A 56,812-nucleotide genomic window follows, 5' to 3' on the forward strand; every position below is an offset into this window, starting at 1 on the left:
ATGGCCGCCAAGCGGCTCGCGCGGGCCTCGCTTCGCTACGCGAAGGCTCAGCTCAGCCCGCGCTACCGGCGGAAATTACACCAACCGTTGGGACACTGCTTGGAAGACACGATTACGCCTTACGGAATTTCTGAAAAGACCGGCGGTGATGTCCACAATGAAATGAAGCTGTTCGCCCTTCCCTGGCCCGTTGAGGCTTTGCGCGCGCTCGGCAATGGCGATGTGACCTTGCGGGTGGCACTCAGCAGCTTCATCGCTCCGAACCCGTCCGAAGCCTCACGCGGCGTTCGGTACCGCTACGCGTCCCACAACTTACGTTTCCAACTCAATCGCGCTGGCGAGAACGAAGCCCAATTCCTGGCTCGGATCAGCAAGGCGGCCGAACAGCCCGATGGTCCTGCAAACGACGAGGATGATCTTTGGGACTACGGTAGCAATCGGCGCCATGTCGGCTCCCTCCATATAGATCAGCTGACGTGTAAGGCTTCAGATCTAGCGCGGCGCAACTTGCTGGCTGTTCACCCCGTCACCGGATGGTGGAAGTCGAAAAAGCTTCTGGATGAAGGTTTGCCATCTGTGCGCTATGCGCTGATTGTCGAGATCGATGCAGGCGAGCTCGAAGCGGAGCTCTATGCGGAAGTTCAGGTTGCAGTTGAAGCACTCATAGCAGCCCAAGCGGCGATTGCTGTCTAGGCCGCCCACTTGCTCGGGTTACATTAAGGCAGCGCATTACTGTTCGCCGCAGGACGAAAATGGAAAACGGTAGGGGCGGCTTCATCCCCCCGTGGTGAGGTAGCTATGAAATACTGGAACACTGGGGATGTCGTCGTCGACAGCATTCTTCAGAAACTGGAAGGATTTGGAACTTGGCGCTCAGACAGCGATGCAGAGAGCACGCATCAGTTGCTGTCCGGTGTCATTCATATTCAAGAGATGCTTCCTGGACTTGTTGCGAGGCACTTTCGATTTCCGAACCTATTTGTCGGCAATGCCCACTTTTCGGGTTCTCAGGACTATAGGCGCGAGTTGATTGAGAGAATTACGAGCGCCATCGGCAAGGGGTTGGACGCAGCTGCGGCAGATCCTTTGCTTGACCGGGATAGCAATCCTGACTTTTCTGATCGGCCAAGAAGCAGAGGTGAGGAGGTCCTCGATGCGCTGACAGCCTTTGAGAAAGACCGTGACCAAGCCGCGCTGAGTCGACTAAAGATGGCCGTCAGTCCAACCGGATTGCAATCGCGTGTGAACACAATTGAAATGCTGATGAATAGGAAGCGGTCGTACGGTAACCAACCCCCTGAGGTCGCTTTGCTTTCCGAACTTGGCCGGCTGGAATTCGAGGCACGTGGTTATCATGGGCAGAAGGCATAGCGACCTCTTTTTCTCAATTGGACATAACATGTCCCCTAATGAATTCCGGCGACAAGTCTAAACGGATCTTCCGCCATCCTTGAATACTTCAAGCCGCATCTGCTTGTCGGACAGAATGCGGCTTCATCGCAACAACCGATTTCATTGAATAATTGAACCGTGGGTTGAGCCTTTCGACCATCCGGTGCCGACCATTCATCTGAAAGCCAAGATACAGCATGGCGATGATCATATCCGTGTTCGATACGTAACTGTATCCGATCACCACGTCTCCAAAGAGCCGGAAGGGCGTTTCTTCGGCTCGGTGCTTCAGGAAGTAGGAACCTTTTTCTTGCGTTGTCTTGATCTTCTTCAGGCAGGACGCATAGGCCAGCGCATGAAGGAGGCTGTCACGTTTCGCTATGTCCGTTACCTTTGCACGAGACTCGCTGATCCGCTTGCGCCAAATTTCTGACCGGGCATTGCCCTGCATGTGGACAGGCACACCAGCCAGGTCGTCCCGGATATGGCGGTTTTCCGGCCAGAGATATCTGTTGCCATATCCCATGTCGTTGATTTCCGGATCTCGTGAGGCTTCTTTCACCATCACGGTCGTCGCGAGGATATCGTAGATGTTCCGAGCCGACACGACGAGGCCGCGAGAGGAGGCGAAGCCTGCTGCCGTCTGGAAACAGAGCTTGATTTCATACTCGCGATCAGGAGCCGCTTCGAGCGTCTGCCGGAAGCCAGTGGCGGTGTGAAAGCCAAAGGCGCGCGCAATTAGTTCCGGGCGGAGGCTGGGGGCAATACTCGGCAGATGCAGCGCCTCGGCCTTTTTCAAGTTAGGCAAGTCGGCTGCAGACAGGTGAAACGGAATGGTGGCTTCGATCATGCTCATCTCCAAGGCCGTGATCGCCGGTTAGACACGACCATCGAGTGAGAGATCGAGGTCAGGTGCAGTATTAGGAGACGAAGGTTTCAGCCGGCGACAGCTACGGGGTTCACCCTTGCTGATTGAAGTTAGTGATGAGGCGCAGCTATTGCAACATCATCTTTTGTAAGGCTGCGGGTTTGGCTGGCGCTCGGTGGCCCACTCAGTGTGGCATTTGCCAGGAAGATACGCTATTCAAGTGGTGGAACCAGCATAATTTTGGGATCCAAGCGCATTTCGCGATGGCAAATAATTGCCCCCACGGGTAGGTGTAGATCTCGATCCACCTGACCCAAGAACCTGAACAGCTAAGTATCGTCATCCAGATACCGGGACAGGGCAGTCACCGGGATAACGAAATACGGGTGGGCACAAAAACTGCACACCGCCAATCTCGTGGGGCGCCTTGTTCTAGGGAAACGTGGCTCGTAGATCGAATGCCGAAAGGAGGCGCGAGCCATGCCCCAGAAGAAGACATCGCAACAAAAGGCTGAAGCCACCCCGGCAAAGCGTCAGAAGTCCTCGACCGAAAGGATCTTCGGCCCCGCCGTGATGAGTCATGGTTTTACCGGTGTTCCGAACATCCTCGTTCGGGGCCAGAAGCGTCTTGGGTTGAACACGGCCCAGTTCAATATTCTGGTTCAGTTGTTGAGCTACTGGATGGACCCGGCAAAGCCACCCTTCCCGTCAAAACGGAAGCTGCTGGAACGTCTGGATATGTCTGAGACGACCTTGCAGAAGCATATTCGCGACTTGGAGGCACAGGGGTTTCTGAGGCGCGAGCAGCAAACGACAGCGGCAGGGGATTTCGGATCCAACATCTATCACCTCGATGGGCTGGTACGGAAACTGAAGAAGCTCGCCCCGGATTTTGACGACGAGCGGGCTGAACGCGAGGCCGCGCGTCAGAAAACAGAGCGCCCGAATGCTCGGGCAAATGCGCGGGCAGCGGCCGCCAAGCAGCGTGCGACAACTGCAAAGACCGAGGACTGAGATCGATGTCGATGACCCCGATCCTGCATCCTTCGGGTGCCCTCGCATTCGGACGGCTGCTTGAGATGCGCGCGCCGGGCATCATCCTGCCGGCTGGCGAGATCCGCCTCTTTCGTGGGCGGCACACTGGCCCCAATCGCGGCTTCGGTGCCGAGCACATCTGGGCTGAGCACGAGCGCGAGATGGTCGCGGCCGGCTTTCCCGATTTTGGGTCCGTGGCCGGGTATGTCGCGACGATTGTCCGAGAGGGCACCCCCGTGTTTTTCGGGGATCACAATTGGAGGACTCTCAGGGCTATGGCTGTCCGGTCGCGGACCGGGACCGCAATTGTTGAACATCGTACGCCTCGTGGCGAAGATCCACATTGGTCGGTGATAACGGCCTTTTCCGGAACTAAAACGCACGGTACCCGTGTGGGAACCGTGCGTTGATCGATGTGCTCGCAGTAGCAGCGCGTCCTTAGCTCAAGGGGTCGGACGCCACCATTACGTGTCCTGCAAATGGTTCCCTTGGCAGAACCATCATCCAAGTGGGCGGAGCGATATCCAAGATAACTCGGCCCAAGATGCTCTTTATGGCACGCCACAAAGATAATGATTGAGCGCCGAGAGTCAAGGATTGTGCTGCGTACGCTGAGTTAAGGGGACGGCTACAGTCATCGCGCCGGACCACTCCGCTACTCAGGTTGCCATACGCGATCTGTCCAGTGCTGCTCATGGCGCAGAGCAAACTCGGTGGTCGACGAAATGTTTGCCTCAGGGTTCAGGCTCGCGCGAGCGCAGGTTGCGACGACATCCTGATAGAAGGATCGGGCGACCGAGCGAGGCCCAGCAAAGTTGAGAATCAGGTCGTCGAGCCGATCAGCAATCCGATCGCCACGGGCAACCATGACGAAGCTAGGTGGCGACCCGTAAGTGTTGATCAGGATATATCGCCAGCTTGGATCGGCTGCACCGGCACTGGGAAGCAGTTCCCAAGGGTTTGCGTCTCCACCGCCAGAAATCTCGGTGTAGACGGCCTCCAGCGCCTGTGGTTTGCGCGCGATCAGCACATATGGGCCGCATGCGGTGAAGTAACCTGAGCGCTCATCCACGCCTATGCCAAGAAGCCTCTCGAGACGATGGCGGACGTTTTGGTCAAGATCAGCGCGACCGGAGATAAACCACTTGAGTTGTCGAAGTGTGATCCCAACTGCAGTCGCGATTTCGGTGGGTGGGTTTGGCCAGCACTCGACGAGGTTCCTCAGCAGCGCGGCCACTTCTTCAAAACCGTCGCTAATTGGATCATCGTCGACGTCCATCCAGTCCCCATCTTGCTCATGCCCAGTGAGCAACCAAACCCTTCCGTCGAAGCCGTCGTGCTGGAAGTACCGTGGTTGCTTCGGCGGTATTGAGGCCTCTTGAGGATAGAGCCATTTGCCAGGGGTCCAATCTATCCCTTCGGTGGGACGTAATTCGGCCTTGCGAACCGGGAGGGCAAGCCAATGTTCAATTTGCTGCCGCACTTTCGCGGGCGCAGCACTGTTTGCCCCACGCTGGCTGTCATAACGGTGGTCGCGAGCTGCATTTTCAACAAGCGCGAGCAACGGGTCTTTATCGGCCGTCTCGTTCCTGTTTCGGCTCAACAACCACCGGGCGGCGTCTTGTGCCGTTCGCAGTGCAGCTGGATGGGTCTTGTCTGCAGCGTCGGTAATCGCGAGATGCACGCCGATCTTCGCGAGGTCAGAAGCCAAACCGGGGGCGGCGGAGGCCAGGTGGCGATTAACCCGTAATGTGTCCGGCAATCCGCGCAGGCCTTCGGCTTGCGACCACGCCTCCTGCAGAACGGACAGGATGGGCCTTGGTTCATCAAGTGTTGAAAAGGTCATCCAGCGCAGGGGCAGGCCAGCCACGTTAAGGCCATAAATCAATAGCGGGGTCAGGCCAAACGTCTCGGCGTCTGCCAGCCTGATCGGATCCCGGACCGAAACGATACCATGCTTTTGATGCAAAAAAACAAACCGCGCTACGGCAACGTAGAAGAAATGCTCTCTGTTTACTTGATCGCTGTTCACACTGCACTCCTAGTTCGTGCCTGTCCCCGTATTTGCCGGACCTGAAACCCATGAAAACTGCATGCACCAAGATGAACGCAAATCTCAAATGGATCTGCGCACTCAGCCTCACAGAGATCCGCGATTCCTGCGATCCGCGAGAGCGCTGGAACTGATTCAATGCTGCCGGATACGCCGCAGGCTATTGACGTCATGCTCTGAAACCCCGCAACAGTTCTTTGTCTCTGGGGTCGACGCCATTCATAATCGCCTCCACCTGAAGGAGGTGTTGCGAGGCACGCCTCAGGTCCCGCGGGATAAGAGCTTCAGTCCTAGCCAGGGTTCTGTCGTCGATTACCTCGTGCCCTTCATGCATCGCCCACCCAAGGAACCCCGCTTCGAAGCGTTTTTTTGTTTCTGCGTCCAGACGAAGCTCTTGCGTTGGTTCACCCTCTCGTATCCGCAGGACCTGAAAGTCGCGATGAAATCCGCCCCGCCAGTTCTCCTGTCGTTGGCCGGATCTCTGCGACCTTTTTGGCATCGGGGTCAGCGCGACCCTCAGGTAGACATCCGGGTCGTCTATATTGATCAGGGCCAAAGCCAGATCGAGCGGCTCGCCAAGTGTGCTGTACGTCCAAATGTTGTGATCGAGAAGGTAGTTATCGCCTTCATGCGCCCAGTATTCGCCGTCAGGAATCCAGAACATGGGCCGATCATCGAGAAGGTCAGGCGCCGTAAACCCAATCGGTTCCCAAACCTGCATGAGTGGCTGCGACAACCTGAACCGGACGCTCCCATGTTCCATGAATTGTTTCTGGCCGAGATGGGGGGCCACTGCCGATAACAGGCGCAAAGCCAGATCTAGATCGGTGACCGACGGCGTATCGCCTTCATCAAGAAGGACCCGCACCCCTTGAGATGCATGGCTTTCGTCGGGCGTACGCCCATAGAACTCCGGAATAGACAGCACGCAATCGAAGGGGCCAACAACGATCCGAAGCGCACTGCAAGCATTCTGCGCCAAGGTGGGGTACAACTCGATAGAGTTCAGGTTTTGGATTGCATTGTAGACGAGTTGCGCAACGACTGGTTCAAGGTCCGATGCATAGGCTTCGGCGATGCCAATGGCGTCCCCACGATTCAAGATCAGTTTTGCATAGATGGACGCCTCGCTGTACCCATTCCCTTCCACGACGCTGAGTTCCAAACCTATGATCGGATCGCCTGCGTGCCGCATCGCAAATAGGGGGCGGATTTCTTCGACGAGGTATGCGAGGTCAACTCCATTCCCGGTGTTTTTCATTTCGGCCAAGCGCGCGGGGATTTCTTTGGCGCTTCGATTGATCGCGGGGATGAAACTGGTGTTCTGCCCCGTTTTTGGGTGGGCTCGCTGGGTTTGTTTCGCTTTCAGCGCTCCCCAGTTTGAGCCTGGGGAGATTGCGGCGGCAAGATCGTTCAAAAGTGTCAGCTTGGTAGGGCGATTTTCGCCGGTCCATCTTTCCAGAATTCGGTCGACGCCTTTTGACAGGTCTTTGAGCTTGATCGAAAAGGTCTCGGCTGACTGCAAATCAGTGTTCAGGTTCATTTTGCTCATTCCTCTGGCGTGCCTCCGAGTCCAAATTCAAGCCGTGGGCCCTATAGCAGGAGTCGGAAAGCGCGCAGCTGATTGAGCAAACCGATGAATATCCAGAAGCTCGGCAAACCAGGATCCAATGGGCCCGGATCAGGTTCGCTGGGTTGGTTTCCACCTGCTGCGCCGACCTGTACTTTACAGCGCGCCAGCCCCAAGTGACTTTTCGACCTTACATCGTGGACGTTCGGCAAGCAACTACCTGTGGGCCTCTCTCGATGATCTTGGCCCCTCCTGCCCGTTGGTCAGGACCGCGCCCTACTCGGTCGGCTGCACGCAGCCGCCCTCCCCGAGCTGAAACGCCGCCTCTCCCTGCGACGTGCCGCTGGCCGGCCAGTCTCCTCCGGAGCCAGCCCGGCCAACCGTCGCATGGTCGTGGCAACGCTTCATCTCGGCCGTTCGGTGACGGTCGCTGGGGCGGGCATGTGACATCAGTGATCACGTACCTCGCGTCTCGGCCGGTGTTGGTCCTCACTTTGCCGGACACGCAACTCCGCGCCGCGATCATGGGCCGCAAACGAGGTCCGGCGACCGCCGGATTGCATTGGCCGCAGCTGGCAGAAGGCCGGTGATGGTCGTGCTGCGCAAATCCAAGCTATCGGGCTGCCTTGGAGGGTCCGTTCGAAATCCCGGGGAGTCGGGCACAGTATCGATGCTTCGACGGTCTTCCTGCGGCTCTTCCAGACAACACACATCGCATTGCCACGAGAACCAGCCGTCGCGACACATGAGACAGGGTCAGGGAAAGCTCTGCCTCATTCGGGTTCGGATCGGGGCAAAAGGACAGAGAAAACACCGCACCCCGCCGCATCCTTGTCGGCAGTTCACCCACCTTCCTTCGCGGCCACCGCACTTCTCCCTTTGTCTGAGTTGCATGACATGCTGGTCGCAGCTGTCGTCCCGTCCACAAAGGTTGTCGCCGATCTTTTTCCCCTGACCCTGCGGGCCATTCCTCGCGGATCAAAAAGACCGGCGCCTGCCCCTCTCCGCTGCGCTCCGCCTTCGGTGTGGCCGGGCCTTGGCCAGCTGCAAGGTGACCATCATTGCAACGCAAACAAGGAGAAGAGCAATGACCACGAACTGCATCAAATTCACCAGCGCCGACATCGAAACCGCCAAGGGCGTCGGCTCCATCTCGACCCTGACCTTCGATCTCGACATCACGGTCGAACCCGTCGCAAGCGCGAACCCGATGGCCCCCACGCACCGCGTCCTCGGCCGTTCCCCGCGCGGCAAGCTGGTCGAGTGTGGCGGCATCTGGAAGAAGCAGAACAAGGAGACCGGCGCCGACTACTACACGCTGACCATCCGCGACCACGGCTTCAACGCCAACCTTGGCAAGGCCGCCAACCAGGACGATCTGTCCCTGCAGGCCGTCATCCCCTGGGGTCCCAAAGACGCCGCCTAAGCCAAGGGCCAGACCGCTCCGGCGGTCTGGCTTTTTCTCGTTCCGGGGAACTAGCCCTTGGCCAGCGAAGTATCGGTGTCCGAAGGATGCCGCATTTTTCGGACGCGGACGCCGAGGCGGATAGTCAGATTGGATAGGTCGCTGACGCGGCTTCGATCCTTCTGTTCAGTGGCAACGTGCATAGCGCGAACCCGAGTCGGAACAGAATTTCCGCAGGGAGAGCTGGCAGCCAGCTGAGCGAGGCAAGCGAACTCCTTCTCTCATTCGAGCAACCCGCGCCTGGGTCGTGTTGGCGAAGCTGCCAGGGCGCCGAACTCACCCTGTGCCGCGAGGGTGTAAACCGCAGATCAAAGGCATGCGTCCGGGGGGGCAATGTCTCACGTCAGGGTCACTGCCGCGCGCCTTTCCGTCGACCTGTTGGCCTTAGAGATCGCTAGCCCGGGGTCGAGCGGTCGGCAACGCCGGGGACAGGTTTCTGGGCGGCTGGCGCCTTGAGCGCTGCGGGGCATCGCTCACAACAAACCTGTCCCCGGCGTGCTCCATTTCATTCCGCCCCGTGCCGGGTGCAGCCCGCTCTCATGCCCCCGGTCTTTTCCACGATCCGTCCAACGACGATCAACGGAAAGGATCACACCATGACACTCGACCAATCCATCGACCTCGCCGAGCTGCAAGCCGACATGGCCTTCGAAGCCTACCTCGCCGCCTTCGATGAAGACGCCCATCCCGAGACCCTCGACAGCCTCGAGACCGAGGCGCTGATCGCCCGCAGCCGCTACGACGACTTGCGCTCTCAGGGACTGGGTCACTGACCCAGACACCCCTGCGGGCCTTCGGATCCGCAGGGGTCTGACGCCGTCTCTCAGAAGCTTCGTCACGCCCTCAAAAGGCGTGACCCGCGCTATCTCGCGCGGGCCGTACTCGTGTTTCCGGCGCCCGATCCGTAAGCGGTTCGGGTTTTCGGACGGCTTGTCGTTGCGTGCTCCTTGAGCGCAAATTTCGGGAGCTTTTTCGACCTGGCTGTCCTGCATCGATGAGGGAGGAACCCGTTCCATGTTGCGCTGCGCAGCGGGGTCTTGACGGCGTCCAATACCAGCAAAAAGACACAACATTCAAAACGTAATATTGCGCAATGTGATGTATTGAAGTATAAGCGAAGGAGAGAAGGAAGACGTTGGCAGGATATGGCCAATGTTTGCACATTTTGTCTGAGGGGTCTGACCCGTGCCGAGGCCAGCGAAAAACCTGCAGCTTGAAGAGCGCATCGAAGTCGCGCGGCGCTTTGCGGCGGGCGAGAGCGCGAAGGACCTCGCAGTTGCGTTCGGCATCTCTCCGCGCCACGTGAACCGACTGGCGAAAGAGGAGGCGGGCGAGGGGATCGCAGTGCGTGACCCGAGCGAGACAGTGGCCTTCCGGGCGAGCCGATCCGAGCTCGACGCCTTCGATGCGCAGTGGCGCGAGCGGGGTTTTGCCAACCGGTCGCAGGCGCTCAATGCGGTGCTGCGCGGGCGGTGTGGGTTCCTTGATATACCCCGTGATCTGGTCGCGGAATTTTGCGCCGCTTGGCGTCAGGCGAAGGATGTGAGCGACGCCGGACTGGTGCTTGCCAAGGCGGTTCATCGTGGCCGGTTGGAGGTCTCGGAGGCGGACCGCGCGGTGCTGATCGAACTCCTTGATCTGGTGCAATCGATGAGCCGTGAGATGGGCCGGATGAAGGATGCGGTGCAAGCACTGCGCCATCAGGAGTGGCCGAAAAAGGAAGAAGGGCAGGGGGCCGAGAGCGCGGTTCTGGAGGACGGCCCGCGCACGATCGGGAGCGGTCTGAGGCTCGGCAGGAATGGCTGATCCGCTCGCCCTCTACGCCTCGGTCATGGGGCGGCTCTGGGAGGATGAGCGCATCCGGGGTCAGGCCGCGGCACGGATCGACGCGCGGCTGGCGGGGCGTCGCCAGGGTCGCAGTTTTGCGCGCGTCGGATCCCTGTCGGCGCGCAACGCGCTGAAGGCGGCCTCGGGCCAGAGCCGCGCGGCGGTGTTCAAACGGATCCGGGCAGGGGGCTGCAAGACGCGCGCTTCGCTCGGGGCGCAGCTCTCCTACATCAATGACAAGGCGGTCTACACTTATTCGACGATGACCAATGCGCTGACCGATGCGGCGGTGCTTTCTGAGGAGCAGAAAGACGACATCATCGAGGACTGGGCCGGGACCTGGCGCGGCTCGACCAAGCTCGGTTTCACCTCACACATGCTGCTTTCGTTCCCGACCGACGTGACGGTCGATCAGGTGCGCGACATCGCGATGGACTGGACAGAGCATTTCTTCGAGAGCGGCGAATACGGCGACCAATGGGACTATGTCCTCGCGGTCCATGACGACCGCGCGCACAAGCACGCACACATCATCCTGAACAATCGCGGCGTCGAAAACGGCACCTGGTTCTCTTGCTGGGCCGAAGGCGTGATGTCGCCGCAGCTCATGCGCGAGAAGCAGGCCGAAATCGCCGAACGCTATGGCGTGATGCTTGACGCGACCACCCGGCTCGAGCGCGGCATTTTTGAAAAGCCCGCTGGGATCGAGGAGATCTACCGCGCCAAGGAAGAGGCCCGCCTGCCGCGCGAGATCGTCATGACGACCCAGGAAACCGCCATCGCCCAGGCGCAGGTGGTGGGCTTCGCCAAGGACTACAAGAACCTCGCCGACCTGCTGGACCGGATGGACCAGCGCCACATGGCGCGCGCCCTGCGCGGCATGGCGGACGGGCTTGGCTCGGGCACGCCGTGGAACTTCACCGAAGGAGAGATAGACATGAAGGACATCAAGACCGTCGGTGATGCAATCGACTATTCCGAGCGCACGATTGAGGCGCTGAGGCTTAAGGCCGAGGAACTGGATCCAGCCGAGCGGGCCGCTTTTGAAGCCAAGGCCGCTCCGATTATCGCGGACCTCTCGCAAATGGTGCCGGACCCGGAACTGCGCGCGCGCTTTGGCAAGCAGCTCGAAGAACCCTATCCGCCCGGGGCGGGCAGCGAGGTGCTGATCGCCGCGCTGCGGTCCGGCAATGATGAGGGGCTGCGCGACGTGCTCGAGCGCGCCGAGGAGGTGGGCATGGACAGCGAGGAGCTGGTGGCCCGGATCGCGGCGGGTGGCACGCGGAACTACGGCATGGCGCAGGATTGGGTCGAGCGGGACATGAACGCAGTGCTGGCGAAAGACGGTCTCAGCGTGGAGACTGCCAATGACGACCAGCTGGATGCCGCGCTCGAGAAGGTCGACGGGGTGATGGACGCTCTGATGGAACGGGCGAAGGAGATGGGCGTCGAGATCGGCCGAACCCTTGCCGATGAGGAAGAGGCGACACTGCCCCTCATCGACGAGGACGACCGGACGCCCAATCCCTACCTGCAGGACCTCGCCGACCTGCTGCGGGACGGCAAGCTCACCGAGGAACAGGAAGAGGTGGTCGAGCGGACCCTGCAATCCGAGCTCTTCAAGGAACTGGGCGAGGAGGGCCTGGCCGAACTTCGCCGCGGCAACTACGAGGTGCTGGATGCGGTCCTGCCGAGCAAGCTCGACCAGATCACCGTCACGCAGGAGTTTCTCGAGATGACCTTCGAGGAGACCGGCGACCAGGTCTTCACCGACCGCGCCGCCGGGTTGCAGCAGGACAAGGCGACCGAGGTCGCGCGGTTGCGCGGCCAGCAAGAGGCGCAGGAGCTGGGTCGTGATCTCAGTCGGGACCGCGGTCTCGATGACGAGATGGAATTCTAAGGGGGAGATGACCACCATGACCAAGACACTTCCCCTCTGGGCCGCGCTCCTCTTCGGTGTGATCTGCGGCGCCGTCATCGGCACCATCGTCGCGGCCTTCTATCTGACCCTGGCCCTGAAAACCGGGTTTGGCAGCTTCGATATGCTGGCGCTCTGGAAGGCGAGCGCCGGCACCCGCGCGGCGCACCCAGAAGCCTTCAAGGTGGGGTTTGGCGCCGTCGGCTTTGGGGCCATCGGCCTCGGCGCGCTCGCGCTGGCCTGGACCTGGAAAAAAGAGCGGGACGATTATGGCTCGGCCCACTGGCAGGCCAAGGCGGAGCTGAAGAAGAACGACATGCTGCAGGCCCCCGGCAAGGGCTTCGTCTGTGGCAAGCTGGGCGCGCCGAGTTCCAAGGCCGAGTTCATCTCTTCGACCACCATCCCGCATGTGATGATGGTGGCGCCGACCCGTGCCGGTAAGGGTGTGGGTTTCGTGATCCCGAACCTTCTGAGCTTCGCGGGCTCGGTCGTGGTGCTCGACGTGAAGGGTGAGAACTTCGAGAAGACCGCCCGGCTGCGGGCGCTCAACGGCGACGAGGTCTATCGCTTCAGCCCCTTCGACTGGGCCAACGCCACGCATCGCTACAACCCGCTTGCGCGGATTGCGAAGGCCCCGACATTCGCGCAGCGCTTCACCGAGGTCTCGATCCTCGCCGACCTCTTCCTCGACAAGGACAACAAGACGCTCGACACCTTCTCCGAGGCCGGCAAGTCGATCTTCGTCGCGGCCTGCCTGTTGGCGATCCAGCGTGGCACGCCGAACCTTGGCGAGGTCAACAAGATCGTCGCCGGGGGCGAATACAAGAATGCCCAGTACAAGACCTATGCCGACGAGGCCGAAGAAGACATCCTACGCGAGCTCTGGACCAATGCGGCCTCTGCCTCGTCGCGGCTGCTAACCTCGAACATCCAGGCACTGATGACCGCCGGTCTCAAGCAATGGGACAACCCGGCGGTGCGCTCGGCCACCGAGGCGAGTGACTTCGATTTCTCGACCTTCCGGAAAACCCCGCAGTCGCTCTACATCGCCGTCTCCGAGGATCACATCGCCACCCTCGCTCCGCTCCTGCGCCTGATGTTCGCCGACCTAATTGCCTCGATCCGACTGAACGAGCCCGGTCCGGATGAGCCCTGGCCGGTCATGATGATGATCGACGAATTCCAGCAGATGGGGGCCATGCCCTATCTCGAACGCGCGATCCATTCGCTGGCAAGCTATGGAGGTCGTGTCGCGATGATTGCGCAGTCGCTGGCCTCGCTCGGCCGAATCTATGGCCCCGAAGGCCGCGAAAGTCTCGAGAACGGGGCAGGGCTCAAGCTCTACATCACACCCCGCGACCAGCGCACGGTGAAGGAGGTCTCCGCCGCGGTCGGCAGCACCACCCGCGAGGCCGTGACCCGCATGTATGGCCGCAATAAGGGCTTTCTGGGCGCGACGTCGACCTCGGCGCGGCTGGAAGAGCGACCGCTGCTTTCGGAGACCGAAGCGCGCCTCATGGACCCCGACGAGGTCATCATCCTCGCCTCGCCCCAGCACCCGATCAAGGCGAGCCGCATCAAGTATTACGACGATCCCTTCTTCAAGGACATGTTGGCCCGCCAGGAAGGTAAGCCGTTCCCCTATCCGCCGAGCGTGCAGGGCGTGGGGCCTTGGGGAGGCGATGCTGGTGATGAGGCCGGCGCAGACGAGCAGACGAAACCAGCCGAGCGCGCGCCTGTCCGGGATCGCTCGCAGCGTCGCGAAGCGCGGGCGATGAGCGTGAGGACGATGGAGCCCGGGCGCGGGCAGCCCGAGCCTGAGACGCTCGAGCGGGAAGCGGCTGTGCCGCAGGAATGGGAGGCAGTGTTGGATGCGCGGGGGGATTTCATCGAGGAGTTATTGGGTGGGTGATGACGTGACGGTCCGTCTAACCTACAGTGGTTCCGGGAAAATCGTTTTGGTCTGGAAGGTAGTTTGTTTTGAGAGTTGAGGCCGCGGAAAATCCAAAGCACGATCCGATCGAAGGTGTCTCTTTGGACGAAGCTCGCTTGGTTCTTCGGTCCTCGGCGCCTGGTGGTGGAATTGGTCTGGAAGAAGTCATTCGCACGTTTGACTGCGACGCGCTTCGTGCTGATGAGATTCTACGGGCGTTGGCCGTGGCTGGCTACATTGAACCCTCGGATGTCCGAGGACAGCTCCTATTCTGGACACTTACGCCAAATGGCAATCGGCTGGCCTTGGAAAAGAAGCGAAAACGTATCGATCCTGAAAAGGTCAATGCTACAGTCCTAGAGCTGATAAACCGTGCGAAGATCATCAATTCGGACCCTGATCGTCTGCAACGTATCACCTTGAAGCTATTTGGCAGCGCCTTGCAGGAGCGGGACGACTACGGTGATGTTGATGTTTCCATCACCTATCACCGACGCCAGTTGCCAGTGGAAGAACGTGAGCGAATAGAAGCTGCGTTGCGGACACGCCAAAGCGACCACGATCGCCAGACGGTAATGGGACAGGTGATGGGGGCTGAGCAGCAGGACACTCGCGAGATCCGGGCCGCGCTGAAGAAAGGTTTGCCGCACCTTTCGCTAATGCGCGATGATCCTATGGAGCTTGGGACTCCGTTCCGTTGGCTGGTTGATCACGATATCAACGCGGACGCACCGCGCAGCGTCGCTGAGACCATCTTCAGGCCCAACACGCCATCCCTCTTCGAGCAGACCACACGGGAGCTTCCGCAGGTTAGCCTGATGAAGGCGCGCTATCGGGAGATATCCCCGACGACGAAGGTCTCCGTGGAAGGCCTCCACATCGGCATGGAGGATGCCCCTCGGCTCGAAGAGGCGTTGTGGTCTCCTCGGGTGACATACGAAGGAGACCTAGTGCCGAACGATGCGAGAGACGATCCATGTGTTCGATTCGCGGGGTTTCAGCACCTTTGCCCAATCTGGAAGGAGCAGATTGGCGGTGTACTGATGCTGAAACGAGCCCTGGAGTGGTGCGATCAGAACAAGGTTTGGCTGCGTGATCTCGTACCGATGGTCTCGATTTCACGAGGGAATAGGTGCAACGTTATCCGTCTCGGGGTGGTCGGCCAACTGATCTATTTCGAGGTCGGGCCTACTGTTCAAAAGGGTAGTTTGATGCCGATTAACCGAACCCGCGTTTCCAAAATCGACCTGGCTGGTGCCTATGCTGTGGCTCGCGCACTATCCAAGATGTACTTTGAGGCGCGATGCGCGAAGTTGCCAGCCTGTTCCGCGACAATATTCCTTCCCTCGGTTGAACTGGAAAGGCTGCCAGATTTTCCGAGTCTGGCCAGAAGTGGTAATTTCAAGGAGGGCGGATTTGCCGGGCTTGTGAGGGCGGAGCTGAGATAGGTGGCACGCTATAGATTGCGAAACAAACACCGCATTCCCATTTTTCAGTAATGACCATCATCTCTCAATCCAAATGAAAAGCAGCGCTCTCTACCATCTATGGAAACGTCAGGTGTTCTTGAGAAGTCGGCATCAAGATTTCGATCGACTTCTTGCCACGAGGCGCTTTTCGTCTGGGATATACCTGATCGGCTGCGCGGGTGAGATCGTCTATGTCGGGCAATCCTGGGACTTGGTCAGGCGCTCGATCGAAAGCTTGGGCAACCATTACCACAGGGTAGCGGACACGAAACTGCCGTGGTCGATTGCTTTTGCACCTTGCTCTCCGGACGAGATGGACGAATTAGAAAGCACGGCGATCCGTACCTACGCACCCCGCTTCAACACATCCCTCCCGAGCATCGCCAAGAGCTTGTCCCGAATGCCGCAGGTGGTCGGCAGCGCCGCAGTATTCCAAGATCAAAAGAGCGACTGCGGGGCATTTGACCCCGAGAACCTGCGACGCCAAATCGACGTCGCTGCGCAAAATTCCGAGCCGCCATGGGCGGTCAAAAAGACCCGTCGGAAGACAGAACGCAAGTCGCCAAGGCAACCGGAAATCGCACTTGAGCCGGTCGTGTGGGCCGAGGAGGAAGCGGCTGAGTTGGTGCAGGCCTATGGCGTTTCGCTGAGCCAACCGTTGCGATTTAAGATCAACCTCTGTGAGGATGGATCGGTGATTACCAAGGATGGGGAAATCATTGGCACCTGGACGATGGATGAAAACGCCCATCCCTCCTTCCTTCCTGACGGCGCGACCGAGCCCCTCATTTTTGATGTCTTCGTCGGGTTGCTGTGTCAGCGTGTTGCCGAGTGGTATGAAGCTGAAACGGGTGACAAGATTGGGTAGTTTTGCCAAGCTCCTCTATGACACGGGGAACAATCCAAATCGACCTTCGTCCTCCATGCCTGAAAAATGTTCGACGCGGTCGCCCAACTCGACATCCGATGGGGGGTCTGTGTTCTCGACAACAATCACTTGCCGATCAGACTTCAGTTGCAGGAGATATCGATAGAAGTTTCCGTTCAGATTGGTGGCACTCAGGTCATCGTCGGCGCTTTCTGGTTCTTTGTACGACAATAACGGCGAGTCGAGGATGACAAACCCAGGGTGCGGTTTGTCTTGTGACGCGCAGAATTCAAGAAGTGAGATCGAAAAAGCAGCTTGAGTGATCGCTCGGAGTCCCTTTCCGTATGATGTGCGGGCCTTCCCTGAGATCACCAGGTCTTTGACCTGCAAATCGAAATGCACGCGGTCGCTTCCCGGAAAGGCCCAGCTTTTCAAAGTTTTTTCGACCAACTCGGAGAAAGGCGCCACCATGGTGTCGGTAAGGCGAGATACTGAAGTGGTGGTCTCTCCCGATGAACTACCCACCTGTTCTAATTGTGATTTGCGTGCCAGTAGATCCTGCATCGTGTCGAACAGCCCCAAGGCTTCTCGGACATTCGCACCTTTGTCTGCAAGTTCCTTGTAGGAAGCTCGTTGTTTTCGGAGATCAGGGGCAATTACTTGCTGCAGTTCAGTTTCCCGTTCTCGAAGTCTTGCCTCAATACCCGGCAAAGCGCCTTCAAGCCGACGTTGTTCCTTTTCTAAAGAGGCGATCGTCTCTTCCAACTCCCCGGCCCGGCGGTCGATTTTCTTGATTTCAGATGTTGCTGCAGAAGTCACGCGAGACACATCACCTGCACAAACGTCGGTCTTGTGATATTTGGCGGACGAACCACAAACTGGGCAAACATTGGCATCGATCGTTGCGATAATGCTGCCCGCCTCCTGAATGCTCAAAAGGCGTTCCATATCCGACCGGTAATGTTCTCTCAGAAGTTGGAAGCGCACTAGAAGCGTTGCGACTTCGGCGTGGCGATTTCGGTTGTCTTCGCGGCGTTTCATTAAACTGCGGCGGTCAGTGGATATGCGCTTGTAATATTCCTCAGTAACGGAAAGCTGGTTCGAGCGCTCTTCCATGGCTGCAGAAAGGCGGTCTTCCTGCGCTTCCAGGTCGTCCTTGTTGCCGGAGAGATCCTTAATACGCCGTTCCGTGCCGCCTATTAGCTGATCTAGTAGCTCAAGCTGCGCTTCTCGCTTCTGCTCTTCCGGAGATTTCTGAGAGATTGCTGTCAAAGCGGAATCGTCGAGCCCAGTTAGCAACAATCTGAACACAGACGTGTTTGCTGTGTCGGCGGTATAATTGCCATCCGAAAGCGGCGACCTCTTCTGGATGATCTCTTCCTCGTTGACGATGCACAGGCGAGCGAGATTCCTGAAGCTCAGGTTCTGAGTTTCATCTTTTTGGTTTTTCTTTATTTTCCTGTCGGACAGTCCGATTTTATCCAGCAGAAACGCCGACAGATTCTCAGTGTCTTTTGCGCTGTGAACATCACCCAATGCTCGGCCCGGCCCATCGGGCAGGGTATCGGAAAACAGACCATCAAAGACCTCGAATGCCCCTCCAGACATGCTTCGGGCAATGGTGAAGTTCTCATCACCAGATGAAACCGCCAAAAGAATGCGGTCATACCCATTGGATTCTTTGAAGTCGGTTAGTGGACCCTTCGCACCAAGCATGAAGTCGATGGTTTCAACGATGAAGGATTTCCCGGTATCCGATGCACCATAGATAACATTCAAGCCTGCGTTGAATGTGACAATGGCCGGTACTTTATCGGGGCCATGGAAAGCAAGGCTTTCGATTTGAATCCCTCGATAGGTCATTCGGAACCTGTGAATTCGTCTTGGAATTCGGCGACCCAGTCATCCAAGAGCTCAGACATCAACGTGTCGAATTGAGTTTCATTGTACTCTTCGAAGTACTGGGCGACCCATTTGGCACGATCGAGCAAGCGCTGCGCGTACGATGTGGTCAGTGCTTCAACAAAGAAGGAGGAATACTCCCCCGCACGGTAGTAGATCCCTTGGTCGGTAATTGAACGCTCAACAAGTTCGCGAGACATGAGTAGATCCAGTGCCGCGTAAACCGCCTTTCTCCTAACCTGTGTCACCGGTGTGGTGATCGGCGTCGATGGATGCAGGTCTTCGGGACCATCCAGCAAACTTGTTCTGACGACCAAGTAGTCGAGAGCAGTGAGCCGCTGAATGTCGAGCTCCCGCGGAAAACTTGCGTGCAGGGCCATAACCGCCCGTAACCCGGTCTCAAGCGCGCCGTTGAATGGTGATCGGTTCAGGCTGTCTACTTTTTCCATGTCAGCCTTCCATCGTTGGCGAGTTGATGGCAAACGCCTCTTCTGTCCGCCGGCCGAGCGGCTCTATTAAGGGGATGCGCATCAAGAGCCAAGGTCTGAGCCATGTCCGTCACTGCGACAACTCTCGCGTAGCCGTCCGGATGCGACTTGTCATGCGTGTCAGCGACGCCATCGTGGATTTCATCCTGCAGCGACTCGAATGTGCCGGGTTCGGTTTTGTCGCGAACGAATACACGCAGGGATTCAGCGTGAAAAAACGCTTCACGAGAGCGTTTGAGATGGTCGTTGAGAGGCTTCCACTTTGTGATCTCGGACAAGGATATCTGCGCTTCGCCGGCATGGTCCGCATAGGCCTCGAGCAACCGGTCTACGTAGTTCCTTTCGTGGGCTTCGACTTCCTCGGGAGGCATTTCCGACTTCGGCCGAGGCGGAAGTCCACCACCAAACCGCCTTTGGTGATATCGAGTCTTGCCATGCTGCTCGATCACTTTTCGTGCTGCAGGAGCCTTGAAGACACGGAAATCGAAGTTGTTCACGTATTTCGAGAAGTCGCCGACAAGTTCGATAACCTGCTTGTCAGTCACCCTTTTGGAAATGGATTTTTCCCACCCTTCGATGACTTTTTCCTTTAGCTTGGATGCATTGCCCAAAAGCAGATCGAGAGTGGGTGTTGTGCCTTTTGGGGCGATGAAGAAGCAGGCCTTTGGTGCTTTGTAGTCGCCGCAGAACGAGTACCAGAGAATCTTCCCGATCTCTGGCGCGATGTCTGCGAAGCCAAGTGGTCGTGCATAGTGCTTGCACTGATAGTTGTCCCAGTCACCCAAGAAGCAGTCGGCATCCATGAAGCCCGCCACGTCGATCCCTTTGTCGCCGGAACCGGTCGGGCGAACCACGTCTGCATAGATCTCCTTCAGTGAATGAACCCACTCATCGACGAATGTTTCCCACTCATCGGAGTCGTAGGTGAAGATCAGCCTTAAAGGATCGATCTTTGGGCCGTCCTCAAAGCCTGCGGCGGAGAGGGTCGTATCGTGGGGAAGTTCCTTAATTGCGCATTCGAACTCGATCATGGAGACCAATTATCAGATTTCTCTACCTAAAAGTGTTGTCACAATATCAAGTGTTCCTCGGTGATCAATCTGCAATTTGTAGTGCGATGGACCTAACTTGCTAAAGAGTGATCAGGGCGGCGTTTGTCTCCGCCCGGCAGATAGAACTCCGTAATCCCCCGCTTCCCCTCGGCCCGCCCGAGCTGGACGATCACATCGATGGATTTCCGGATATATTCCCGCACTTCAGCGAAGGTCAGCGGTGTGCCGGCCTGCAGCACCATGATCGCCAGCCGGTCGATGGCGAGTTCCGCGGTTTCGGCGTGGATCGTGGAGACCGACCCACCATGGCCAGTGTTGATGGCCTCGAGATAGGTCAGGGCCTCGGCCCCGCGCAACTCACCGACGATGATCCGGTCGGGGCGCATGCGGAGGGAGGCCTGAAGGAGGGCATTGGCGCTGCGTTGCGAACCGGTTCCGCGGTCGGCCAGGAGGGCGACGGTGTTCGGTTGGGCGGGGAATAGCTCGAAGGCGTCCTCGATGGTGATCAGGCGTTCGTGCTCAGTGATATGGGTCAGAAGATGGCGGGCGAAAGTGGTCTTGCCGGTCGAGGTGCCGCCGCTGATCAGGACGTTGAGCCGCGCCTCGACGAGGGTCTGCAGCGCGACCTCGAGGTTTTCTTCTGCGAGACTGGCGATGTTTTTCATCTTCTCGGCGCGGAGCGCATCGAGCGAGACGGCCTTGCCGAAGAGATAGGCCGGGGCGTAGTCCCGGACGCTGCCCGAGGCGAAAAGTCGGATGGTGATCGAGGCACCGCGGTCGATGGCGGGCGGCACGGCGACCTGGACCCGGAGGGGGCGGCCCGCATATTCCACCTTGCCGGACACGAGCGGGTTCTTTTCAGAGACGCGGGCCTTGGCGTCGCCGACGATGGTCTGGGCCATGTTGAGGGCGGTGGTGCGATCCACGGTCTGGCCTTCGTGGCGCATCGTGGCGTCGCCCGCGACCTCGAGCCAGACCTTGCCGTCCGGGTTGACCGCGATCTCGACCACGTCGTCGCGCCGCAGAAGGTCGCGGAACGGATCGAGATATCGCTCGAGATAGGAGGCTGGGCTTTCTGTCCGGGTCAATAAATCACCACATCCCGATCCACGAGCACGGTGACCGAGGCCCCCTGATCGACATAGATCGTCGGCGCGATCGAGACCTGATCGGCGATGACCGACCCGACCGCGTCCTGCAGGTCGCTGCCGACATCTCCCAGGACAATGCTGGTGGTTTCATTGTTGGCACTCTCGGCCGCGACCGCAGGCGCCGCCCCGATCACGGAAATCAGAGCCGCCCCGCCAAAGCGCTCGGCGAACTTGGTATCGACGAGGCCGGTGAGGCCCGACCGGCCGAGCTGGTCCCCGCCGACGGCGGCGATTTCCATCGAGGTGCCGTCCGGGGTCAGGACGCGGGTCCAGAGGATCAGGATGCGCTTCTGGTGCATCTCGATGCCGGAGCGGTATTGGCCAAAAAGGCGGGAACCCCGGGGGATCAGAACCCGGTCCCCGGAGAACGCCGGAACCGGCTCGGAGACGACCGCGACAACGGAGCCCGGCAGATCGCTGTTGATGGCGGTCTGAAGCGCGGCCTGGATGACGGACCCTTGGGTCAGCGTGCGCTCGGGATGGGTGAGACGAGTGGCCTCCTGCACCTCGAGCGGTCGCGCGCTCTGCAGGAACGCCTCATTGCCTGAGAGCACCGGCCCCCCGGCACCAGCAGCGGCGGTAGGTTCGGCCACTGCCGCGCCACTCGCGCTGCCGCGCGGCCCGTCGGCATATACCACGGCGGGAGATTTGATCTGCGCGGTCAGAAGCTCCTCTGCAACCCGCTCGGCCTCGCGCTGACGCTGTTCCTCTTCCTGCCTGCGGCGTTCCTCGAGCAGGCGCTGGTCAGCGATCAGCCCTTCGCGGTCGAGCTCGGCCTCGAGCCCTTCCCGCTGCGCCCTCTCGGCATCGAGCATGGCTTGCAACCCGGCGATACGGGACTCGGTCTGGCGTTGCAGGTTGGCAAGCTCGGCCTCCTTTGCTGCCAGCATGGATTCGAGTGCGGCCTTCTGTTCGTCGAAGGCCTCGCGCAGGTCAGCAACGGCGGATTGGATTTCCGAGTTGCGGGCGGCCTGGCTGGCGGCCAGTGCCTCGCGCAGCTTGGCGATCTCGGCCAGCACCTCGGCGCTTGCCTCCGGGGCAGGGGCCGCGGGCACGTCGAGCGCCTCCTCGACAGCGATCAGCGCGTCATTGATCCGTTGTTCGGCCTCATCTGGCGGAAACTCCAACCGCCCGCCCGTGCCGGGGCGGCGGTCCTGAAAGGTCTCGACATCGGAGGTCTCCAGCGCGCTGTCACCTTCCTGCAACCCGGTTGCGAGGAAATACGCGACCCCGGCGCCGCCGAGCGCGAGGGCGGCGGCGAGCGCGCCGACCCCGAGGCTGTTGCCCCGGCGTTTGGATTTGCCGCGCTGGCTAAATTGATCGAGGCGGTCCTGCAGGTCGGGAGGGGTTTGATCGGCCATGGTCAGTTGCTCACGTAGATCGCGCTCTCGTCGCGCCAGGCGCAGATCGCCTCATCGCCGATGCGCAGCGTCCAGTAGGTGTTCACCCCGAGCACGCGGACGGTGTTGCCTGCCTGCGTCCAGTTCACAGTGCGCTCACGGCCTTGGTCATCGGCCTTGAAGAAGGCAGGCTGGCGACCGTTCTCCGGGAAGACGAAATACGTATAGCGCCCGTCGTCGTAGATATGGCTGGGGCGGAAGTCGCCTTCGCCTGAGACGCGGTAGTTGTAATTGCGCGGGGCCTCAAATCCCTTGGGCTGGGTGGAACCCGCCGCGCGGCGCTCCTCGTCGGGGTAGCGGAAGCGCACTTCGAAGAACATGCCGGTGCGGTTCGGGATCGAGCCTTCGCGCAGATGGAACGAATAGGTGCGTCGGTTGGTGATCACCGTCATGTTGGTCGAGGCATTGGCCACATGCGGTTTGATGGTCAGCACGTTGCCCAGCTCGGGGATCGGATCGACCTGGAAGCTTTCGGTGTCGCCAACAATCACTGCTTCAAACCGCTCGCCCGCCCCGAAATGAATCGTGGTCGAATGCCGCAGATCGGTCTCGATCCGGTAGACCTGGTTCTCATTATAGACGGCGGTGCGGATGCGGATATCGAGCGGGCCGCCTTGCGGCGTGGCCTCGGCAAGGGCGGCAACAGGAAGGGCAAGCGCCAGGAGGAGCGCGGGCAGGGATTTCATACTGGTCAGTTCTCCAGGGTCTCGGCATCGACGCGGTAGGAGGTCACCACGAAGCCCAAGGGGTTGGCCCAGACGTCCTGAAGGCGCTGGCGGGTTTCGGGTTGGAAGTCGTAGCCGACGGTGGCGACATAGGACCGGGTGACAGTGCGGGTGTCGCGGGGACGGCGCAGCGTGCGGGTGAAGCGCACCTGCGCCACGCCGCGCTCGATCTGATTCACGGATTTGATCACCACCTCGATCTTGGCGTCACGCCCATAGACGGTAATCGGGTAGTCTTCGTTGGTGGAGGACCAGAGATCGCGCAGCGTGCGGGCGGCGTCGCCGTCCGAACGATCGAGCACCGAGTTGATGCGTTGCTCGCCGTCGGTCAGGTCATAGGTCTCGCGGTCATCGACATAGGCCACGAGATTGGCCTGGATGATGGCATCGCTCTCGGAAAGCGTCAGGGCCTGAACGGCGGCGACCCGGTCCATCTCGCCGGTTTCTTTGTCGACCACGACCACGAAGGTCTCTGTCGTCTTGAGCGGAAAGAGGCTTGCGCCCGCGACCATGCCGGCGACGCCGACCAGCACGCCTGCGGCCGCGACGAACCAGGCGAAGCGCTCGCGCCGTCTTGGCCCGTAGATGAAATCCGCCTCGAACGCGTCGCGGTCGTGGTTTGCGGAACTGGTTACAGTCTTCGTCAAAGTCGTCGTCTTTCACATCAGGGTTTGCGGAAGGCCTTGGCGGCGGAGAGAAGCGCGCCGGGGCTTTGCCGGATCATCTCGCCGGTTTTCACCACACCCGCATTGGCCATCTGGTTCAGCTCATGGGGCGATTTGCCGGTGACGAGGCGCGAGGTTGCGCCGGTGCCGTATTCCCGCGTGTTCACGAAGCCCTGGCGCGCGAGGCCGGTCAGACCCACGGCATTCGAGGCAATGCCCACGACGCCGGTGAGGTTGGAGGCGATGTAGGGGACTGAGGCCATGATCCCGGCGCTGAGGATCAGGATCACGAGGAAGGGCAGGATGAGGCTGACGGTCTCGACATCGCCCGGATCGGCGGAGGCATCGCCTATGGCCTCGGCGATGGCGACGATGATGCCTGCGGCGCCTGCGGCAGCGACCGGCATAAGCGCATAGCCGATGGTGGCGCGGGTCCAGGCCTCGAAGAGGGATTGGGTCGGCTTGAAGAGCGAGGTCACGATCATGAAGGGGGCGATCACGATCATCAGCGCGAAGACGATGCGGGCGAAGGCGATGATCCCGGCGGTGACAGCGGCAAAGACAGCGGAGAGGACGAAGAAGATCGCGCCCAGGACCGCGCCAAAAACCCATCCCGCGCGGTCGCCGATCGTATCGCCATAGGCGGTGATGCGAGCGACCATATTGTCGAGGCTCTCGTAAACCCCGGCCTCGTCGCCCGAGCCGGTGAGCGCGAGGATCGAGGCGCCTATGGAGTCGGGGACGTCCGTCACAATACCATAGATGACACTGAAATTGTCCCAGCTCTGTGCGAATATGCCCACGAGCGCGATCTTGATCCCGAAGGCAAAGCCGGTGCCGAATGGCAAGGGGCGGAGTTGCATCACCGCGTTGATCCCGAGAAGGACGACAAGGAGGGTGGCCCCTGCCGAGATGACGTTGCCGACCGAGGCTGCGGAAGAGACAAAGCCGTCCTGCGCCACGGTGTTCACCGCGGCGTCGACCTGTCCCAGAATGTCGCGAATGACCCCCATTTACTCTGCGCAGACCTCCGCAACGTGCGCCTCGAGCGCATCGGCCTTGGCGTAGAGATCCAGCACCTTGAACGGCAGGCGCGGGTTGTCCGAAGTCTGGAACCGGGGCAGGGCGTCAAGTGCCTGATCCCAGGTAAATTGGTCCAGCAGGCAGGTGCAGGTTTCCGAGGCGAGCGCTTCTTCGGCGATCAGGATGCGCAGGATTGCGCGGTAGCCGTTGCGGAGATAGGCGGTCTCGGCCAGATCGGCAGGCGGTTTCAGGACACGGCATGCGTCGGCCTCGTCCGTCGCGATGGCCATCGAGTTGAAGGGCGTGTCGCCGGAAGGTTTCGTGCTCGGGGTCTGGGCCAGCGCGGCACTGGGCAGGGCGGCCACGACAAGTGCGGCGAGACCAAGAGACCGAATTGGCGCCAAGTTGTGGGTCATGAACTTCCTCATGGATCCACCGCCATCGAGCGGAACTTGCGCTCATCCGCGAGGGTCGCGGCATCGACGACGCCAAGCTGGCCGGCGCTGACGCCTTGCGCCGCTTCCAGCCGCCAGATCTGGGTCAGGATGATGCCAAGCTCGGCGGTGACGCGGGTGTTGAGATCGACGGCCGCCTTCAGCCCGTCTTGATCGTCGATGAGCCCGACCATGGTTTCGAGCCGTTCGAGGCTCTGTCCGGCTTCCTCGTGGCTTTCCTGCGCGGCGACCGACAGCATGGCGCTGGCCCCGGCCGAGGTGGCGATGCGGTTGTCGGCGGGCTCATCGGAGCCCGAGAGCGTGCTCAGACGTTCCGACGTGAAGCCGCTGCCCGAAAGCACCCGCTCGACCGAGGCCGAAAGCTCGGCGCCGGGATTGAAGCCGCTCAAAAAATCGCCGCTCGCCAAGGATTGCGCTGTATTGAGGGGCGCGACCAACTTGCCGCGCAGCGCGCGGAATTCTTCGACCGTGGCAAAGAGTTCGCCGAGCCCGCTGCCCTCGATGAGCGAGGTCAGTTGCGCCTCGAGGTTCGTCAATTGCGACAGCTGGGTCTCAAGCTCCAGCCGCATGGTGGCGAGTTGCTGCATCTGGACGTTCAGGTCCTCCGCCATGTGCTCGAGTTGCGCGACAAGCTGGCCAAGCTGCGAACCATCAAAAGTCGGAACGCCTTGAGCCGAGGCCGGTTCAGAGAGCCCGAGCGCGACGACCGCGCTAGTCACCAGAAAAAATCGTCTCATTCGGGAACTCCCATCTGCATGAAGTCGCGCTCGGCCAGCCGATCGGCGACGAGGTGCTGCGCGTAGGCCGCCTCGCGCTGCTGGTTGGCGGCCATCAGCCGGACGCGGAGGTTGAGGATGCGGCCAATCTCGGCCTTGGCGTAAGTGTTGAGCTCCCAGGCCGCCTTGGCATTGGGCTGAGCATCGATCTGGAGGATGATCGCGCGCAGACGATTGATGACCTGTTCGGTCGTGGCCGAGCTGTCGGCGGCGTAATAGACACCCGCCTCGGAGATGCTGGCATATTCGGCGAGCGCAAAGTCCGAGGGTGAGAGCGTGCCAAGCGCATCGGCGCCGCCCACAACGGCGAGGTATTCGTTGTAAAACTTCGAGATGTTGCGCACGTAGCCTTGGGTCTCGGCAAAGGGCGGCACGCCGCCATATTCGATGACCCGGCCTGGGCCAGCGTTATAGGCCGCAAGCGCGTGCGGGATATTGCCGAAGCGGTTCAGTTGCGTGGTGATGTAACGCGCGCCGCCGCGGAGGTTGTCTTTCACGTCATAGCGGTCGACGCCGAGATCGGAGGCGGTGCCGGGCATGAGCTGAGTCAGGCCATAGGCGCCGACCGGGCTTTCGGCGGCGACGTTGAAGCGGCTCTCCTGCTTGATCAGGGCCTGGAAGAGGCAGCGCCACTGGGTGGCCGAGAGACCGGCGCGGGCCACACCGGGGGCGCCTGCGAACTCGCCCGCGACCTCGACGATCATCATCTCGACGGTCTCACGGCCTTCGCCGAAGAGACGGCTGTTCATGGGGCTTGGATCGGTGTTCGGGTAGACCGCCGCCACCCCGAAATCCGCATTGCCCTCAAGCGCGCGGATATCGAAGCCCGGACCGGTGATGGCCGCCGTCATTTCCTCGAGGACGCGGAGCTGGTCGGCCTGGACATCCGCCAGCGTGGTCTCGGTGCGGTCCTTGTCCTGCTGGACGCCCAGATCCTCGGCCAGCGCCGTCACCCGCGCGATGGCGCGACCGATCGCGGAATTGTCCTGCGTCGGCACGCCCTGGGCTAGCGCGGGCAGGGCGCCAAGGCTGAGGCAGAGCCCGGCGGATATGATTGCGGCACGGCTCATTCCGGACGGGGCAGGGGCTCGAAGGCGCAGTTGGGCTTGGTTGCTTGCTGAACCGGTGCGCCCATGGTCGAGAAGGAGAAGGCCGACCGCGTCACCTGCGGCTCGCCATTGCGTCCGAAGCAGGGCGAGGTTTTCTCGGTGTATTTCTCGCAAGCGGCGAGAAGGCCCGCGGCGGCGCAAAGCGCGAGGAGGGGTTTCAAATTCATATCACATGTCTCCAGAAATCGGGATTGGCGCGCCAATCGGCAGGCACACGGGCCTCGCCGGTGGCGCCGCCGCCAAGGATGGGGAGGAGGTCACCGAGCGCCGAGAGATCGGCATCGACGAAGACGCTGTCCCCCGCCGAGCGGACAAGCGCGATGCGCTGGCCGATGGTCGGCTGGATGAGAAGGGCCGCCTCCTTGGCGTTCACCCGCAGGAAGTCGTAATCGGAGACCGTGGCGCGATCGTTCGGGAAGAGGATCTGGGTCGGCACCGTCTCGACGATGGTCTTGCCGACGCGGCTGTCCCGCAACTGGCTCGGATACTGCGTCATCATGATCACGACGCAGTTCATCTTGCGAAGCGTCACCAGCCAGTTTTCCAGCCGCGCCCCGAAGTAGGGATCGTCGAGAAGCTTCCAGGCCTCGTCGAGCACGATGATGGTGGGGCGGCGATCCTCGACCACGCGTTCGATCTGACGGAAGATATAGGAGAGCACCGCCATCCGCTCGGTGGTCATGTCGAGGATTTCGGTCATGTCGAAGCCGATGATGTCGGAGGCCAGTTCAAGCCCGGCACCCTGTTCCGGCTCATCGAAGACCCAGCCGTAGCGGCCGCCCGGGGCCCATTCGGCGACGCGGGACTGTAGCTCGCCATCGTCATCGAGCGACTGAAACAGGGTCTCGAAACTCGCGAAGCGCCGGAGCGAGCCCTCGGCATGAGCATTTTGCGCGACAGCGCTCTGGATGTGTCGTGACTGCTCGCCCGTGAGGGTTCCATTGCGTGCGAGAAGCGTCGCGAGCCAGTCCGAGAGCCAGGCGCGGCCACGTTCGTCGATTTCGGTATCGAGGGGGTTCAAGCCCGAAGGCACCCCGGCGCGGATTTCGTTGTAGCGGCCACCAAGGGCGCGGACAGCCATCTCGAGGCCACGATCCTTGTCGAAGAAGAAAAGCCGCGCGCAGACCCGTTGCGCCTGAGCCGCTAGGAAGGCGGTGGTCAGCGTCTTGCCGGTGCCGGTGCGCCCCAGAACGAGCGTATGGCCGACGGTGGGTTCTTTGCCCGGGCTTCCCGCCTCGTGGAAGTTGAAGCGATAGCCTGAGGTGCCGACCGTGGGCAGGACCGAGATGGTCTGGCCCCAGGGGGATTGGTCGGGCCCACGCCCTTCGACGCTGCCATGCAGGGCCGCGAAATCCGCGAAGTTGATCGAGGAGATCGGTGTCTTGCGGGCCCGGTAGCCGAAATTGCCGGGGGACTGCGCGAAGTAGGCGGCTTTCAATGCCATATTCTCGCGCACGATCACCGACATGATCTCCTGGCCCACGCGCTTGATCTGGGCGGCGGCCCGTTCGAGCGTGTCGCGGTCTGGTGCATAGACGGCGATCGAGAGGTGATGGTCGCCAAAGGCGATGCGGCCAGCTTCCTGATCGTCGGCGGCTTGCCCGAGTTGCTCGCGCAGGGAAACGGCGGCATCGTCGGAGGCATGCATCTGGCGGATGATCCGCTGGATGCGTTCGGCCATGATGTTGTTCGGGATCGGGCTGAAGGAGTTCGTCAGCACGATGTCGAGCGGCAGGTCGAGCGCGTCGAGCAGCGTCACATCGGTTAATGCCGGGTAGGTCTTCATCGAAAAGAGCGCGCCGTATTTGACCCGCCCAGTCACGGCGTCGGTCAGGGTGACGACGTCGCCATCGAAGGTCGCGCGGCAATTGCTCAAGGTATGTGAGAGGGGCAAGGCGCTTTGCCCGAAGGCGATCGGGGAGAAGCTGCCGGCGTTCAGCGTGTTGAGATAGCCCAGCCATTCGCCTCCCTTGCGGGTCAGCCGCACGGGATTGGCCGAGGCAAGTGCCACCTCGAAGAAGCCCATGACCTCGTTCAGCTCCTGCAGGCGCGTCGCGCGGTCCTTGACCCAGGCCTTACGGGCCAGCGCCCGCAGAAGCGGAATGCGCGCCGAGATATCAGGCCGCCGAATGACGCTGAGATAGAGTTGTCGCTTGGCCGGGCGCAGGTCTTTCACATGGTCCTGCCAGCGCGCGTCGATCGCGGCGGCGAAGCTGTCTCCCTCGATGGGGCGCATTCCGAGATCCTGCGGCACGGAGATCCGGTGGATGTAGAAGCCGAAGGCATTGCCGGTCTGAGCGACGATGGCGGCAACCGCGCGTTTGAGCGCGTCGAGCCGGGCATCCTCGGTGGTCATCGGGTTCAGCCCGTCGAGGCGCAGGGTCGCCAGGAGATCGCCCTCGCGCAGGACCATGACATCGTCATCGGCGAGGGCAAAATACGGCAGGTGTTCGGCGAGATAGCTCTCCCGCGCGAACGCCCCGCCGCCCGCTTGATGCAGGGCTGTTCCGTGAGTGGAAAGAGTGCCTGCATCAAGCGCCAAAGCTGTCACCTCCGTGAAGCTGGCGGTTCTTCGTTGGGCGCACCGAGCCGTAGGAAACGCGCAGCACTTCGAAGAAATGTGGCTCGCGGTCGGCGACGAACCAGAGGATCGGATAGGCGACGAGCCCGATCAGGAAGAAGATCATCGACTTCGTCCAGATGAACGGCAGAACGACCCCGGTCGCCAGCACCACGAGGTATCCGACGGGGAGGCCCAGATACTTGGGCGGACGGGCGAGGCCCAGAAAAAGGGGGGATCGTTCTGCCACTGCTTTACTCGGATCTCAGGAGAAGCCGTCAACGATGGTGCCGGCCGAGAAGATCAGCACGATCCCGATGATGACCGAGGCAAACCAGCCCCAGTTGAGCCGCCCCATCATGCACATGAAACCGGTGCCGATGACCGCGAGCGTGGCGACCGCGATCCCGATCGGACCGGTCAGGGCAGCCTCAACGGTTTCCAGCATGGTCTGGATCGGTGACAAGTCTTGCGCGAGGGCTGGCGTTGCGAAAGCCGCCAAGGTTGTGGCGACAGGCAAGAGGCGGCTGAGGCGATGTCGGAGCATGCGAAGTTTCCTTGTTTTACTGAAGATCGATGAGGACGGGCGCGCGGGCTGGAACACCGTCTGCGACGCGGATGTCCGGAGCGGAAACAGGCTTACCTGCCAGCCGGGACCGGATCCGATGGATGCGCGCGATATAGTCGCGGGTCTCGGTGAAAGGCGGGACGCCTGAATACTCGATCACGCGGTGCGGCCCGGCATTATAGGCTGCGAGCGCCAGGTCGATGTCCTTGAACGTGGCGAGCTGCGCGAGCAGATAGCGCGCCGCGCCATCGAGGTTCTGGGAGGGATCGCGCGGATCGACTCCGAGGCCGCGGGCCGTGTCTGGCATCAGCTGGCCGAGACCATAGGCGCCCTTGGGGCTGACGGCAGTTGGGTTGTAGCTGCTTTCGGCCTCGACCAGTGCTCGGAACAGGACCTGCCAGTCGTTGGCGCGCAGATTAACCTGGCGCAGGGCACGGTTCCCCTGATGGCGATCAGCAGTCGTCCGGATCAGGGAGAGGATGTCGTCGCGTCCGGACGGCGGCGTGGCGACCAGCGAGGCCAGAACCACTTCGGCCTCAGCGCTATCATCCAGCCCCGCCCAGGCAGGCCTCGCGCCGTGGAAAGTCCAGCCCGAGGTCCGGGCCGTGCCGTCGCGACCGAAGGCGATGACGTCAGCCGCGCTCCTCGAGGGTGATGCTGTAGTCAGGACCAAAGCGCAGATCGCGCCCGTCACCGAACTCGAGATGATGTTTGAAGAGCCCCGGCCATATGTTGAAATACCGCGGCTCAGGTCCGTGTGGGGTGATCCGGGTCGAGACCAGAATGGCTTCCGGCTCGCCCGCGCGCAGGTAGATGCACTGGTAGCGCGGCTTGCCATCGTCCGTGAACCCTACGAGTTCATACCGGCAGCGGAACGCGATGCCTTCTTCTTGAAGGTCTTTCACACCATCGATGGTGATCAGGATCTGGTTGCGCGCTATCGGCATGTTCGGACTCTCCCCACGAGAGCCCTTCTACTTCACGACACTAAGGCCATAAAGACATATAGAGTCAATACGACATATTGCAGAAAAAAACAAATTGCACGATAGTTGCCGCAACTTTTGCGGGAGAGTGACATGAAACGGCAGGCGATGGCGGCGATAATCGGGGTGTTTGGTGCTCTTGGGGTGCCGGTGAAGGCGCAGGCCTATGATATCGACTGCGCCATCATGCTCTGCATGGCGGGTGGTTTCCCACCGAGTGCCGTCTGCGCGCGGGCCTATCGCACGATGATTCGTCGGATCACACCCTGGCCGAGCCTGCCGCCTTTCGGGGTCTGCACCTTTGCCCATGTGCCGGTCGAGCTGGGTGGGCCCGGCGGAGAGGGCGAGCTCGATACAAACTTGCCGGAGTATGAATGGCTGAACCGCACTCATGTGATCTGGTTCACCGGGCGCTCCTACGAGCCGCGCGACGAACCGCGCCAGTGGGACTGGTCGATCCGCTCCTGCGATCGCGAAAACCGGACCTGCCGCTACATCCAGCGGGTCTACGGTTCCCACACGCCCTGGCCCGCGACATTCGTCTCCGAAAGCGGGCAGGAAATCGCCTACCCGACCAGCGGAGGCCTATGGCACTTCTATTCCCGCAGCATCATGGTCGAATACGGCGACTACGAGGGCAACATGGGCCACTCGGAGTGGTTCTCCTACTGATTCGGATCGCCCGATGCCTTCAGCGAAATGGGGCGAAGCTCGGCAAGGCAGGTATCATAGCCATCAGGATCGACATGCCAGCGGCGGCTCACCGAGCCATCATTCCAACGGTAATCGGTGAACAGGTGAATCTCCTGCGCACCGTCGTTCAGAAACCCTTCCTGGAAAGGCCAGCCTGTCTTTCTCTTCGCCATGTATCCGCGCCACTCGTACTGTTCTTGCCGTTCTGTCTTTCGTGTTGGGTGGCGGGATCAAAGCCTCAGGAAACGGACTTGCGCTTCGCGAAGAGTTCTTCGGGGTCGACATTGAGCGCCTTGGCGATGCGTTCGAGAAGGTCGAGGGAGGCCGCGAACTTGGCGTTCTCGACCTTGCCCATATGGCCGCGGCTCACGTCGGCCCGATGAGCAAGCTCCTCCTGGCTGAGGCCGCGGGCGCGTCTCAAGTCTTGGATGTTCAATGCTACACGGTCCCGCAAGTTCATGCCCGCGAAACGGACACGCTGCGCGAAATATCGCCACGCGATATATATTACATTCGGAGGCGCGGAGAAGAAATCTTGGAACGGCGCGAGATCGCCGGAATGGGATGCCTGCCGATACGCAGGTCACGGGATGATCCGTCTCGATAACATTCTGGGCCGTTCAATCGTTCTTTCGGAAAAGGGCGGCACCGGCAATTCCGGTGCCGCCAGTCGGTCGTCCACAGGGAGGTTCGAGAGGACGAATTCTACAGGGAAATTTGGGGTCGGCCAAAAGTCGCATAAGAGAACTTATGTTAGTTTTGTGGTTGTCGCGGCACCTCAGACAGCTTCGAGCGCGATTGCAATCCCCTGTCCCACGCCAATACACATGGTCGATAACGACTTTTCTCCAGGTTTGAGGTCCAGCATCGCTGAACCAGTGATGCGGGCACCTGACATGCCAAGCGGATGGCCGAGAGCAATAGCGCCGCCGTTCGGGTTCACGCGGGCGTCATCATCCGCGATCCCCAGGTGCCGTAGTGTGGCCAGACCCTGCGAAGCAAAGGCTTCGTTAAGTTCGATTACCGAGAAGTCTTCTTGTTTCAGTCCAAGTCGCGCCATCAGCTTTTCCGACGCCGGTGCCGGCCCGAAACCCATGATGCGCGGTGCGACGCCCGCGGTTGCGCCGCCCAAGACCCTTGCGATCGGTGTGAGGCCAAATTTTTTTGCGACGTCGCTGGTGGCAAGGATCAATGCTGCGGCACCATCGTTCACGCCCGAAGAATTCCCTGCGGTTACCGTGCCATCCGCTTTTACGAAAGTTTTCAGTTGGGCGAGCGCTTCCAAAGTCGTACTCGCGCGAGGGTGTTCATCCTGTACGACGATCTTTGGCTCCCCCTTTCGCTGAGGAATCTCTACCGGGACAATTTCACGGGCCAAACGACCGTTCGCCATAGCAACGCTCGCCTTTTGCTGGGAATGTAGGGCGAAAGCATCTTGGTCGGCGCGGTTGATGCCGAAGACTTCAGCCACGTTTTCGGCCGTTTCAGGCATACTGTCGACGCCGTATTGGCTCTTCATCAGTCTATTGACGAAGCGCCAGCCGATGGTGGTGTCTTCCACACTATTCTCGCGCGAGAATACTGTTGTAGCTTTTGGCATCACAAACGGAGCACGCGACATGCTTTCCACACCACCTGCGACAATGAGATCGGCCTCTCCTGATTTGATAGCGCGGGCGGCCGTGATTATCGCATCCATGCCCGACCCGCACAACCGATTCATTGTTGTCCCCGGTACACAATCCGGAAATCCAGCTAGTAGAAGCGACATGCGAGCAACATTACGGTTGTCCTCTCCCGCTTGGTTGGCGCAGCCAAAAATCACTTCGTCAATGGTCGCTAGATCTAGCCCCGGGTTTCGGCTGGCCAAGGCCCTGAGTGGGATTGCGCCAAGATCGTCGGCTCGCACAGAAGAAAGCGCGCCGCCATAGCGACCGATTGGTGTGCGGATGTAATCGCAGATATAGACGTTTGTCATTCTTTGAGTGCCTTTGTCAGGTCCGGGACGGCGTCGAAGAGGTCTGCGACGAGGCCGTAATCGGCGATTTGGAAGATGGGGGCCTCTTCGTCCTTGTTGATGGCGACGATGACCTTACTGTCCTTCATCCCCGCAAGGTGTTGAATTGCCCCGGAAATCCCGACCGCGATATACAGCTCGGGCGCCACGACCTTGCCGGTCTGGCCGACCTGCCAGTCGTTCGGTGCGAACCCAGAGTCCACAGCCGCGCGCGAGGCGCCGACGGCAGCACCCAGTTTGTCCGCAAGTGCTTCAATAATCGCGAAATTTTCCTCGGAACCGACGCCGCGCCCGCCCGAGACCACGACCTTGGCCGAGGTCAGTTCCGGACGATCCGACGCCGCGACCTTGTCCTCGACCCAGGCGCTCAGGCCCGCGTTGCCGGCTGCTGCGATGGCCTCGACGGCGGCCGAGCCACCCTGGCCAGCCGCGTCGAAGGCGGTGGTGCGGACGGTCAGTAACTTCTTGGAATCGTTGGACTTTACCGTCTGCATCGCGTTGCCCGCGTAGATCGGGCGCTCGAACGTGGACCCGTCCAGGATGGCCGTCACGTCCGACAGAACCATCACATCCAGCAGCGCCGCAACGCGCGGCAGGATGTTTTTCGCGCTTGCCGTGGAGGGAGCAACGATATGTTCATAATTGCCTGCCAGGCTGACCACCAGATCGGCGACCGGCTCGGCCAGGCCGTTGGCGTAGGCCGCGTCATCCGCGACCACAACCTTCGCCACGCCGTCGATCTGCGACGCGGCCTGACCCGCAGCAGCAGGGCCCGCAACCAGAACGGTCACATCGCCCAGCGATTTGGCAGCGGTCACCGCCTTGGCGGTGGCGTCCAGCGCCAGCGCGCCACCGGCGATTTCTGCAAGGAGAAGAACAGCCATTACACGATCCCCTTTTCTTTCAGTTTCGACACCAGCTCGTCGACCGAGCCGACCATCTCGCCTGCCGACCGTGCGGCGGGCTCGGCGGTTTTCACAATCTCCAGGCGCGGGGTGACATCGACGCCGTAATCGGCGGCGGTCTTCTCATCCAGCGGCTTCTTCTTGGCCTTCATGATGTTGGGCAGCGAGGCATAGCGCGGCTCGTTCAGGCGCAAATCGGCGGTGACGATCGCCGGCAGCTTGACCTTGATCGTCTGCAACCCGCCATCCACTTCGCGGGTCACGACGGCATGATCGCCTTCGATCCCGACCTCGGAGGCATAGGTCGCCTGGCCCCAGCCCAGCAGCGCCGCCAGCATCTGGCCGGTGGCGTTCATGTCATTGTCGATCGCCTGCTTGCCCGCGATCACCAGGCCCGGCGCCTCGGCGTCGATCACGGCCTTCAGGATCTTGGCCACCGCCAGCGGCTCGATGTCCTGGTGCACGTCATCGGCGGCCACAACCAGGATCGCCCGGTCCGCGCCCATCGCCAGCGCCGTGCGCAGCGTTTCCTGCGCCTGCTTCACGCCGATCGAGACGACGACAACCTCGTCCGCCTTGCCCGCTTCCTTCAGCCGGATCGCCTCTTCGACCGCAATCTCGTCGAACGGGTTCATCGACATCTTCACATTCGCGAGATCAACTCCGCTACCGTCCGCCTTAACGCGAACCTTCACGTTGTAATCAATTAGGTGTTTTATAGGTGCAATTATTTTCATTGGCGTTTATCGTCTTGGAAATTTGCAATGGCAGTAACGGCCCGGATTCCGAGCCGTTACTCGGGATGGGTCCCTGTCAATTCGCAGTATAACCGCCATCTACTACAATCTCTGCTCCGTGAACGAACGATGACTCATCCGATGCGAGGAACAGGACCGCATTCGAAACCTCTTCAGGTTTGCTTGGCCGCTTGAGCAGCGTGGCCCCCAGAATTGCCTGCCGGGTCTCTTCGTCGGCGTGTAGCAGATCTTTTGTCATGGGAGTATCGATGACACCGGGATGGATCGAATTCACGCGTATGCCACTTTCGGCCAGGTCGACTGCGCAGGATTTGGTCAACATCCGTACGGCGCCTTTGGATCCAATGTAGGCTCCCGCCGAAGCGGCACCAACAATCCCATAGATTGAAGAAATATTGATAATTGATGCTTTTTCGGTCTCTTTCATCAATGGAACCGCGGCTCGGATACCGAGATAAACACCGCGTACATTGACGTTGATCGTCATGTCAAATTCGTCAGGCGAGGTTTCGTGGAGCGGCTTCAGAATGAGAATGCCAGCGTTGTTCACTAGCACATCAAGTCGACCAGCACTTGATTGCACCGTGGAGATGACATTCTTCCAATCTTCTTCAAGCGTCACGTCATGCTGAATGAATTCCGCCTTCCCTCCGGCTCCAATGATACCTTTTACTACGCTTTCACCCGCTTCCGTATCACGGTCGGTTACAAATACATGCGCGCCTTCACGTGCCAGCGTTTCACAATGGGCTTTTCCCATGCCCATCGCTCCACCTGTTACCAGTGCGACTTTTCCGAATACCCTTCCCAAATCTCTCTCCCTAGTTTTCATGAACAAATTTAATTGGTTCCGCCGGGGATTCTTGATGCCCGGCGGAATTCTTTACACCTTCTCGGCAGTGCGGTTGCGGATCAGGGATGTATAACCTTCCTCCTTCACTGCATTAATGGCATTTCGGTAATTGCCAATCCCGGCCATGTAGAACATTACTGCATTCTTCTTTCCGGGGATATTTGCGCCGAAGATCCAGCTTTCAGCTTTGGGGAAGAGTGTCATGTCGGCGATTTCACGGCAGGTGCCAACCCAAGCGTCGCGCGCCTCCACGGTTGGCTCCACACTTTGAACCCCCTCTTTTTCCATTGCGCAAATCGTGTCAGCGATCCATTCAACTTGCGTCTCAATGCTGGGGGGCAGGTTAGTGAAGGGGCCATTAGGGCCAAGGATCATGAAGAAGTTAGGGAAGTCTACCTCCATCATGCCGAGGTAACCGAGTGGGCCTTCCTTCCAAGTGTCGCGCATGGTCACGCCTCCGCGTCCGCGGAGGTCCATTTTGACGTAATTGCCGTCGACCGCATCGAAACCAGTGGCAAAGATTACGATGTCAAGCTCATGCTCCTCGCCGCTTTCGAGACGAATGCCGTTCGGAGTGAACTCTGCGATCGGATCGGCCTTCACGTCGGCGAGGGTCACGTTGTCTCGGTTGTAGACCTCGTAATAGTTGTTTCCGCAAAGCGGGCGCTTGGCGTAAAGGTCCTTCGGCGTCAGTTTCTCTGCGACCTTGGGGTCCTTCACGATTTGCTTGATCTTGCCCTTGATGAAGTCAGCGGCCGCATCATTGGCCACTTGGCTGGTCGCAATATCGCAAAAGGTGCCAAACATGAAATAGAAACCACCGCCGCGCTGCCAGGCGGCTTCGAAGACCCGCTCCCGTTCCTCGGGCGAGGCGGTTTCGGCGGGTTCGGCGCTTTCTTCGAAGCCGAAGGCCACAACAGAATTCTTCACTTGATTCCAGATATTATCGTAGTTCGCCTTTTGCTCGGCGATGGTAGCATCGTCTTGCGGGGTGTTCCCAATCGGCACGACATATTGTGCAGAGCGCTGAAAAACAGTCAGGTGTTTTGCAATTGGTGCCGTTGCAGTGATAACCTGAACACCCGTCGAGCCGGTGCCGATAATGCCCACGCGTTTGTTGCTCAAGTCCACGCCGTCGGGCCAGGCACCTGTGTGTAAGATACGGCCTTTGAAATCATCGATGCCCTTGAATTTTGGAACATTCGTTGCGGACAAGAGACCGAGGCCAGTGACAAGGTATTTTGCGGTAACTGTCTCACCACTATCAGTGATCACGTTCCAGAGACCGGTTTTTTCATTATAGTGCGCGCCATCCACTTTGGTGTCGAACTTGTAGCTGCGTCGAAGATCGAGATGATCCGCTACCTCGTTCATGTATTCGAGGATCTCGGGCTGGGTCAGATACCGGGTTTTCCAGCGGCCTTTTCGAAGCAACTCTTTGTCAAAAGAATAGCGATAGACATAGCTTTCCGTGTCTGACAGCGCACCGGGATATCGGTTCCACCACCAGGTGCCGCCAACGTCACTGGCGCTGTCATAGCCCCGGACGTTCAGTCCCTGCTCGTTGCGAAGTTTGTGGACAGCGTAAAGCCCGCCGAAGCCCGCGCCAATGACGACTGCGTCAAAATCCGCTCCGACCGTTTTAGTATTCTCAGTCTGAATGTTCATATCACTCCTCCCAGAGTAAGACCGCTCCGCCCCGCAGATTGCGGGTGAGATGCTAGATGAATGTTTCGTAGGGGTTTGTCTCGCACCGCACCGCAATGCAGTGCGAGTACAGGTCTCAGAGGGCCCGATACCATGCGGCGATGCGACCAAGTTCCTCGTTTGCCTCGGGCGCGCGTCCCGAAAGCGCGGGAAAGACATGCTGCATGCCTTCGACGATAGACAGGGTCACGTTTACGCCCTGTGCCTTGGCCTTTTCGTGCAACCGTTCGGCATCGCTCTTAAGCGTCTCGGCCCCTCCGGCATTGATATAGAGCGGCGGGTAACCGGTGAAATCGTTCTCCAGCGGGTTGGCCAACGGATTAAGCGGATCCGTGCCTTCACCGAGGAACATCCCCGCCATCGCTTCGAGGATCGGTTTGCCGACTAGCGCATCGGTTTCCGCGTTGGTTTCCAGTGTTTCCCCGCGCATCGCCATGTCGAGCCAGGGCGAATAGGCGATGACCGCTCCGGGCAGTGGCAACCCAAGTTCGCGTAACTTCAGCACGCTGGCGATGGCAAGATTGCCGCCAGCACTGTCGCCAGCCGTCAGAATATTTCTTGCCTTGAAACCCTTATCCAGCAGCGCTTTGTATGCGGCTACTGCATCTTCGATCTGCGCCGGAAATGGGTGCTCGGGTGCGCGCCGATAGTGCAGGATCACCGACGTAACCCCAAGCACCTTAGCGAGGTGCCCTGCCATTTTTCGATGACTATCGGCTGAGCCGACGGCAAAGCCGCCACCATGAGTGTAAACAATTACACGCGAGGTATCTGCCCCGGCTGGTAGGGCCCAGATAGCCTCAACTCCTCCGACATGATCGCTTTTGTAGCTAACGTTTTCCGGCTCTAGTGCGGGCTGCCCCCATTCATCGAACATGCTGCGCAGGTTCGCGATCGTCAGGTCTGGGTTCTCGACCATCTGATCGGTCCAATTCTGATAAAGCGCCCGCAGCGTATCGGCTTCTCTACTGATTTCCATGTTTATCCTCCCAAGCATAACATTTGGCAAAGCCACCAACTGACGTCGCCAATCTCGAAGACGTCAAACGGTCAACGGCATACGCCAATTATCTCAGAGTGAGGGCGAAAAATGCGCCATGTATTGAACAATCCTGCTTTGGAAATAGTATGATCGTGCTCAGCCTGTCGTGAGGCAGATATGCCCGTTACTAGGCTCTGTTGATGGCGTGGATACCCCCTCCCGACGGCATCGCAATGTGCCACTATGATGAGCGTTAAAAGCCATCACAGAAGGAAGGAGCATCTATGTCCGAAATTAAAATTATCGGTGTCGACTTGGCAAAGCGCGTTATCCAGTTGCATGGTGCGTACAATGATGGGTCAGTCGCGTTTCGCAAAAAGCTTTCACGAGGCCAGTTTCTCGCGTTCGTGGCACAGCAACCCAAATGCATGATCGCCATGGAGGCGTGGCCACGGCGCATGGCTGGGGCCGCGAATTTGAGAAGCTGGGGTGCGACGTGCGGTTGATACCGCCGGTCTATGTGAAGCCGTTCGTCAAACGCCAGAAGAATGATGCGACCGATGCAGAGGCCATCTTGGAGGCTGCATTGCGTCCAACCATGCGCTTTTTCGCAGTGAAGACGGAAGATCAGCAGGCCCGTGCCATGCTGTTTCGCACGCGGCAGATGTTTGTCGGCCAGCGCCCCCAGATGATCAACGCTTTACGCGGCCACCTCGCCGAACACGGATTGGTCGCGGCCCGCGGGCCTGCCCATCTCAAGCGACTCGCGGACGCAATCGCAGGTGATGACACCGCGCTGCATGCTGAGGTTCGTGACCTCGGCCGGATGTATCTGGGGCAGATTGAGGGGCTGAATACGCGTGTTGCAGAGCTTGACGCGAAGATGCGATGTGCCGCCAAGAAAGCCGACTTGGTGCGCCGAACACAAACCATGCCGGGCGTGGTTCCTGTCACGGCGCTTGCGATCGAGACATTTGCCCGTGACCTGGCCACCTTCCGGCGCGGGTGCGATTTTGCCGCCTGGCTTGGGCTTGTGCCGAAGCAGCACTCGACGGGCGGCAAAGCCCGGCTCGGGAAGACCTCGAAGATGCGACAGCGCGACTCCGGACACTCTTGGTCTCTGGCGCTATGGCTGTCCTCCAGGCTGTCGAGCGGTTTGACACACCGAATAATGGCTGGCTGAAACGCCTACTAACCCGCAAGCCGCGCATGGGTCGCCGCGATTGCGCTGGCCAACAAGATGGCGCGTGGCCTCTGGGCCATCATAATGAAACAAGAGGATTACCGGAATCCGGTGGCGGCGATGGCATAGCGAAGACGGCATGCCACGACGTCCCGGTAAGTTGGGAGTGTGAGGAGGTCACTGAAAAGTAAGGGCAAAGGATCGATCAGATCCGGGTCAGAGAAAGCAGCATTTGTGCAGGAGCCACCGAGCTCGGTTTGTTGATATGCCTCTGGTCCGCGCATCGCCATACCGGCCCGCGGTTACATCAGCGCCGCACACAGAGGCCTGATACATGACCGCACCCGATCACACGCTCGCGCCGTTCAAAAAATCACTTGCACCAATGGGGGCATGCATGCACAAATCCCGTGTCGGACTCATCTTATGAATCCAGCGTGGTAGCTGAGGTGCATGAGCAGACCGACAACCCCGACATACAAGACCATGAACTGGCCCGCTTATAACGAAGCGCTCAAGCGCCGTGGCTCGCTGACGATCTGGTTTGACCCCGAGATGAGCTGGGAGGCCGTGCCGACAGGCAGAAGAGTTACAGCGACGCCGCGACCCAGACCTGTCTTTCGATGAAGGTCCTGTTCGGCATGGCCTTGCGACAGGCGACCGGGTTCGTCGAGAGCCTGTTGCGGCTGATCGGTCTCGACTGGACGGTGCTCGACTTCAGCACCCTGTCCCGGCGCCAGAAGACCCTGGCCGTGAACATCCCGTATCGCGGCTCCAAAGGGCCGTTGCACTTGTTGGTGGACAGCACGGGGATCAAGCTTGAAGGTGAGTGGCATGCCCGCAAGCATGGCGGCCCCAAGCGACGGGTCTGGCGCAAGATCCACCTCGGGATCGACGAGCAAACGTTGGAAGTGCGCGCTGTTCAGATCACCGGGAGCCACATCGGTGACGCTCCAGTGTTACCCAACCTTCTTGAACAGATCCCGGCAGACCAGCAGTGTCACGGCTGACGGTGCGTATGACACACGAAAATGCCAGGACGCGATTGCGGACCGTGGCGTCCACGCCGTTATCCCACCAGGTAAGAACGCAAAGTCTTGGAAGACCATCACCGCCTAAGCCGCGTCGAGACGAAGATGCACTGTGTTAAGTTGCTGGGGCAGCGCCTTATGGCGCGGGACTTTGACCGTCAGGTCGCGAAAACCCTTTCTAAATTACGAGGCACCCTCCAGTCGCAAGGATCCTCTCTGACAAGCGCGCTAAAGAGCGCGGCCAACCGATCCTTGCCGATATTTTTGGCGTGGTGCATCAGGCCTCCCCGCCAGCGGGGAAATCCGTAGCCGTGAATCATTACTAGGTCGATGTCTTGCGGTTTTTCTGCGACGCCTTCGTCAAGGATATCGCAGGCTTCCGCCACCATTGCGAGCAAGAGCCTTTCTACGATTTCGTCAGCTGAGAACTCCCGGCGAGTGAAGTTCATTTCTTCTGAGACACGGAGTATTTCGCTAGCGACCAGCTCCGAAGGTGAGGGTTTGCCGTCCGGCCCATAGTCGTACCATCCGGCGCCCGATTTGCGTCCTAGGCGTTTGTGCTTTTCGACCAGCCGCTCGACCAAGGGCACGTGACCACAGCAGTTCCCTTCTGCAGCGGCCTTGCGACGGATATTCGCGTAGGCGATGTCCAGCCCCGACATGTCCTGTGCAGCATATGGACCCATCGCCATACCGAATCCGCGCATAGCCGCGTCGATCTCGTCGACAATAGCCCCCTTCACCAGAAGGCGATTAGCGGCGTGACGGTAGCTAGACAAAATTCGGTTTCCGATGAAGCCATCGCAAACACCAGACAGTACCGGGATTTTACCAAGCCTGCGCGCCAGCACAAATGCTGCACCTAATGTATCGTCTGACGTTCGGTCGCTCCTGACGACTTCCAGAAGTTTCATAATATGCGCAGGACTGAAGAAATGCATCCCTACAAAGCGTGCCGGGTGTTTCAACCCATCAGAGAGCCGATTTACATCGAGATAGGATGTGTTTGTGGCAATGATGGTCTCGGGTGGCAGTGCGCCTTCGAGTTCGGTCAGGATCGCGGTCTTAACCGCAAAATCCTCGAAGGCCGCCTCGATTGCTAGATCGGTTGGTGGCAGAGCGTCATAGCCTGAGACCGTAACCAGCCGGTCTTCAACCGTCTTTGCCGCATCGACGGACAGAATACCGCGACTGATACCCTGATCAATCAGCTTTTGCAGGTTTTTACTGGCCCACTCGGCGGACGAGGCACTACGTTCGACGACAGTCACCGAGATCCCTGCGGTCGCCAGCGTGTACGCAATAGCTGCGCCCATATTGCCACCACCGACCACGATGGCGGTTTCAGCATCTCGGGAAGGTCGGGGGTAGGCGCGCCCCTTGTTGGTTGCGGTACGCTCGGTGAAGAAAACGTGCCTAAGGGCCCGCGCCTGATCCGAGGTACGAAGGTCCAAAAACGCAGAGCGCTCGCTGGCTAGTGCGTCGTGCAGCGGCGTCGTCGCACTGGTCGCGACTAGGTTCACCGCAACCTGCGGGGCATTCTGGCCAGGCATACGCCGCGCTACATGCGCTCGGGCGACTTCCGCTGCGACGTGGTTTGGCTTTGGTGAAGGAAGATTGTCGGGTGCCTGTGCCGCCTCAAGTACATCGTCATCGAGAGCTATGGCCGCGCCAAGCGGGTCATCGGCTAGCAGCTGGATCAGTCCCATTTTCAGTGCCTGCTCGGCGGAAACAGCCTTCCCGGTGACAATCATGTCAAGCGCAGCTTCAATACCGATAAGTCGCGGCAGTCTTTGGGTTCCCCCTGCGCCAGGCACGATCCCCAAGTTTACCTCTGGCAAGCCCAGTTTGGCAGAAGTTGAGGCGATGCGATAGCAGCAAGCCAGAGCAATCTCTAGTCCCCCACCAAGCGCAGCCCCGTTGATTGCTGCGATAGTAGGAATCGGGAGGTGTGCAAGTTGCATCAGCACATCATTTAGTTGTGGATCAACAGGCAACTTACCGAATTCCTTCGCATCCGCGCCCGCGACGAAGGTCGTTCCTGTGCCGGTGATAATCAGCCTGGTAGCCCCAGTTTCGAGGACTTTGAAGATACAGTGTTGTATTCCAGCCCGAACCTCCGCGTTGATTAGGTTAAGCGGCGAATTGTCTATGGTCAGAATTGCTGCGTCATTTGAGAAGCTTAATTCAACAGGCATGGGCATCCTCACAGCACTGGCGCGCGATTGCGCGAGATAAATTTGGTAATGAGATAGCCTTCGAAGGTTTCCGTCCCGCCTTCAGTCCCATAGCCGCTGTCTCTCACGCCTCCAAACGGAGTCTCGGGCAGAGCGAGGCCGAACTGGTTGATGCTTACCATACCTGCCTGCAAACCCGCAGCTGCTTTATCTGCACGCTCTAACGAATTGGTAAAGACATAGGACGCCAGCCCGAAGGGTAGCCCGTTGGCCCGCGACAGTCCGTCCTCTATGTCACGAAAAGACGAGACGACAGCAATCGGGCCGAAGGGTTCTTCGCGCATCAAGTCAATGTCGTCGTTGGGCGTATCGACGATTGTCGGGGCATAGAAGTTACCATGATTTCCAAGCCTTTTGCCTCCCGTCAACACCCGTGCGCCGTTTTCGCGGGCATCCTCGACGAGCTTTTCCATCGCATTCACGCGTCCGCGATGACACAATGGTCCCATCTGCGTGCCTTCGGCTAAACCAGCGCCCACCTTTACGCTCTCAAATGCTGAAACTAGTTCGGACAGAAATCGATCGTAGATGCCTTGTTGTACGTAAAACCGGGTTGGGGCGATGCACACCTGGCCTGCATTGCGCAGCTTGTTGACCGCCAAGGCGCGCGCCGCGGCCGTGGCATCGGTGTCGTCGAACACCAATACGGGCGCGTGACCGCCGAGCTCCATCGTCGCCCGCTTCATATGGCGGCCAGCCAATTCTGCCAGATGCTTGCCCACCTCGACCGAACCGGTGAAGGTGATTTTGCGCACCTCGGGGCGCGCAATTAGAGTTTCCGAAATGAAGGCCGCATTACCCCAGACAAGGTTCAGACAGCCTTCGGGCAATCCTGCATCCAGCAGATAGCGAGCAATTGCCATGCAACCCGCCGGAGCCTCTGCCGGGGCTTTTAAGATCATCGTGCAACCTGACGCAAGCGCCGCCGCGACCTTGCGTACCGCTTGGCTCAGCGGAAAATTCCAAGGCGTGATGGCAAGGCAGACGCCTATCGGTTCGCGCACGACAAGCTGCTGTACCCGCGGGCTGCGTGATGGAATGATGCGCCCATAAATGCGCCGACATTCCTCGGCGTGCCAGTCAACGTGGTCAGCCGAGGCGCGGACCTCAGCCAAAGCCTCAGCCAGCGGCTTGCCTTCATCGAGAGTGATCCAGCCAGCGATCAGTCTGTCATTTTGGCGCAGCAGGTCGGCAAACCGCCGCAAAATCGCACTTCGTTCCATGGGAGAGCTGTTTTTCCATCGGCGAAAAGCTGATTCGGCCGAGTGAACCGCATGGTCTAGATCTGCGGCGCTAGCCTGCGGAATCTGTCCGATAGTTTGCCCGTTTGCAGGGTTTATGACTGCACGATCCTCTGGCGTGGGAGAAGCGATCCAGTCTCGTCCGATGAGGTGCTGGATGGTCGGATAATTCATTTCTTTCATGGCATTATGCCCTCGCTTAGTTGTGTCATCCGCAGGATCCGGCACGAATGGGACTAGGTGGACGACCTTAATTTTCCGCATAGCGGGAAAGTTTACCGCAGTATTGACTCGGACGTTATCGATCGTTTAGGTGTGTTTCAAGACGCATAATTCTTTCCGAGGAGGGATATCGTGAGACCAAGGAAAGACCGCACCAAGGATGCCGAGAAACAGGATCGCGATTTTGTCACGGCGTTGGCGCGCGGCTTGGAGCTGTTGCGGGCCTTTCGGCGGGAAGGGGAGGCTCTGGGGAACGGTGAGTTGGCCGAGCGCACTGGCCTGAGCAGATCGACGGTCTCCCGGCTGGCCTATACACTGAACAAGCTGGAATACCTCAGCTACGACCCGGATACAGCACGTTATCGACTGGCCCCTCCAGTGCTTTCGTTGGGTTTCTCCTGCCTTGCAGGGATTCCGCTGCGGCAACTGGCGAAGCCCTTTATGCAGGAGCTGGCTGATTACACAGGCATGCCGGTGGCCATGGCCAGTCGTGACCGGCTATCGATGGTCTATCTGGAGCGGTGCAAGGGCACTAATGCCGTCACGCTGGCGATCGAGGTTGGTGCCCATATTAAACTGGCCACGACCGCGGTTGGTCGCGCCTGCATAGCGGCGCACGACCCGGATGAGCGGGCCAGAATTCTGGCCCTTGTGGAGGAACATGAAGGCGACAACTGGCCGAATGTGCAGCCCGGAATCGAAGCAGCTATCGAAGACTACCAACAGCACGGTTACTGCACGTCCTTCACGGAGTGGAAACGTGATGTGAACGCTGTAGCGGTGCCCTTCGTGCCGAAGGACGGCTCACCCATTATTGCCTTCAACTGCGGTGGCCCTTCGCAAACCCTTACGCGCGACTGGATCGAAAGCGACGTCGCGCACCGCCTTGTCGATCTTGTCCGCCGCGTTGCGGCGGTCGCACCCTGAACAATAGAGAGCATCATGGCCCTTGATAAAGATACCCTTTCCCAGTTTCTCGACGCGCTCGACCGCTTCGTGAAAGAGCGACTAATCCCTTACGAGGATCGCGTCGCCGACGAGGATGTGATTCCGCCGATGCTGGTCGATGAAATCCGCACGATGGGCCTTTTCGGCATGTCGATCCCGGAGGATTTCGGCGGGCTTGGCTTGTCGATGATAGAGGAAGTGCAAGCCGCTTTCGTTCTTGGCCAGGCTTCGCCTGCGTTCCGGTCGCTAGTTGGCACAAACAACGGGATCGGCTCGCAGGGAATCATCATCGATGGAACCGACGAGCAGAAGGCGAAGTATCTACCAGCTCTCGCCTCCGGAGATATGATCGCATCCTTCGCCCTAACCGAGCCAGATGCTGGTTCGGATGCTGGCGGTCTGCGCACCACTGCGCGGCGTGATGGAAACGATTTCCTACTGAACGGCACGAAGCGCTACATTACCAATGCGCCGCGTGCCGATCTATTCACGGTTTTTGCCCGGACCAGTCCAGAGGTGAAAGGTTCTGCCGGCGTAAGCGCTTTTCTCGTCGAGGCAGGGACGCCGGGCATAACGCTTGGCCAGCCTGACAGGAAGATGGGGCAGAAGGGTTCGCACACATGCGACGTCATCCTTGACAATGTCCGCGTGCCTGCCTCGAACATCATCGGCGGGCCGGACCGTCTGAACAAGGGCTTCAAAACGGCAATGAAAGTCCTTGATCGGGGCCGACTGCATATTTCTGCCGTCTGTGTGGGCGCCGCCGAACGGCTGATCCGTGACAGCCTATCCTATGCGATGGAACGCAAACAATTCGGTGAACCCATCGCTGAAAAGCAACTGATCCAAGCCATGCTGGCTGACAGTCGCGCCGAGGCCTTCGCAGCGCGTTGCATGATCGAAGAAACAGCACGCCGCAAGGACGCTGGTCAGAACGTGTCGACTGATGCTGCCTGCTGCAAGATGTTTGCCAGTGAGATGGTAGGTCGAGTGGCCGATCGCGCAGTGCAAATCCACGGCGGTGCAGGATACATGGCCGAATATGCGGTCGAGCGCTTCTATCGCGATGTGCGTCTCTTCCGCATCTACGAGGGGACAACCCAGATTCAGCAAATACTGATCGCGCGGAATATGATCCGCACTGCAGCAGCTTAACAGGAGCGAAGACAAACTATGGACTTCAATTTCCTTTCCACCCCGAGGATCGTCTGCGAGAGCGGTGGGCTTGGCCGGATCGGCAGCCTGATGCAAGATTTGTCTTGCACCCGTGCGCTGGTCGTGACGGACCCGGGCATATTGGCCTGTGGTTTTGCGGACGAGGCAGCCGCCGCACTTAGGGCTGCTGGCATCGAGGTTGAGATTTTTCATAAAGTCGAAGCGGACCCCCCGATCGCTGTCGTCGAGGCCGCGGTAGAGGTCGCGCGGGCCTTTGGTGCTGACGGAATCATCGGACTTGGCGGCGGCAGTTCACTGGACACGGCCAAGGTCATCGCAGCGGCGGTAGCCAACGATCAACCGATTACGGACATGATCGGGATCAATCAGGTCACCGATAAACGCTTGCCACTGATCCAGGTGCCAACCACGGCAGGGACCGGATCAGAGGTAACATGGGTGTCCGTGCTGACTTCGGAAAGCCACGAAAAAAAAGCGGTATATGCACCGCAGCTTCTGCCTGACGTTGCCTTGCTAGATGCAAAGCTAACATTGGGAATGCCTCGTCACATCACAGCGGCCACGGCGTTAGACGCAATGGTTCACGCCATTGAGGCAGTAACCAGTCGCACCAGAAAGAATCCCATTTCCGATGGAATGGCGGACAAAGCGCTGGTGCTTCTCGGTCAGAACTTACCAATCGTCATGGAAACGCCTTCGGACCTGTCAGCGCGAGAGGCCATGCTGTTGGGGGCGACACTGGCTGGGATGGCCTTCATTAATGCCAGCGTGGGGGCGATTCATGCCTTGTCATACCCACTGGGAACAGGTTTCAAAGTTCCTCACGGGCACGCAAACGCTCTGGTCGCAGGACCAGTGATGAGGTTCAACATGCCCGTTGCAGAAGCTGAATATGCTCGTCTATCGCGGTTACTACTGCCCTCGCGGCCTTTCAACTCTGATGCGGCTGCGGCCTATGGCCTGATCGACGAGATGGAACGGATGCTAGTCGAAAGCGGACTTGAGTCTCGACTTTCTGGTGTCGGAGTGACCGAGGCAGCCATTCCCGGAATGGCTAATGAGGTCGTGACCGGTATCACGCGATTGCTGGAGACCAACCCGCGCGACATGACAGCCGAAGATGTGTCGCGCCTCTATCAGGAGGCGCTTTGATGGCTGGCTCATTGGACGGGATCAAGGTGGTCGACCTCAGCCGCGTGCTGGGCGGGCCTTACTGCACCCAAATGCTTGCGGATCATGGCGCTGAGGTCATCAAGGTGGAGCCGCCTCTGGGCGACGAGACCCGCAGTTGGGGCCCGCCTTTCAATGATGAACTCAGCGCCTATTTCTCTGGCGCCAACCGCAACAAGCGGTCCATCGCTATCGATCTGCAGCAACCGGAAGGGCGCGACCTGATTTTGCGGTTTCTTCAGGATGCGGATGTTTTAGTTCACAATTTTAAGTCTGGTACTCTTGAAAAATGGGGGCTTGGTTATGATGATGTTCTCAGGGCACGTTTTCCTAGACTGGTACTCTGCCACGTGACTGGATTTGGTTCCGATGGCCCACTTGGCGGTTTTCCCGGCTATGACGCCGTGGTACAAGCTATGACGGGCCTCATGAGCATCAACGGCAATCCCTCCGAAGGCCCGACACGCATGGGTACGCCCATCGTGGACATCGGCACCGGTCTGATCGCCTGTAACGCTATTCTCGCCGCACTTTTGGAACGGGGCCGGTCCGGATTGGGCCAAGCCATCGAAGTGCCGCTATATGATTGCGCGATCAGCATGATGCATCCCCAAGCGGCTAATTCCCTCATGTCCGGACAGATACCAATGGCGACCGGCAATGGGCATCCAAATATCGTACCATACGACATGTTCGAAACAAGTAATGGCAAACTCTATCTGGCTATCGGTAACAATGGTCAGTTCGCAAAACTCTGTGACGTGCTTGGCCTACCTGAGGTGCCCTGCGATCCACGATTTGCCGACAATGCCGCGCGTCTTGCGCATCGGTCAGAGATGACAGAGGTCTTGTCAGAGTGCCTGGTGCAACATGACGCCTTCAAACTTGAGCCGGTGCTTTTGAAAGCTGGGATTCCCGCCGGAGTCGTTCGGAATGTGAATGAAGCGTTGGAGCATCCACACACCCGACATCGCGGCATGGTGGTATCAGTTGGCACCTACCGCGGCACCGGCGTGCCAGCACGCTTGTCGCGTACCCCCGGAGCGGTTCGCGCGGCACCGCCTCGCTTCGGGCAGCATAGTAGGGAGTTGCTTAGCGAGGCTGGACTGACAGAAGCTGAAATCGATAGATTGACTCAAGCGAATATCGTTCGAGAAGAACCGCGGATGCGCGAGACGACCTAAGCCGAAATTTCAGCTCAAGCGGACGATCGTGAAAAAGTTCAGGGAGGCCAAGATGGAAAGACTGCTCATATCACCGGACCGGATACCCGAATGGATTCCCGGCACGACTACGTTGGACAGTTCCGGGTGCAACTGGAACGGCATTACCCTGAAGGGCTATCGTTATGAGCGACAAGACGCGGCAATTCCCCCCATGCGCGACTATATGATTGTTGCATATGATGGCGCGCCAACCACTATGCGCCGCACGAGTGGCGGCCCATGGCAAAGCGCGCGCGTAGAGAAAGGTAGGATTTCCTTGCTCACGCGTGCAGAGGAATCCACTTGGAGTTGGTCCGAGCCTATCACGGTTAGACACGTCTATCTCAGTCACAGTGAACTCGAAAACACGGCCCTTTCGGTCTTTGATCGTGACCCGAAGTCCATTGAGATCAATGATTGTCTGTCTGCGAAGGACCCCTGTATCCTGAACTGCATCCAATTGCTAGAGAATGAGCTAAAGAACGGTGGAATCGGCCAGAGATTGATCATCGACGCCCTGCGCATCCAGATCGCCGTTCACCTTCTGCGTCAGTACGCCAAGGTCTCTTTGACCAGCGACGCAAACTCGAACTTCAGCCCTGCTCAAAGGCAGAGAATCATCGATCTCGTTGAAAGCTGCTTAGGTGAAAACCTCAGTCTGGAAGACATGGCCGCATCTATCGGTTTCAGCCAGTTTCACTTTTCGCGTCAGTTCAAGGCGGAGTTTGGGTTGGCACCGTATGCATATGTTTTGCGCAAGCGAATATCGAAGGCCCAGGAGATGCTGAGAAAGGGTAATGCCCCCCTGAAAGTGGTCGCGCTTGACTGCGGTTTTGCAGATCAGAGTCATTTTAGTCGAACTTTTCGAAAAATGACAGGCGCGACCCCCGCCGAATTCCGGCGCATGGCATAATTACCGGAAAACTATTCCTTCCTATCGCTGTCACGCACCAGAGACAAAGAAATGTTGAGCCCGTAACGCTGCAATGAATGTACCAGAAACAGAATTTAAACCACGATTTGCCTTCGAACGCAGGATTTTCTTTGGCGACTGTGACCAGCTGGGAATCGCCTTTACTGGCCGGATCACGAATTTCGCGCTGGAAGCGATCGAGACTTTCTGGGACGATTTGCTTTCAGGCCGGGGCTGGCTTTTTCTACTCACGGAAAGAAACACGGCCATGCCTTTTGTCTCTATGGACCTACAATTCCATGCGCCGGTGAAAGCAGGCGCGAACCTAGCATGCGAGGTCTATGTGGTCCATGTCGGGGAAAGTTCAGTTGGTCTAAAAGTTGTCGGCCGTCAGCATGACTTGATTTGCTTCGAATGCGAAACGAAGTCAGTTTTCCGAGATGCTTCAACATTTGGAAAAGTCAAAATTGAAAGCTCAATTCGGCAGATTTTGCTCGCGGAAGTGGGTTCGGAAAATCAAACAGTGAGCTAGCAACCTTTGAGGTTGCCGCCTGTAATCAAAGAGGTTTTTCGCCCCGTTTGCGTGTGACCGAGTGCAAATTTCTATCTGGCCTTCAAGAATGGCATTTTGAAAAGCCGCGGCCAGAGACGAAGGTCAGCGGATGAGGTCTGAAGTGGTCCCAGGAAACCGGACAGTCAGCTAAGGTGTTTCCCGAACCTTTGAAGGGATACGAACATGGCAAAGCGCCGGAACTTTACAGATCAGTTTAAGGCCAAGGTGGCGTTGGAAGCGCTGCGTGGCGACAAGACCGTGCAGGAGATCGCGGCGAAGCATCAGTTGCACCCAAATCAGGTCAGCACATGGAAGCGGCAGGCCATCGAGGGCATGGCCGATGTGTTCTCGGGTGGCAAGCAGAGCGGCCCGACCGAGGCGGAAGTAAAGGAACTTCACGCCAAGATCGGGAGGCTGGCGGTCGAGAACGATTTTTTGTCGGAAGGGCTGAAGCGATGAGCCCTGGAAAGAAACGCGCGATGATCAACCGGGATCACCCCAAGCTGAGCATCAGCCAGCAGTGCAAGCTGGTGAGCCTGAGCCGGTCGGCGTTCTACTACACGCCCGCCGGGATCGACGCCGACACGCTGTCGATGATGAAAGAGATCGACCGGGTGTTCACCAAATACCCATTCTTCGGGTCGCGCCAGATCGCGGCCTATCTGCGCCGGGAAGGCATTGTTGTTGGCCGCCATCGCGTCAGGCGATTGATGGCGAAGATGGGTCTTGAAGCGGTCTACAAGCGCCCACGAACCAGCCAGCCGCATCCTCAGCACCCGGTCTTCCCGTATCTGCTGAGGAAGATGGTGATTGACCGACCGAACCAGGTCTGGTGCGCCGATATCACCTTTGTGCCAGTCAGAAATGGCTTCCTCTATCTGGTGGCAATCATGGACTGGGCGACGCGCAAGGTGCTGAGCTGGCGGTTGTCGAACACGATGCACGCCGACTTCTGCGTCGAAGCACTGAGCGAGGCCATCGCCAGGTACGGCCCGCCTGAGATCATGAACACAGATCAGGGATCGCAGTTCACCGGATCGGCCTGGATCACGACGCTGACCGAGGCGGGCGTGCGCATCTCGATGGACGGGCGCGGGCGTTACCTCGACAACATCTTCATCGAACGCCTCTGGCGATCCCTGAAGCAGGAGGCCATCTATCTCGAAGAAATCAATGAAGGCTTCCGGGCCCGTCGTGTCATCAAGGGCTGGATGGCATTCTATAACACCAGCCGACCCCATTCCGCGCTTGATCGGCAGACGCCGGACGACGCATATTGGGCAGGCTTGGAAGAGCGACACGCAGCATGAAACCTAAACCCGATACACCTTAGAAACGCTGCAAACCTGTCCGAAAAGATGGGACCACTTCACACGTCAACGCACAGTGAAAGCCAGAGAAAGGGAAGCCCGGGTGCCGGGCTTGAAAGGATAGAGAGAGGCTCATCCGGGTCCGGCGAGACAAGGACCCTGACCATGGCCAAGACCACGACCCGCCCGAATCCCACCACCTCAAAAAAGACCGAAGCCGTTGGATCGGCCGCGCCTGACGGCGGTGCCGACATCCGGATGATCCCGCTCGACAAGCTGGAGCCGAGCCCACTCAACGTCCGCAAGGTGGCCGCAAGCGCCAGCGACGATGCCGAGATTCTTGCGAGCATCCGCGAGACGGGAATCAAGCAGAACCTGGTGGTTCACGCACTTTCCGAGACACGTTTTGCCGTCGACGCAGGCGGTCGTCGCCTCAAGGCGCTGAAACAACTCGCCGAGGACGGTGTGATCCCCGCTGATCATCCAGTGCCCTGCCTTGTCGAGGACGAGCGCAACGCCATCCTTACCTCGGCCACAGAAAACCTCCAGCGCGCGGCGATGCATCCGGCAGACCAGTTCGAGGCCTTCGACAAGATGATCGGCGAGGGTCGCAGCGAAGACGAGATTGCGCTCAAATTCGGCGTCTCCGTCGACCTGGTGCGCCGTCGCCTCAAACTCGCCCGTGTCGCACCCGAAATCATCGAGCAGTTTCGTGCCGGTGATCTGACCCTCGAATGCGTGATGGCTTTCACGCTGACCGACGACCATGACCGCCAGCTCGCGGTCTGGAACGCCGTGAAGGGCGGCTATCACATCCATCCGCAGAGCATCAAACGTCAGCTGACCGGGGCCGCACATTCGGCGAACTCGGCAATTGGTCGATTTGTCGGCATCGAGGCGTATGAGGCGGCGGGCGGGGTTCTGCTGCGGGATCTCTTCGACGACCGGGCAACCGCTCATATGGAAAACCCCGACCTCTTGGAGCGTCTCGCCATTGAGAAACTGCAGGCTGCGGCCAAACCCTTCGAAGGGATATGGAAATGGGTCGAAGTGCATCTTTCGGTGGATTATGGCGCGTTTCGCAGTTTCGGGCGGGTCTATCCGCAGGACATCGAACCGGATGCGGACATGCTGGCCGAGGAGGAACGTCTCATCGCGCGTGAGGAAGAATTGGCGGCGCAGAACGACGGGGAGGACTGGACCGACGCGGAGACCGAAGAATACTACGCCATCGAGCCGCGTTTGCGCGAAATTGAAGCCATGCAGCGCGAACGGCAACCCTATGCCGAGGCAGATCGCGCTATCGCCGGTGTAGTCCTGACCATCGGCCATGACGGGGTGTTGCGCGTCGAGAAAGGCCTGGTGCGGCCCGAGGACATTCCTGTTGCGCCCGAACCGGACGATACCACCGCAGATCCGGATGGCGCTCCCTCCCCTGCCCGCCCACAGGTGACGCCGCCGACCTCCTCCACGCCGGTGCCGAGCTCCGACCCGGCCGCGACGTTGCGCAAGGCGGACGGGATTTCGGCGAGCCTGGCCGACGATCTGCGCGCCACGCGTCAGCACATCCTGCGGGCGCATCTGGCGGCGGATTTCGAGGTGGCTTTCGATGCGATGCTCTACGCGCTCTGCGAGCAGGCTTTGGGGCGGTCCTACAACAACGAGGCGCTCGATATCTCCATCCGGCCCTTCCAGGCGCAAAACCGCGAGGTGCTGCATGCGGACACCGTCGCTCAGAAGATGCTTGAGGCGTTGGAGCAGGACCTCGCCACCGACTGGATGAAGCTGGAGAAACCCGATGACTTCCGGGCGATGTCGGCCCTGCCCATTGCGGACAAGCAGGCGCTTTTCGCCTGGGCGACGGGTCTCGCGGTCAAGCCGCAGCTCTCCTCTGACAATCGCCCCTCCCACATCATTGAGGAGATTGGTGCGCGGCTCGACGTCGATGTGGCGGCCTGCTGGCGCCCGAGTGCCCAGAACTACTGGGGTCGCGTCAACAAGGGGCATGCGGTGGCCACGGCGCGCAAGCTCATCGGCGATGATTACGCCGAGGATCGCAATCGCGAACGCAAGGGCGATCTCGCAGCCGCGATGGAGCGCGCTTTCGCGGAAACGGCCGGCGAGACGGAAGGTTTCGACGCGGCGACGGCAGCAAAGACAACGCGCTGGCTGCCAGACGGGATGGTGTTTGCCGGTGCGGCGGAGGCCGACGCCAAAATGATTGGCGATGCGCCCGAGGCGGAGGAAGGCGACGTGCCTGCCGCAGACGCTCTGGCCGAGGCGGAGAGCAATGAACCATCGTCCTTGCCCGCCTTCCTTAGCGGAGATGCGGCCTGACGAAGCGAACACCGACCTGATCACGACATGAGCTTTGGGCCGCCCTCACATCGAGGGCGGCTCTTTCCGGCTGACGGGTTGCCGACAGCCGATATCGGATCGGCTGGCCCGTCCCGGAGACATCCTATGACCACCAGACTCGACCTCGATCCTGTTCAGGAAGCCGCACGCATCGCCGCGCAGAATGACGCGTTTCGCAATTCCATCCTCGGCAATCCTTCCGTTGCCGATGCCCCGCAGGGACAGTTTGTGATGACATGTGGCGTCGCCGCGCTTGGACCCGACGCACAACTGGAACTCACACGCCGCGTTGCCGCGTTCGACGCCTTCAATGCCGACAGTGACCCGCAGGGATTGCACGAGATGGGGGTCATCGAATTCAATGGCACGAAGGTTTGGTTCAAGATCGACTTGTACGACGTCGATTATCAGTACGGCTCGCCTGAGCCTTCCGACCCGAAACAGACGCGTCGCGTGCTGACCTTGCTTCTCCCGTCGGAATACTGACGCCCTCCACCCCCAATCGCCGCCCCGGGCCGTCCTTGCATAAAGGGCGGTCCTTTCGGGCTGGCGGGTTTCAAGGGGCGCGATGATCGCGTCCGGCCTGCTGCAGGAGACCAGAGATGGCCAAGACACTCGATTACCAGATCACCCTCTATCCCGCGCATCGTGACGGCGCCTTCGTTGTTACCCAGTTCCATATGATGGCGACCTACCCCGAAAAGCGCGTCCAGGCCGCGGGCATGGACGATTTGATCGACAAGGTGACGCAGTTCGCAATGGAGCATGGTGAGAGTTGCAGTGCTTCGGTGCGTTGCCTCGCCCCGCGCAAACCGCCGGGGTTCAAGCGCGCGACCGAGAATCTGTATTTCAACCTGGTTGACCGGACGGCTGAAAACCGCGGCGACGCTGCGGCCTGAAGCCCCCCAAAGGAAACTCCGGGGCGGCCTCGCGTAACGGTCGCCCTCCCCTCTCCCAATTCCAAAGGACAAAAAGACATGACACAAGCGACTGATTTCTACGCACAGATGCTCGAATCCCAGAGACGCGCATCCGAAGAGCGGGGCGAGACTCGCGCTGCCCTTCTCTCCGAGCTGCGTGCCTTCGGCGTGACCAGCATCGAGGTGCAATATGAAGGCTACGGCGATTCCGGCAATGTCGAGGATGTCGTCGTGACACCCGACACGATCACGCTGACAGAAGAGTTGCGACGCCGGGTTGAAGATTTTGGTTGGGATTTCGCCTATGCGCTGAGCCCCGGATTCGAGAACAACGAGGGCGGTTATGGCGAGCTGACCTGGGCGCTCGAGACGGACAAGATCGATGTTAGCCACTCGAACCGCTATATCGAAACCAACACCACCGAACACGAGGGGCTCTGACATGGCACATCCCCTCCACCACGCCGAAAGCTCCGCCCGAAAATTCGGCGGTGTTCCAGATGACTATCAGTTCGTGCATGACTGGTTTGACTCATCCAAAGAGCACCTAGGTCTCTTTGTTCACAGAGCCCAAAAACATCATACAGTCGGGATCTATGATGCCGAACGTCACTTCGGCCGCAGCCTGACCAACAGCGCGGGCCGGGTCGTCCCGATCCGCTGGATCGGTGAGCAGCATGTGCGCGAGGACTGCCAGGGACGGATCCCGTCGCTGGCGGACTGGCTTGTCCGCATTCAGCCGGAACCGTGGATGGCCAATGGCCGGATCGACAACGATCCTACGCAGATTGTTGGCGATCCGCGTGCGGTCTGGATCGAGGCGGTCTCCAATCACCAGACCATTCTCGGTTTTGAGGACTGGCTGCTGAAGGTCTCTGTCGAGCACATCCAGCATCGCCAAAACCGCGCCGCTGCCTGATCCGCCGGCCAGAAAACTCACCAACCACCGGATCCCATCCACTTCGACCCGCCTGCGCCACAACCGGCTTGGCGGGTCGATTGCGTTTCAAGAAAGGATATCGACATGCAAGACCCTGTCTACGAGGAGGCCTACCAAGGCCACGTCATCAAGATCTATCACGACCCCGATTCTGAGAACCCAAGGGAGTGGTCCAACCTCGGAGCGCTGATCTGTTGGCACCGCCGATACCGGCTGGGGGACAGCCACCGGT

The 56,812-nt window shown here is 59.5% G+C and carries 54 protein-coding genes and 3 pseudogenes (1 of these 57 cut by a window edge); 27 read left to right on the forward strand and 30 right to left on the reverse strand.

Annotated features, from left to right (window positions below):
- Window positions 1–693: pseudogene (locus AB9K35_RS01505) on the forward strand (hypothetical protein); the annotation flags it as partial.
- A 105-nt stretch (window positions 694–798) separates the two neighbouring features.
- Entirely contained in the window at window positions 799–1,371 is a 573-nt protein-coding gene (locus AB9K35_RS01510; protein WP_369924140.1) for a hypothetical protein, read from the forward strand.
- An 88-nt stretch (window positions 1,372–1,459) separates the two neighbouring features.
- On the opposite strand, the gene AB9K35_RS01515 is transcribed toward AB9K35_RS01510, so the two are convergent.
- A complete protein-coding gene (locus AB9K35_RS01515; RefSeq protein ID WP_369924141.1) occupies window positions 1,460–2,242 on the reverse strand; it encodes a hypothetical protein in 783 nt (260 codons plus the stop codon).
- Window positions 2,243–2,740: 498 nt separating this feature from the next.
- On the opposite strand from AB9K35_RS01515, the gene AB9K35_RS01520 reads away from it, so the two are divergent.
- Together AB9K35_RS01520 and AB9K35_RS01525 are read left to right on the forward strand one after the other, a co-directional pair.
- Window positions 2,741–3,274: a helix-turn-helix domain-containing protein gene (locus AB9K35_RS01520; RefSeq protein WP_017467740.1), complete on the forward strand. Its 534-nt coding sequence runs from the start codon at window positions 2,741–2,743 to the stop codon at window positions 3,272–3,274.
- Between the two features lie 5 nt (window positions 3,275–3,279).
- Window positions 3,280–3,705, forward strand: coding sequence for a hypothetical protein (locus AB9K35_RS01525; protein ID WP_089423555.1), 426 nt, complete (start codon window positions 3,280–3,282; stop codon window positions 3,703–3,705).
- Between the two features lie 245 nt (window positions 3,706–3,950).
- Here AB9K35_RS01525 and AB9K35_RS01530 read toward each other — a convergent pair whose 3' ends face one another.
- Window positions 3,951–5,327, reverse strand: coding sequence for a hypothetical protein (locus tag AB9K35_RS01530; RefSeq protein WP_017468187.1), 1,377 nt, complete (start codon window positions 5,325–5,327; stop codon window positions 3,951–3,953).
- Window positions 5,328–5,517: 190 nt separating this feature from the next.
- A complete protein-coding gene (locus AB9K35_RS01535; RefSeq protein WP_369924143.1) occupies window positions 5,518–6,891 on the reverse strand; it encodes a hypothetical protein in 1,374 nt (457 codons plus the stop codon).
- A gap of 1,114 nt (window positions 6,892–8,005) precedes the next feature.
- Here AB9K35_RS01535 and AB9K35_RS01540 point away from each other — a divergent pair.
- From AB9K35_RS01540 to AB9K35_RS01570, 7 genes are all read left to right on the forward strand, one after another.
- Window positions 8,006–8,344, forward strand: a complete 339-nt coding sequence (locus tag AB9K35_RS01540; protein WP_008335621.1) for a DUF736 family protein — start codon at window positions 8,006–8,008, stop codon at window positions 8,342–8,344.
- 635 nt (window positions 8,345–8,979) lie between these two features.
- Window positions 8,980–9,156 carry a hypothetical protein gene (locus tag AB9K35_RS01545; protein WP_369924144.1) on the forward strand — a complete coding sequence of 59 codons (177 nt, stop codon included), beginning with the start codon at window positions 8,980–8,982 and terminating at the stop codon, window positions 9,154–9,156.
- Window positions 9,157–9,568: 412 nt separating this feature from the next.
- Window positions 9,569–10,189, forward strand: coding sequence for a helix-turn-helix domain-containing protein (locus AB9K35_RS01550; RefSeq protein ID WP_017469578.1), 621 nt, complete (start codon window positions 9,569–9,571; stop codon window positions 10,187–10,189).
- A complete protein-coding gene (locus AB9K35_RS01555) occupies window positions 10,182–12,110 on the forward strand; it encodes a relaxase/mobilization nuclease domain-containing protein (RefSeq protein ID WP_369924146.1) in 1,929 nt (642 codons plus the stop codon). The genes AB9K35_RS01550 and AB9K35_RS01555 overlap by 8 nt, the downstream gene beginning before the upstream one ends.
- A 16-nt stretch (window positions 12,111–12,126) precedes the next feature.
- Window positions 12,127–14,040 (forward strand): type IV secretory system conjugative DNA transfer family protein, encoded by a 1,914-nt coding sequence (locus AB9K35_RS01560; RefSeq protein ID WP_369924147.1) that lies wholly within the window; start codon window positions 12,127–12,129, stop codon window positions 14,038–14,040.
- A gap of 68 nt (window positions 14,041–14,108) precedes the next feature.
- Window positions 14,109–15,509: a hypothetical protein gene (locus tag AB9K35_RS01565; RefSeq protein ID WP_369924149.1), complete on the forward strand. Its 1,401-nt coding sequence runs from the start codon at window positions 14,109–14,111 to the stop codon at window positions 15,507–15,509.
- Window positions 15,510–15,621: 112 nt separating this feature from the next.
- The gene (locus AB9K35_RS01570) at window positions 15,622–16,398 is read left to right on the forward strand and encodes a GIY-YIG nuclease family protein (protein WP_369924150.1); all 777 of its coding nucleotides are present in this window, start codon (window positions 15,622–15,624) and stop codon (window positions 16,396–16,398) included.
- A 15-nt stretch (window positions 16,399–16,413) separates the two neighbouring features.
- Here the strand turns inward: AB9K35_RS01570 and AB9K35_RS01575 are convergent, their stop codons facing one another.
- The 17 genes from AB9K35_RS01575 to AB9K35_RS01655 form a co-directional block, all read right to left on the reverse strand.
- Window positions 16,414–18,261, reverse strand: coding sequence for a hypothetical protein (locus AB9K35_RS01575; RefSeq protein WP_369924151.1), 1,848 nt, complete (start codon window positions 18,259–18,261; stop codon window positions 16,414–16,416).
- The gene (locus AB9K35_RS01580) at window positions 18,258–18,749 is read right to left on the reverse strand and encodes an ABC-three component system middle component 2 (protein WP_017467438.1); all 492 of its coding nucleotides are present in this window, start codon (window positions 18,747–18,749) and stop codon (window positions 18,258–18,260) included. Before AB9K35_RS01580 ends, AB9K35_RS01575 begins: the two co-directional genes overlap by 4 nt.
- Window positions 18,737–19,819 (reverse strand): ABC-three component system protein, encoded by a 1,083-nt coding sequence (locus AB9K35_RS01585; protein ID WP_369924152.1) that lies wholly within the window; start codon window positions 19,817–19,819, stop codon window positions 18,737–18,739. Before AB9K35_RS01585 ends, AB9K35_RS01580 begins: the two co-directional genes overlap by 13 nt.
- Before the next feature lie 92 nt (window positions 19,820–19,911).
- Window positions 19,912–20,928 carry a P-type DNA transfer ATPase VirB11 gene (gene virB11 / locus AB9K35_RS01590; RefSeq protein WP_369924153.1) on the reverse strand — a complete coding sequence of 339 codons (1,017 nt, stop codon included), beginning with the start codon at window positions 20,926–20,928 and terminating at the stop codon, window positions 19,912–19,914.
- Entirely contained in the window at window positions 20,925–22,352 is a 1,428-nt protein-coding gene (locus AB9K35_RS01595) for a TrbI/VirB10 family protein (RefSeq protein ID WP_071974404.1), read from the reverse strand. The genes virB11 and AB9K35_RS01595 overlap by 4 nt, the downstream gene beginning before the upstream one ends.
- A gap of 2 nt (window positions 22,353–22,354) precedes the next feature.
- Window positions 22,355–23,077 carry a TrbG/VirB9 family P-type conjugative transfer protein gene (locus AB9K35_RS01600; RefSeq protein WP_071974403.1) on the reverse strand — a complete coding sequence of 241 codons (723 nt, stop codon included), beginning with the start codon at window positions 23,075–23,077 and terminating at the stop codon, window positions 22,355–22,357.
- A gap of 5 nt (window positions 23,078–23,082) precedes the next feature.
- Complete coding sequence (locus tag AB9K35_RS01605) at window positions 23,083–23,763, reverse strand: virB8 family protein (protein WP_100161460.1); 681 nt, start codon at window positions 23,761–23,763, stop codon at window positions 23,083–23,085.
- Between the two features lie 17 nt (window positions 23,764–23,780).
- Complete coding sequence (locus tag AB9K35_RS01610; RefSeq protein ID WP_100161461.1) at window positions 23,781–24,794, reverse strand: type IV secretion system protein; 1,014 nt, start codon at window positions 24,792–24,794, stop codon at window positions 23,781–23,783.
- Window positions 24,795–25,220 (reverse strand): hypothetical protein, encoded by a 426-nt coding sequence (locus tag AB9K35_RS01615; protein WP_369924154.1) that lies wholly within the window; start codon window positions 25,218–25,220, stop codon window positions 24,795–24,797.
- 8 nt (window positions 25,221–25,228) lie between these two features.
- On the reverse strand, window positions 25,229–25,996 hold the full coding sequence (locus tag AB9K35_RS01620) for a type IV secretion system protein (protein WP_369924155.1): 768 nt from the start codon (window positions 25,994–25,996) through the stop codon (window positions 25,229–25,231).
- Window positions 25,993–27,105, reverse strand: a complete 1,113-nt coding sequence (locus AB9K35_RS01625) for a lytic transglycosylase domain-containing protein (RefSeq protein WP_369924156.1) — start codon at window positions 27,103–27,105, stop codon at window positions 25,993–25,995. The genes AB9K35_RS01620 and AB9K35_RS01625 overlap by 4 nt, the downstream gene beginning before the upstream one ends.
- A complete protein-coding gene (locus AB9K35_RS01630) occupies window positions 27,102–27,311 on the reverse strand; it encodes a hypothetical protein (protein WP_369924157.1) in 210 nt (69 codons plus the stop codon). The genes AB9K35_RS01625 and AB9K35_RS01630 overlap by 4 nt, the downstream gene beginning before the upstream one ends.
- A complete protein-coding gene (locus tag AB9K35_RS01635) occupies window positions 27,308–29,686 on the reverse strand; it encodes a type IV secretion system protein B4 (protein WP_369924158.1) in 2,379 nt (792 codons plus the stop codon). The genes AB9K35_RS01630 and AB9K35_RS01635 overlap by 4 nt, the downstream gene beginning before the upstream one ends.
- Complete coding sequence (locus AB9K35_RS01640; RefSeq protein WP_040181315.1) at window positions 29,676–29,954, reverse strand: type IV secretion system protein VirB3; 279 nt, start codon at window positions 29,952–29,954, stop codon at window positions 29,676–29,678. The genes AB9K35_RS01635 and AB9K35_RS01640 overlap by 11 nt, the downstream gene beginning before the upstream one ends.
- A gap of 15 nt (window positions 29,955–29,969) precedes the next feature.
- Window positions 29,970–30,251 (reverse strand): TrbC/VirB2 family protein, encoded by a 282-nt coding sequence (locus AB9K35_RS01645; RefSeq protein WP_040181317.1) that lies wholly within the window; start codon window positions 30,249–30,251, stop codon window positions 29,970–29,972.
- A gap of 16 nt (window positions 30,252–30,267) precedes the next feature.
- Window positions 30,268–30,945, reverse strand: coding sequence for a lytic transglycosylase domain-containing protein (locus AB9K35_RS01650; RefSeq protein WP_369924159.1), 678 nt, complete (start codon window positions 30,943–30,945; stop codon window positions 30,268–30,270).
- On the reverse strand, window positions 30,905–31,219 hold the full coding sequence (locus AB9K35_RS01655) for a hypothetical protein (RefSeq protein ID WP_040181319.1): 315 nt from the start codon (window positions 31,217–31,219) through the stop codon (window positions 30,905–30,907). Before AB9K35_RS01655 ends, AB9K35_RS01650 begins: the two co-directional genes overlap by 41 nt.
- 132 nt (window positions 31,220–31,351) lie before the next feature.
- Between AB9K35_RS01655 and AB9K35_RS01660 the strand changes: the two genes are divergently transcribed.
- Complete coding sequence (locus AB9K35_RS01660) at window positions 31,352–31,930, forward strand: hypothetical protein (RefSeq protein ID WP_040181322.1); 579 nt, start codon at window positions 31,352–31,354, stop codon at window positions 31,928–31,930.
- On the opposite strand, the gene AB9K35_RS01665 is transcribed toward AB9K35_RS01660, so the two are convergent.
- The 8 genes from AB9K35_RS01665 to AB9K35_RS01700 form a co-directional block, all read right to left on the reverse strand.
- Window positions 31,924–32,124 (reverse strand): hypothetical protein, encoded by a 201-nt coding sequence (locus AB9K35_RS01665; protein WP_037210192.1) that lies wholly within the window; start codon window positions 32,122–32,124, stop codon window positions 31,924–31,926. The genes AB9K35_RS01660 and AB9K35_RS01665 overlap by 7 nt on opposite strands.
- 65 nt (window positions 32,125–32,189) lie before the next feature.
- Window positions 32,190–32,387: a helix-turn-helix transcriptional regulator gene (locus tag AB9K35_RS01670; protein WP_236628223.1), complete on the reverse strand. Its 198-nt coding sequence runs from the start codon at window positions 32,385–32,387 to the stop codon at window positions 32,190–32,192.
- A gap of 342 nt (window positions 32,388–32,729) precedes the next feature.
- A complete protein-coding gene (gene pcaF, locus AB9K35_RS01675; protein ID WP_369924160.1) occupies window positions 32,730–33,929 on the reverse strand; it encodes a 3-oxoadipyl-CoA thiolase in 1,200 nt (399 codons plus the stop codon).
- Complete coding sequence (locus AB9K35_RS01680; protein ID WP_009827022.1) at window positions 33,926–34,852, reverse strand: FAD-binding protein; 927 nt, start codon at window positions 34,850–34,852, stop codon at window positions 33,926–33,928. The genes pcaF and AB9K35_RS01680 overlap by 4 nt, the downstream gene beginning before the upstream one ends.
- Window positions 34,852–35,610 (reverse strand): electron transfer flavoprotein subunit beta/FixA family protein, encoded by a 759-nt coding sequence (locus AB9K35_RS01685; RefSeq protein WP_369924161.1) that lies wholly within the window; start codon window positions 35,608–35,610, stop codon window positions 34,852–34,854. Before AB9K35_RS01685 ends, AB9K35_RS01680 begins: the two co-directional genes overlap by 1 nt.
- 76 nt (window positions 35,611–35,686) lie before the next feature.
- On the reverse strand, window positions 35,687–36,463 hold the full coding sequence (locus AB9K35_RS01690; protein WP_369924162.1) for an SDR family NAD(P)-dependent oxidoreductase: 777 nt from the start codon (window positions 36,461–36,463) through the stop codon (window positions 35,687–35,689).
- A gap of 51 nt (window positions 36,464–36,514) precedes the next feature.
- The gene (locus AB9K35_RS01695) at window positions 36,515–38,152 is read right to left on the reverse strand and encodes a flavin-containing monooxygenase (RefSeq protein ID WP_369924163.1); all 1,638 of its coding nucleotides are present in this window, start codon (window positions 38,150–38,152) and stop codon (window positions 36,515–36,517) included.
- Window positions 38,153–38,267: 115 nt separating this feature from the next.
- Window positions 38,268–39,170, reverse strand: coding sequence for an alpha/beta hydrolase (locus AB9K35_RS01700; RefSeq protein ID WP_017468330.1), 903 nt, complete (start codon window positions 39,168–39,170; stop codon window positions 38,268–38,270).
- Between the two features lie 287 nt (window positions 39,171–39,457).
- Here AB9K35_RS01700 and AB9K35_RS01705 point away from each other — a divergent pair.
- A pseudogene (locus tag AB9K35_RS01705) lies at window positions 39,458–40,485 on the forward strand (IS110 family transposase).
- 324 nt (window positions 40,486–40,809) lie between these two features.
- Window positions 40,810–41,558, forward strand: a pseudogene (locus AB9K35_RS01710) (IS5 family transposase); the annotation flags it as partial.
- Here AB9K35_RS01710 and AB9K35_RS01715 read toward each other — a convergent pair.
- Both AB9K35_RS01715 and AB9K35_RS01720 read right to left on the reverse strand, forming a co-directional pair.
- A complete protein-coding gene (locus AB9K35_RS01715; protein ID WP_369924164.1) occupies window positions 41,546–43,585 on the reverse strand; it encodes an FAD-dependent oxidoreductase in 2,040 nt (679 codons plus the stop codon). The pseudogene AB9K35_RS01710 and the gene AB9K35_RS01715 sit on opposite strands and share 13 nt — an antisense overlap.
- 8 nt (window positions 43,586–43,593) lie before the next feature.
- Window positions 43,594–45,048 carry an NAD-dependent succinate-semialdehyde dehydrogenase gene (locus AB9K35_RS01720; RefSeq protein WP_232272174.1) on the reverse strand — a complete coding sequence of 485 codons (1,455 nt, stop codon included), beginning with the start codon at window positions 45,046–45,048 and terminating at the stop codon, window positions 43,594–43,596.
- A gap of 171 nt (window positions 45,049–45,219) precedes the next feature.
- Here AB9K35_RS01720 and AB9K35_RS01725 point away from each other — a divergent pair, with 171 nt between their 5' ends.
- The 13 genes from AB9K35_RS01725 to AB9K35_RS01785 all read left to right on the forward strand — a co-directional run.
- Window positions 45,220–46,014 (forward strand): IclR family transcriptional regulator, encoded by a 795-nt coding sequence (locus tag AB9K35_RS01725; RefSeq protein ID WP_369924165.1) that lies wholly within the window; start codon window positions 45,220–45,222, stop codon window positions 46,012–46,014.
- Window positions 46,015–46,029: 15 nt separating this feature from the next.
- Window positions 46,030–47,190 (forward strand): acyl-CoA dehydrogenase family protein, encoded by a 1,161-nt coding sequence (locus AB9K35_RS01730; RefSeq protein WP_369924166.1) that lies wholly within the window; start codon window positions 46,030–46,032, stop codon window positions 47,188–47,190.
- 18 nt (window positions 47,191–47,208) lie between these two features.
- Window positions 47,209–48,363 carry an iron-containing alcohol dehydrogenase gene (locus AB9K35_RS01735; RefSeq protein WP_017467063.1) on the forward strand — a complete coding sequence of 385 codons (1,155 nt, stop codon included), beginning with the start codon at window positions 47,209–47,211 and terminating at the stop codon, window positions 48,361–48,363.
- Window positions 48,363–49,565, forward strand: coding sequence for a CaiB/BaiF CoA-transferase family protein (locus AB9K35_RS01740; RefSeq protein WP_088672647.1), 1,203 nt, complete (start codon window positions 48,363–48,365; stop codon window positions 49,563–49,565). The genes AB9K35_RS01735 and AB9K35_RS01740 overlap by 1 nt, the downstream gene beginning before the upstream one ends.
- 52 nt (window positions 49,566–49,617) lie before the next feature.
- On the forward strand, window positions 49,618–50,499 hold the full coding sequence (locus tag AB9K35_RS01745; protein ID WP_232272173.1) for an AraC family transcriptional regulator: 882 nt from the start codon (window positions 49,618–49,620) through the stop codon (window positions 50,497–50,499).
- 73 nt (window positions 50,500–50,572) lie between these two features.
- On the forward strand, window positions 50,573–51,031 hold the full coding sequence (locus tag AB9K35_RS01750) for a thioesterase family protein (protein ID WP_007120589.1): 459 nt from the start codon (window positions 50,573–50,575) through the stop codon (window positions 51,029–51,031).
- A gap of 204 nt (window positions 51,032–51,235) precedes the next feature.
- Window positions 51,236–52,362 (forward strand): IS3 family transposase gene (locus tag AB9K35_RS01755; RefSeq protein WP_369924169.1). Its coding sequence is split into 2 segments (ribosomal slippage): window positions 51,236–51,482 and window positions 51,482–52,362, totalling 1,128 coding nucleotides; the frame shifts between segments, so codons are not numbered across the junction.
- A 165-nt stretch (window positions 52,363–52,527) separates the two neighbouring features.
- Complete coding sequence (locus AB9K35_RS01760) at window positions 52,528–54,699, forward strand: ParB/RepB/Spo0J family partition protein (protein WP_009827031.1); 2,172 nt, start codon at window positions 52,528–52,530, stop codon at window positions 54,697–54,699.
- Between the two features lie 126 nt (window positions 54,700–54,825).
- Window positions 54,826–55,206, forward strand: a complete 381-nt coding sequence (locus tag AB9K35_RS01765) for a DUF3768 domain-containing protein (protein WP_009827032.1) — start codon at window positions 54,826–54,828, stop codon at window positions 55,204–55,206.
- Between the two features lie 116 nt (window positions 55,207–55,322).
- On the forward strand, window positions 55,323–55,619 hold the full coding sequence (locus AB9K35_RS01770; RefSeq protein ID WP_009827033.1) for a hypothetical protein: 297 nt from the start codon (window positions 55,323–55,325) through the stop codon (window positions 55,617–55,619).
- A gap of 78 nt (window positions 55,620–55,697) precedes the next feature.
- On the forward strand, window positions 55,698–56,081 hold the full coding sequence (locus tag AB9K35_RS01775; RefSeq protein WP_009827034.1) for a DUF6878 family protein: 384 nt from the start codon (window positions 55,698–55,700) through the stop codon (window positions 56,079–56,081).
- A 1-nt stretch (window position 56,082) separates the two neighbouring features.
- A complete protein-coding gene (locus AB9K35_RS01780; protein ID WP_009827035.1) occupies window positions 56,083–56,559 on the forward strand; it encodes a hypothetical protein in 477 nt (158 codons plus the stop codon).
- A gap of 105 nt (window positions 56,560–56,664) precedes the next feature.
- Window positions 56,665–56,812, forward strand: partial view of a hypothetical protein gene (locus AB9K35_RS01785; RefSeq protein WP_009827036.1) — the 5' end (the start) only. It continues 497 nt past the right edge of the window; only the first 148 of its 645 coding nucleotides appear in the window; the start codon lies at window positions 56,665–56,667; its stop codon lies beyond the right edge, outside the window.

Origin of the sequence: Leisingera sp. XS_AS12 (assembly GCF_041224635.1) — a bacterium.
In the GTDB taxonomy this organism is placed as follows: Bacteria; Pseudomonadota; Alphaproteobacteria; order Rhodobacterales; family Rhodobacteraceae; genus Leisingera.

Excerpts from the sequence above, each read along its gene's own strand:
- AB9K35_RS01510 (WP_369924140.1), top strand. The coding sequence starts at position 799 with ATGAAATACTGGAACACTGGGGATGTCGTCGTCGACAGCATTCTTCAG.
- AB9K35_RS01515 (WP_369924141.1), bottom strand. The coding sequence starts at position 2,242 with ATGATCGAAGCCACCATTCCGTTTCACCTGTCTGCAGCCGACTTGCCT.
- AB9K35_RS01520 (WP_017467740.1), top strand. The coding sequence starts at position 2,741 with ATGCCCCAGAAGAAGACATCGCAACAAAAGGCTGAAGCCACCCCGGCA.
- AB9K35_RS01525 (WP_089423555.1), top strand. The coding sequence starts at position 3,280 with ATGTCGATGACCCCGATCCTGCATCCTTCGGGTGCCCTCGCATTCGGA.
- AB9K35_RS01535 (WP_369924143.1), bottom strand. The coding sequence starts at position 6,891 with ATGAACCTGAACACTGATTTGCAGTCAGCCGAGACCTTTTCGATCAAG.
- AB9K35_RS01540 (WP_008335621.1), top strand. The coding sequence starts at position 8,006 with ATGACCACGAACTGCATCAAATTCACCAGCGCCGACATCGAAACCGCC.
- AB9K35_RS01545 (WP_369924144.1), top strand. The coding sequence starts at position 8,980 with ATGACACTCGACCAATCCATCGACCTCGCCGAGCTGCAAGCCGACATG.
- AB9K35_RS01555 (WP_369924146.1), top strand. The coding sequence starts at position 10,182 with ATGGCTGATCCGCTCGCCCTCTACGCCTCGGTCATGGGGCGGCTCTGG.
- AB9K35_RS01560 (WP_369924147.1), top strand. The coding sequence starts at position 12,127 with ATGACCAAGACACTTCCCCTCTGGGCCGCGCTCCTCTTCGGTGTGATC.
- AB9K35_RS01575 (WP_369924151.1), bottom strand. The coding sequence starts at position 18,261 with ATGACCTATCGAGGGATTCAAATCGAAAGCCTTGCTTTCCATGGCCCC.
- AB9K35_RS01580 (WP_017467438.1), bottom strand. The coding sequence starts at position 18,749 with ATGGAAAAAGTAGACAGCCTGAACCGATCACCATTCAACGGCGCGCTT.
- AB9K35_RS01585 (WP_369924152.1), bottom strand. The coding sequence starts at position 19,819 with ATGATCGAGTTCGAATGCGCAATTAAGGAACTTCCCCACGATACGACC.
- AB9K35_RS01595 (WP_071974404.1), bottom strand. The coding sequence starts at position 22,352 with ATGGCCGATCAAACCCCTCCCGACCTGCAGGACCGCCTCGATCAATTT.
- AB9K35_RS01600 (WP_071974403.1), bottom strand. The coding sequence starts at position 23,077 with ATGAAATCCCTGCCCGCGCTCCTCCTGGCGCTTGCCCTTCCTGTTGCC.
- AB9K35_RS01610 (WP_100161461.1), bottom strand. The coding sequence starts at position 24,794 with ATGGGGGTCATTCGCGACATTCTGGGACAGGTCGACGCCGCGGTGAAC.
- AB9K35_RS01615 (WP_369924154.1), bottom strand. The coding sequence starts at position 25,220 with ATGACCCACAACTTGGCGCCAATTCGGTCTCTTGGTCTCGCCGCACTT.
- AB9K35_RS01620 (WP_369924155.1), bottom strand. The coding sequence starts at position 25,996 with ATGAGACGATTTTTTCTGGTGACTAGCGCGGTCGTCGCGCTCGGGCTC.
- AB9K35_RS01625 (WP_369924156.1), bottom strand. The coding sequence starts at position 27,105 with ATGAGCCGTGCCGCAATCATATCCGCCGGGCTCTGCCTCAGCCTTGGC.
- AB9K35_RS01630 (WP_369924157.1), bottom strand. The coding sequence starts at position 27,311 with ATGAATTTGAAACCCCTCCTCGCGCTTTGCGCCGCCGCGGGCCTTCTC.
- AB9K35_RS01645 (WP_040181317.1), bottom strand. The coding sequence starts at position 30,251 with ATGCTCCGACATCGCCTCAGCCGCCTCTTGCCTGTCGCCACAACCTTG.
- AB9K35_RS01655 (WP_040181319.1), bottom strand. The coding sequence starts at position 31,219 with ATGCCGATAGCGCGCAACCAGATCCTGATCACCATCGATGGTGTGAAA.
- AB9K35_RS01660 (WP_040181322.1), top strand. The coding sequence starts at position 31,352 with ATGAAACGGCAGGCGATGGCGGCGATAATCGGGGTGTTTGGTGCTCTT.
- AB9K35_RS01665 (WP_037210192.1), bottom strand. The coding sequence starts at position 32,124 with ATGGCGAAGAGAAAGACAGGCTGGCCTTTCCAGGAAGGGTTTCTGAAC.
- pcaF (WP_369924160.1), bottom strand. The coding sequence starts at position 33,929 with ATGACAAACGTCTATATCTGCGATTACATCCGCACACCAATCGGTCGC.
- AB9K35_RS01680 (WP_009827022.1), bottom strand. The coding sequence starts at position 34,852 with ATGGCTGTTCTTCTCCTTGCAGAAATCGCCGGTGGCGCGCTGGCGCTG.
- AB9K35_RS01685 (WP_369924161.1), bottom strand. The coding sequence starts at position 35,610 with ATGAAAATAATTGCACCTATAAAACACCTAATTGATTACAACGTGAAG.
- AB9K35_RS01690 (WP_369924162.1), bottom strand. The coding sequence starts at position 36,463 with ATGAAAACTAGGGAGAGAGATTTGGGAAGGGTATTCGGAAAAGTCGCA.
- AB9K35_RS01695 (WP_369924163.1), bottom strand. The coding sequence starts at position 38,152 with ATGAACATTCAGACTGAGAATACTAAAACGGTCGGAGCGGATTTTGAC.
- AB9K35_RS01700 (WP_017468330.1), bottom strand. The coding sequence starts at position 39,170 with ATGGAAATCAGTAGAGAAGCCGATACGCTGCGGGCGCTTTATCAGAAT.
- AB9K35_RS01715 (WP_369924164.1), bottom strand. The coding sequence starts at position 43,585 with ATGCCTGTTGAATTAAGCTTCTCAAATGACGCAGCAATTCTGACCATA.
- AB9K35_RS01720 (WP_232272174.1), bottom strand. The coding sequence starts at position 45,048 with ATGAAAGAAATGAATTATCCGACCATCCAGCACCTCATCGGACGAGAC.
- AB9K35_RS01730 (WP_369924166.1), top strand. The coding sequence starts at position 46,030 with ATGGCCCTTGATAAAGATACCCTTTCCCAGTTTCTCGACGCGCTCGAC.
- AB9K35_RS01735 (WP_017467063.1), top strand. The coding sequence starts at position 47,209 with ATGGACTTCAATTTCCTTTCCACCCCGAGGATCGTCTGCGAGAGCGGT.
- AB9K35_RS01740 (WP_088672647.1), top strand. The coding sequence starts at position 48,363 with ATGGCTGGCTCATTGGACGGGATCAAGGTGGTCGACCTCAGCCGCGTG.
- AB9K35_RS01745 (WP_232272173.1), top strand. The coding sequence starts at position 49,618 with ATGGAAAGACTGCTCATATCACCGGACCGGATACCCGAATGGATTCCC.
- AB9K35_RS01750 (WP_007120589.1), top strand. The coding sequence starts at position 50,573 with ATGAATGTACCAGAAACAGAATTTAAACCACGATTTGCCTTCGAACGC.
- AB9K35_RS01760 (WP_009827031.1), top strand. The coding sequence starts at position 52,528 with ATGGCCAAGACCACGACCCGCCCGAATCCCACCACCTCAAAAAAGACC.
- AB9K35_RS01765 (WP_009827032.1), top strand. The coding sequence starts at position 54,826 with ATGACCACCAGACTCGACCTCGATCCTGTTCAGGAAGCCGCACGCATC.
- AB9K35_RS01770 (WP_009827033.1), top strand. The coding sequence starts at position 55,323 with ATGGCCAAGACACTCGATTACCAGATCACCCTCTATCCCGCGCATCGT.
- AB9K35_RS01775 (WP_009827034.1), top strand. The coding sequence starts at position 55,698 with ATGACACAAGCGACTGATTTCTACGCACAGATGCTCGAATCCCAGAGA.
- AB9K35_RS01780 (WP_009827035.1), top strand. The coding sequence starts at position 56,083 with ATGGCACATCCCCTCCACCACGCCGAAAGCTCCGCCCGAAAATTCGGC.